Origin of the sequence: Terriglobus sp. 2YAB30_2, from assembly GCF_052114765.1 — a bacterium.
In the GTDB taxonomy this organism is placed as follows: Bacteria; Acidobacteriota; Terriglobia; order Terriglobales; family Acidobacteriaceae; genus Terriglobus.
Window position 1 is genome coordinate 57,672 of the sequence record NZ_JBFRFJ010000009.1, and the last position, 57,671, is coordinate 115,342.

The following is a 57,671-nucleotide window of genomic DNA, read 5'->3' on the forward strand; positions in this document are numbered from 1 at the left end:
AATACACCGAATCCACATCGCGGGGCAGCGTCGCCCCCATATCGGAGGCCTTTGCCGGCGCCAGGGCGATCTCCTCACACAGGCGGTCCACGTAGGCATCCATCCGGGCGGGGCCGAAGGCATCGGACGCGAAGTTGCAGTAACTGCACTTGGCGCGGCAGAACGGAACCGAAAGATAGAGACCGACGGGGGGCATCTTCTCTATTGTTTCACTGGAAAGGGTGAACCGGAGACGGGTGGCTCCGCATCTACAATCTATCCAGATGGCGGCCAAGGCAGAAGACAAGAAGAAAAAGTCGGCACATGACGACGATCCGGCGGGTAAAGCATTCGATTCACGCCTGATGCGGCGTTTGCTGACCTATCTGCGGCCATACACCGGTCACGCCCTGATCTCCGCTTTGGCGATCCTGTTGAAGGCGGGGGCGGACGTGGCAGGACCGTTCCTGGTCAAGGTAGGCGTCGATGCCTATATGACTCCCGAACCGGGGCACAAACCGGCCTGGATCGTCCGCTATCTGAGCCACGACCCGATTACCGGTATCTCCCAGCTTGCGGCGCTGTATCTCATAGCTCTGCTGGTGAGCTATGGCCTGGAGTTCATGCAGACCTACCTGATGCAGTGGACCGGGCAGCGCGTGATGTTCGATATGCGCAGCCAGATCTTCCGGCATCTGCAGCGCATGGACGTCAGCTTTTACGACCACAACCCCGTGGGCCGGCTGGTGACGCGCGTCACCGGCGATGTCGACGCCCTGAACGAGATGTTCACCTCGGGCGTGCTGGCCATCTTCGAGGACGTCTTCGTCCTGCTGTTCATCGTGATTGTGATGGTGCAGATGAATCCCCTGCTGGCGCTGATGACGCTCTCGGTGATTCCGGCCATCATCTACTGTACAAAGTTGTTCCGCGACCATGTGCGGAACAGCTACAGGCGCCAGCGCGGCGCGACAGCGCGCATCAACTCCTTCACGCAGGAGTATGTCTCGGGCATGGCGGTTGTACAGATGTTCAACCGCGAGAAGCGCGCCTTCCGTGACTTCTCCGCCGTCAACGATGAAAACAAACAGGCGTGGACCGATGCAATCTTCGCCTATGCGCTGTATTACCCGGCCGTCGAACTGCTTTCAGCGACAGCCATCGCACTGGTGATCTGGCGCGGCGGAGCCGGCGTCCTCTCCGGGTATGTCACTCTCGGCGTGCTGATCGCTTTCATGCAGTATGCACAGCGGTTCTTCCGCCCCATCCAGGACCTCAGCGAAAAGTACAACATCCTGCAGGCAGCGATGGCAGCCGCGGAGCGCATCTTCAAGCTGCTGGATACCGCTCCCACGATCCAGTCACCTGCACAACCGATTGCCGGCGATAACTCCGGCGCGGTCGAATTCCGCAACGTCTGGTTCACCTATCAGCGCCTGACCGAGGCCCAGCAAGTCTTCGTCTCCTCCGCTACGGATGAAGAGTTGGCTGCCGACACCCAGATTGAATGGATTCTGAAGGGGGTCTCATTCATCATCGCCCCCGATGAGACCGCCGCCATTGTGGGCCACACCGGCGCGGGCAAGACGACCATCACCAGCCTGATGATGCGCTTCTACGACGTGCAGCGGGGCGAGGTCCTCGTGGATAGCGTGGACGTCCGATTACAGGATCTGAATCGCCTGCGCAGACGCTTTGGCGTCGTACTGCAGGACCCATTCCTGTTCACCGGCACCATTGCCCAGAACATCCGCCTGGGAAGCGAGTGGATTACTGAAGAACAACTGCAGCAAGCGGTCGAAGACGTCAATCTGGGAGCTTTCATCCGCAGCCTGTCAAAAGGTCTTCTAGAACCGGTCGTCGAGCGCGGAGCCACCTTCTCCACCGGGCAGAAGCAACTGATCTCTTTTGCACGTGCTCTGGCCCATCGACCGGGCATCCTGATCCTGGATGAAGCGACCAGCTCCGTCGATACCGAGACAGAACTGCTGGTTCGCTCGGCTGTAGACCGCATGATCACGGGACGCACTTCGGTGATGATTGCTCACCGGCTCTCCACCATCCAGAAGGCCGACACCATCCTGGTGATGCACAAGGGACACCTGCACGAACAGGGCACGCACCAGCAACTGCTGGCGCATCGCGGCCTGTACTGGAAGCTCTACCAGTTGCAGTACAAGGATCAGGAGCTGGGGGACAGTGCTCCCTCTTCTATCCCAACCCCAGCCATTGGCTGATGACGTCGGTGTACTTGTTCCCCGAACCAGTATTGAAGAGCACCACCTCATCCTCCGGCTTCAGGAAGCCGGTCTCAATCAGGTAGTCGTAGGCAGCCATCGACGAAGCGCCTTCCGGCGAGAGCAGCAGGCCTTCGTGCTTGCCCCAATCGGAGAGCGCGTCAAAGATCTGATCGTCAGTTCGCGAGACCACAGTGCCGCCGCTGGCGCGGACGATATCGAGAATCAGATAGTCACCATATGGCTTTGGCACCCGCAGGCCCGACGCGAAGGTCTGCGCATTGGGATACATGACCGATGCCTTTTCGCCAGCCTCATAGGCGACCGTGATCGGCGCACAACCTGCGGCTTGCACTGCAATCATCTTCGGACGAGGACCGGAGACCCAACCGAGCTCTTCCATCTCCTCAAAGGCCTTCCACATGCCGATCATCCCCACACCACCGCCGGTGGGATAAAAGACCGCCGCGGGATAGCGCCATCCGAGCTGCTCTACCAGCTCGTAGCCCATCGTCTTTTTGCCTTCGATACGATAGGGCTCCTTGAGCGTGGACATATCGAACCAGCCTTCGGCATCTTTGCGTTCGGCAACGATGCGGCCGCAGTCGGAGATCAGGCCATCCACCAGCGTGAGATGCGCGCCGTGAATGTGGCACTCCACCTGGTTCGACAGGGGGACATCCTTCGGCATGAAGATGTGAGCTTCCATCCCGGCAGCGGCAGCATAGGCAGCCATCGCTCCGCCGGCGTTACCCGCAGAAGGTGCCGCGACCTTGCGGATGCCCAGATGCTTTGCCATTGAGATGGCCATGGCCATGCCGCGCGCCTTGAAGGTTCCGGTAGGATTGGCTCCCTCTTCCTTAACCCATACCTTGCCGTAGCGGCGGCTGGGCAACATAGGCGTCCAGCCTTCACCGAGGGAAACCGGCGTCACCTCCGGCAAGACCTCGCGATAGCGCCACATTCCCGTGGAGCGAGGGTAGTCCGCTGTCACGCGATCACGGGCAGCAAGCCCTTTCGCCGCGGAGAGATCGTAGCGGACATAGTAGGAGCCTGCGCACTGTGGACAGACATTCTGCGGGACGGATGCGCTGGCCGTGTGGCCACAGCGCGAACATTCAAGATGCTTGATCGACGGCATACTTCCTTTATTCCGGACGCGGGTTATGCTCACGCCAGACTTTGTAGGCGCCCCACGCAGCGAGAGTGCAGTTGTCCTGGATCTCGCTGCGAAGGATCATCTGTTCGAATTCGGCGACGGAGACACGAAAGATCTCGAGGTCGTGCTCTTCCGGATCCCGCTCCGTTGCGCCCTGTTTCAAGTCCTCCGCGAGATAGAGATAGTGCCGCTGACGCATCACGCCATAAGCAATCCACATCTCGTTGAGAAGAGTCATGCGGCCCGCAACCAGGCCGGTTTCTTCACCCAATTCCCCATGAGCAAGCTCCTCGGGAACGATATCTTCAGTCTCCCAGCCACCCTGGGGGAATTCTTTGAACCGCTTACCGATGGTGTAACGATACTGTTCCACCAGGTAGACGAACTCTCCCTCGGATGTGCGCTCCAGAGGAATGATGATGCAGGCCGGGTCTTTCTCGATAACGCCATAGACACCCCGCACGCCGCCCGGGCGCTCGATGATGTCTTCCCGCACGCGTGTCCAGGGATTGCGGTAGACCTCGCGTGAGGAGATGGTCTTGATCGACATGAGTCTCCTACTCGGCGGGGACCAGCACTTCGAGGTGCGAAGGATGGGCTGCCGAGAAATAGATGCTCTGCGTCTGCGGCTTATACGCATCCGCGGGAGCGGTCATGATGTTTTCCACGAAGGTCTGCGGATTGCGATCGTAGAGCGGGAACCACGAGGATTGCACCTGCACCATGATGCGGTGCCCTTTTTTGAAGGTGTGGTCCGCTCCGTGAAGACTCCACTTGAACTCAGCGACATGGTTCGGAGCAATGGCTTCAGGCTTCTCGAAGCTCTTGTTATAACGGCCGCGGAAGATCTCATCGACGATCATGAGCTGATAACCAGCCATGGGCGCGGGAGCATCGTCCGGATAGACATCGATCAGCTTCACAACCCAGTCAGCATCGCTGCCTGTCGTGGAAGCGAAAAGGTCCGCGACGATGTCGCCGGTGATGGTGGTGTCTTTATCGAGCGCGAGCGACTGGAAGACAGCCGTATCGTTACGGCTGGTCACGAAGCGCTGATCTTCCACCAGCCACTGCCGCCACTTCGATCCATTGCCATAGGTGGACTGGATCGGCCGGGGGCGATAGGGAACAGGATTCGCGGGATCAGCGACGTAGGTGACCACCGAAGATTTGTCGTCCCCCTTTGGCGCTGCGAAGCTGACACTCTTCTGCGGAGCCAGATAGAGCTTCGCCGTCTTGAAGCCGGTCTTCGGCGGCCAGACATCGTAACGATGCCACTGATCTTCACCGGTGCGGAAGCTGGCAGTGTCCCTGAGATCGAAGCCGGGTTTGTCCTTCAGGTAGAACTCGAAGAACGGAGCTTCAATGGTCTTGCGGTATTGATCGCCCGCGGGAGCTCCGAAATCAACCGCTCCTAAATGGCGTGAAGTGGCTCCCCAGCCGCCGTGGTTCCATGGCCCGAGAACCATGAAGACGGCATGCTGCTTGTCCTTCTTACCGTCGTGCGGACGAAGCGCAGCGTACTCTGCCTGTGTGCCCCACATATCTTCCTGATCCCACCAGCCGCCGACTTCAAGAGTCGGCACTTCGATCTGAGTCAGGCGGGCCTGTACAGCCATTTCCTGCCAGAACTTCGTATAGCTTGGCTGCGTTAAGAACGCTTTGGCTGTCGGCAGGTGATCCATGCCGGCTGCCTTGGCTGCGCCCTCAAAGTTCCGGTTTTTCAGGAACCACTCAAAGAGATCGTCATTCATGGAAACGCGCTGATCGTCTTTGGCGCGCTCCAACTGCTGCACATAATCGAAGCCATAGGTCTCGCGGAAGGCTCCGTTATGGAAGAAGTCGTCACCCATCCAGACATCCGTCATCGGAGCCTGGGGGGAGATCGCCTTCACCGCCGGGTGGTGATCGACGCCGGCCATCATGGCAAGAAAGCCGGGATACGAGACACCCAGAACACCTACGCGACCATTATTGTTCGGCAGGTTCTTTACCAGCCATTCGACCGTGTCGTAAGTATCGGAGCTCTCATCCACCAGCTTGGCATCGGTACGATCGCCGTACTTATGGACGACCGGGCGATTCATGACGAACTGGCCTTCGGAGCCATAACGGCCGCGAATATCGGCGTAGACAAAGATGTAGCCGCTGGTGGCCAGCTCCGGCTTGGAGCCGTTCACCATGTCCGAACTTCCGCCCGCGCCGTAGGGCGTGCGCGACATCAGGACAGGCAACGGCTCCCCGGATTTCTCAGAGCCTTCCGGCCGCAGGATGACCACGTGCAACTTAACGCCGTCGCGCGCAGGAATCATCGCCTCGGTGCGGATGTATGGACGATAGTGGCTGACAGTGACGGGAGCGTCACCGATCTTGTCGTACGCCACATGCATGTTGCCGCGCGCAACGGTAAGACCTGTGACCTTTCCGCTGGCGTCACGCGTAAAGTCTACGGCCTGGTTGCCGCCCTCCGTGGTGAAACCACTTCCCTCAGGCTTAAGGGCAACGCGGCGGGCGCGCTCACTTTCCAGGGTGAGCGCGCTGCCGGAGAGGCGAACCGCCACCAGGACATCGGGCTCAGAATGCTGCGCGTACTCGCCCACCGCAGTCTTCAACAAAGCCTCATCGGCGCTTTGAGCAAATACAGGGGCAGATACGGCAAGCAGGGCAAGGCTACGAAGAGCGTACGAACGCAGCAGCATCATCGGCAGACTCCAAAAGGAACTAGGTCAGATTTCCGGCGGGGCTGGCCGCACACTGGAAGCCCACGCGGTTATGCGAGCCATCACAAAAGGGGCGCTTCTCACTGGCGCCGCAGCGGCAGAGCGAGACGGCGGGCTTCCCGGTCAGATCCCACTCTTTGCCGTCGGCATCCGTGAGAACGATGGGGCCTTCCACACGCAGGGGGCCGTTGGGGCGAACGGTGATTTTGACGGGCGATACTTCGGACATTCTGGATAGCTCTCCTTAGATTGATGGAAAGCTCAGCATACCAGTTGGCGAGCACCAACAAGTTGGAGCGTCCTTCCCCACCCAAGAGCGTTTTGCCTGTTGCTGGGTATCCCTGATGGGTGTTCAGCGGCGTTTTCATTTCGGAAAACGCCCACAGGATGCGGAAGCCCCACACTGCCTCCACAGGGAAAATGCTCAGCGTTGCGAAGGCGGGGCATCCGAAGAAAGGTCGAGCAATTTGCGAATAGCAGCTAGCTGGAGGGCTCCGGACGCAGGCGGTCGCGCAATGAGATGGCTAGCTCTGTCAGGTGGCGCAAACGGCGTTCCAGAACCGGAGAAAGTCCGGGTTCGCGCAGGGCGAGCTCCGATTCCAGCAGAATCCCCGTCACCGACGACTTCAGCTCAGCCTCGAGGGATGCAGTGACGGCGCGCCGCGCGAGCTGCTGCTCTCGTTCGCGGCGTGCCAGCCCGGCACGAACCTCGCGGAGCAGCACAGAGCAGTCTTCCGCCGGCATACGGAACAGGATCGGCAGGGCCAGGCCGGAGTGCTGCCAGAAGAGATCAGCGCCGTCTGGATACTGCATCGCCAGATCAGCATCGACCATCACAACCTGGAACTCATTGCGGCGCAGCGTCGCCAAAGCCGACCGGCGGTTGGCGACAATCTCAATCGACGCGTTGAGGCGTTTTGACAGGAACGACGCGCAGCCTTCCGCCTTTGCCGAAGCACTGACCAGCAGAATCGTTGCTTCCATCGGTCTCTCCCTTAGATGTGCTCGATGCCGTACTCTTTCAACTTGCGATAGAGCGTCGTCTTGCCGATACCGAGCAAGCGCGCCGCCATCAATTTGTCGCCGTTGAGTTGTTGAATCGTGTTGAGAATGGCTTGCTTTTCAAGCTCCGCGATAGAGACGATGCCCGGCGACTGATAGGTCGCAACACTTACATGCTCGGCCGGTGGCGCCGCCGCAATGACCGAACCGCCGCGCGCTGTCTGGGCCCGGTACTCCTGTAACTGCGTTGGCAGCTCCGCCATGGTGAGGACGGGCCCGGAAGAGATAGCGCAGGCACGCTCAATCGCGTGCTCCAGCTCCCGCACATTACCTGGCCAGTCGTATTCGTGCATCACACGAAGCGCCTCGTCGGAGACGACATAGTCGACTCCATCTTCACGGCGCATGCGCTCCAGGAAGTGGGCAGCGAGCAGCGGGATATCGTCGCGGCGCTGACGCAGCGGAGGAACCCGCAGATTGACGACGTTCAGCCGGAAATACAGATCCTTGCGGAAGGTTCCCTGTTCAACCATCGCCGGCAGGTCGCGGTTGGTGGCAGCCAGGATACGGGCGTGCACGGCAACGGGCTCGGATGCACCGATCGGACGGACTTCCTTTTCCTGAAGGGCACGCAGAAGCCGGGTCTGCATGTCGAGAGGAAGGTCACCGATCTCATCCAGAAAGACTGTGCCATCGTCCGCAGCTACCAGCAAGCCATCCTTGGCCTTGTCGGCACCGGTAAAGGCGCCTTTCACGTATCCAAAGAGCTCACTCTCAATCAGGCTCGGCACCAGGGCGCCGCAGTCCACGGCAAGAAAGGGGCGGTCAGCGTGAGCGCCGCCCTCATGGACGGCGCGCGCAACCAGCTCCTTGCCGGTTCCGGTCTCACCCAAGATAAGTACCGGGTGCGACGATTGCGCCACCTTGGTGATCATGCGCGAAAGCTGCTGCATCGCGGCGGTATTGCCGATCAGCAGGCTCGACAGAGAACGAGACTCTCCGGTCCCCTCCCGCAGGCGGCGGGCTTCCAGCTCAAAGGTCCGGCGGCGCCTTGCGCGGTCCAGAACCTGCATCAGTTCTTCCAGCGCAAAAGGCTTAGTGAGGTAGTCCGAGGCGCCGTTGCGCATCGCCTCTACTGCGGAAGCGACCGTGGCAAATGCCGTCATCAGGATGACGACCAGCTCCGGATGCGCCGAGCGGGCACGTTCCAGGAGATCGAGACTGCTGCCGCCGGGCACGCGAAGGTCGAGCAGGACAATATCGATCGCCTGTTCATTAAGAATCGCTTCGCTCTCGGCGATGGTTCCCGAGGCAAAGATCTGGAAGCCGGCACTCTTACCGATTTCACAGCAGGCGTGGCGAACGGCGGAGTCATCATCGACGACTAGCAGATTCATGCCATTTGGCGGTGCAACGACAGAGCGGGCGGGCTGAGCTGTTTTCCAGCGGGGAGCAGGAGTTTGCATAGACGCTTGACCTCTCATCTCAGCCCTCCATGAGAGGAAAAAAGACGGAGGATTTGGATAGGGTTGGCGGAACAGCTCAACAAGATCGCCCGCATTGGCAGACACCTCCAGAGAGCTTGCTTATACCACGACAATATGGATATTTTCACATTCCTTGTACCAATTTGGTAAGTGATTCAAAACAAAATAAAAAAAGTGTGCAAAAGAAAGCACCGGGGCTGATATGGCCCGAATCTTTTGCAGGCTTACCCGGAAACTGTCCGGAGACGCTCCCAAAATGGTCCTGCCTGAGCTTCTCGACGGGAATCGATCAACGCTCTTTACAATCGCTGCATGGCAACTCCGTTTCTTCGTCCTGGCGATCGTAAGGCTGATCAGCTTCGTGTCACCTCCCTTACCCCCGGTTTTGTCGGCATGGCGGAGGGGTCGGTTCTGATTGAGGCCGGCTATACGCGCGTGCTGTGCAACGCCACCATCGAGAATGGTGTTCCCGGCTGGCTGCGCAACTCCGGGCGTGGATGGGTAACGGCCGAGTATGGCATGCTGCCCCGGGCGACCCTCACACGCACCCCGCGCGAGGCAGAAAGAGGCAAGATCGGCGGACGCACCCATGAGATCCAGCGTCTGATCGGACGGTCGCTGCGCTCTGTGGTCGATATGACGGCGCTCGGCGAACGGACTGTGATTCTGGACTGCGACGTCCTGCAAGCTGACGGCGGAACCAGAACGGCGGCAATCACGGGCGCGTGCGCAGCACTTGCCATGGCGCTGAACAAGCTGGTGGAGGCAGGCACACTGCCACGGAACCCCATGCGCGAACTGGTCGCGGCCACCAGCGTCGGCATCGTCGAAGGCAATGTGCTGCTCGATCTCTGCTATGAAGAGGACTCGCAGGCCGAAGTGGATATGAATGTCGTCATGACCGAAAGCGGCGGCCTGGTGGAGACTCAGGCGACAGCAGAGCGCCATCCTTATACCCGGGAACAGTTAGGTACGATGCTGGACTTTGCGGAGATCGGCATTCGGCATCTTTTTGAGCTGCAGCGGGACGCTGTCCGATAATCGCATCTTCCCGCGATTATCGAACGCTTGTTGTACAGTGGTAAGCACGAATTCGACAGGAGTCTTCGGGCTCGTTTAATGTCTACACCGCAGGTACGAAGATTCCCATTCGAACATCAACCGATCACAAAAGGAACAGACAAGCAGGAGACCTTATGACCAAGCCCACACCCGGCAAATTGGCAGGTTTGAAGGCGGTATCGGATAAACGCGGTGTCATTGCAGCCGCGGCTATGGATCAGCGTGGATCGCTGCAGAAGTCCATCGCCAAAGAGCGCGGCGGAGCCGCCACTGCCCACGATCTGGAGGAGTTCAAGGTTCACGTCACCTCGGTGCTGACGAAGCATGCCTCGGCCATCCTTCTGGATCCGGAGTTCGGGCTTCCGGCAGCCAAGCAGCGCAATAATGCGGGCCTCCTGCTGGCCTATGAGAAGACCGGGTATGACGCCAATACTCCAGGCAGACTGCCGGACCTGCTGGATGTGTGGAGCGTCCGCCGCCTGAAGGAGGCCGGAGCAGACTGCATCAAGATCCTGCTCTACTACACTCCCTTCGAAGACAGCACCGTCAATGACCTGAAGCACGCCTGGGTGGAGCGTATTGGTGACGAGTGCCGTTATCACGACATCCCCTTCTTCCTGGAGACGGTCGGCTACGACGAGAACGGCGGCGGCGAGAAGACGCTGGGGTACGCGAAGAAGAAGCCCGAGGTCGTCTCCGGATCGATGGCAGAATTCGGCAAGGAACGCTACGGAGTCGATGTGCTGAAGGTCGAGGTTCCGGTCGAGATGGCCTTCGTGGAAGGCACACGGGCGTTCAAGGGCGAGAAGGCATACTCACGCGCTGAGGCGCTGCAGCATTTCCGTGATGCGGAATCGATGACGCACAAGCCCTTCATCTATCTGTCGGCTGGTGTGACCAATCCGGTGTTCATCGAGACGCTGGAACTTTCGGCCGAGTCAGGCACGAAGTTCAACGGTGTACTCTGTGGCCGCGCCACCTGGTACGACGGCATCTCCATCTTCGCCAAGCAGGGCGCCAAGGCCTTTGAGGATTGGTTGAACACGACCGGTGTGGAGAACATTAACAACGTGAACAAGGCGCTGCAGGCAGCAACACCGTGGTATGTGAAGTTCGGCGTTAATAGCCTGGAAGAGCTCGGCTAGAGCAATTCTCCTAATACTGTAGCGTTGGATAAATCTGTGAATGCCGTTTTCTTCGAAGGAAAACGGCGCAAACTGCCAACACTCCGCTCTACACCTTTAGGAGAAATGCTCTAGCTCAAGCAAGGAAAAGAAAGAGGGCCCGCCAAGTTGGCGGGCCCTGCTCTTTGCTTTGAATGGCGCCAGTCCTCTGGCAGAACCGGCACACAGCAAAGAGCAAACTTTACGCGATGCTGCGGCTGACCGGTGTATGGTAGCGGCGATGCAGCATCTCAACCTCTAAGTGGACGATACTCCCGCGTTCCTGGCGGCGCTCGGCCCAGCTTTCGATCACCTCGATGCACGCGTGATCGACATACCGCAGAGAGTGTGTATGGACAACCACAGGTTTGTCTATAGATACCTGATCGAGCGCGGCGGTAATCTTCGGAATCGCCAGGAAGGTACCGACACCAGAGAAGTGGACCTCCGTCATGTCGTCCTTCTCCTCCACGTGGGTCTCAAGGTGCGTCACCTTCCAGAGTACGCGCAGCAGTGAAAGACCGATGCCAACCAGAACGCCTGTCAGCAGGTTGGTAGCCACAATGGTGCCCATGGAGAGCAGGTAGATGCCAACGGGGGCCCAGCCGAAGCGGCGAAGGTGCAACACATCCTTCGGCTTCACCAGCTTGATGCCCGTAAGCACCAGCACAGCGGCAAGGCTGGCGGTAGGAATCATCCGCAGGACGAAGGGCATTGCCAGCACGAAGAGCAGCAGCCAAAGACCATGCAGGATAGTGGACTTGCGGGTCTCTGCGCCGGCCTGCACATTGGCGGAGCTGCGCACGATGACGCCGGTCATCGGCAGAGCGCCGAGGAAACCGCAGAGCATGTTGCCGACACCCTGGGCAGCAAGCTCTTTGTCATAGTTCGCCCGTACACGCGTCTGCATCTGATCGACGGCAGCGGCTGAAAGCAGCGTCTCCGCGGAAGCGATAAACGCGAGCGCGGCGGCCGTGCCGATGAGGCTGAACCAGTTGACCGACGCCATGGTCGACGGGCCGGTGATGCTGACCATATCGCTCAGGTTTGAGGGAACGTTGACGCGGTTCACACCGAGATGGAAGACCTGGGCTGCGGTGGTTCCAGCGGCGATACCAAGCAGGGCTCCGGGAAGCAGCCGCAGCTTCGCGGGACGGAAGCGCTCCCATAGCAGCATGACACCGAGCGTGATGATGCCGACCAGAGCCGCCGCTTCTTCCTTGCTGCCATTCAGCGGGAAGAGACCGCCGAAGACGGCCTCGCCCATAGCGAGAATATTTGCCGGGCCATTGGACTTTGGGGTGCGGTCCAGAACAACATGGAACTGTTGAATCACGATGAGGACGCCGATGCCGGCGAGCATGCCGTGAATCACTTCAGGGGAGATGGCGCGGAACCAGCGGCCCATCTTGAGCAGACCCGCGGTAAGCTGCATGGCTCCAGCGAGAATAAGAATGGGGCCGAGCGCGGAGATACCGTGCTCATGGATGAGCTCAAAGACGATAACGGCCAGTCCCGCAGCCGGGCCGCTGACCTGCAGCGGTGAACCGGAGAACAGGCCGACGATGATGCCGCCGATAATGCCGGTAACAAGACCGCGGGCTGGCGGAACGCCGGATGCCAGAGCGATGCCCATACACAACGGCAGGGCTACGAGAAATACGACCAACGACGCTGAAAGGTCTTTCACCAGAGCGCCGTTTGCCGGCTGCGAGACTGTGTTCTTCATGATGATTTCCTTTATGCGATACGACGGTTTTCGTCACCGGCGCCGACCGTAAGTGGAAGGAAAGCGCCGGATTCATTGTCGAGAGCGATAATCTCGCCGGTTGCGATGTCATAGACCCATCCATGCAGGCGCACCGTACCGTTCGCCAGACCTTCTGCGACCGCCGGTTGCTGAGCCAGATGGTTGAGCTGCGTCATGACGTTGGCCTGGATGAGGAGCTCGGTCTGCTTCTCAAGCGAGATCGCACCCGCCTCTTCAAAGAGGCTGCGCAGCCACTTCGCGGATGGTCCGGCATGACGAAGCCACGCATGTACGAGAGGCAGTTCCTCAACGTGCTTGCGCTCCAGAAACTCCTTCATTGCGCCGCAGCCGGTATGGCCGCAGACCACGATATCGGCCACCTTCAGCGCCTTGACCGCGTATTCCACTGTCGCAGTGACGCCGCTGTGCGACTCTCCCGGAGGCGGCACCAGGTTACCGGCATTGCGGATGGGGAAGATCTGGCCGGGCTCGCACTGCAGAATCATCTCCGGCATGACGCGCGAGTCGGAGCAGGTGATGAGGCAGACCTCCGGCTTTTGCCCACGGGCAAGCTGCGAAAAGAGCGAGGAATGATTCGGAAAAACTTCGTTTCTAAAACGGGCATACCCGTCGAGAAGGCGTTGCATCGTTTGCAATCTCCTAAATGGTGCACATCGAATAAGCGGGTGCGTCTGCGGGAACGCCAACGTGCAGATACACGACGGCGCTCACAAACACAGGGGCTTTGCGAGCGGAGAACTAAACGATGGGAGGTGCGCGGGAGCCGCCCGGCGCGCGGGGAGCAGAACCGGCGGCAATCTCATTGACCTGAGCCAGGGGCTCGGAGATCATCTCGGGCTGAAGGATCGGGCCCTGATACGGCAGAGCGACGGCCGGCGTTACAACCACCGGATCGATCGGCTTCATCTTCGGGATTACGGTTGCCTCGGCGACTTCCGGCGCGTGATTGTCGGCGGCGGCAAGGCGCAGCGTGCGTCCACTGCGACCGGTAGGCCGGTGCGATCCATGCGGCGGAACGTGCGAATAGCTGATGCGCGAACGGTGAGGCGCGCGACGGCCATGCGCGATATCCCCGTACGAAAGCAGGTTCATGCCGAGGGCGAGAGCCATCAGCAAGGCCGTTCGTACGAGGTAGTGAGTTTTGCGCATAGCTTTGGTGTATTGTCCCACAGAATGTACGCCTGCCAACCCAGAAGGTGAGCAAGTTTTATTGCCTCCTATTCCGGAGCGGGATAGCATCGCCGTATCCATGCGCTCGCTTATCCGCATAACTGCTTTGCTTTTTGCCGTTTCTGCCGCCGCCAACGCACAGTACACCATCAAGAAAATCGTCTTCGATGGTCAAAATCCTTACACCCAGACGGAACTCGAAGCCGCTTCCGGTCTGAAACCGGGACAGACGCTGAACAACCAGACCTTGCAAGCTGCAGCTCAGCGGCTGGTCGACACGGGCGCCTTCGACGATATGCAAGCCACCCTGGATGGCCCTATGAAGGCTATCTCGGTGATTTTCAAGGTCAAGCCGGTGGACACCGCCAAGCTGTTGCATATCTCGTACGCCAACTTTGCATGGTGGTCTCCGGAAGAGTTGAAGGCAGAGATCAGCCGCCGTGTTCCACTCGGCGGAGAAACCATTCCCGAGGCCGGTTCTCTACAGGCTTCAGTGCAAACGGCATTGGAGGCGATGCTGCAGGAAAAAGGTCTGACTGGAGCCAAGGTAAGCGAGGAAGTCCTTGAGCCTCGTCCCGGAGTTCCCTTCCGTGTAGCTGCGTTCCGCATCGTGTCACCGGCGGTGGTGATAAGCAGCGTGCGGGTGGATGGTGTCTCACCTGCGATGCAGACCAATGTGCAAAAGATGACCACGGCTCTGGCAGGACGTCCGTACAACGAGGGAGTCGGTGGGCAGGATATCTCCGCTACCCTGCTGGCGATCTTTCGCGATGCCGGATATCTAACGGCGAAGCTCACTCCGCTGCAGCGAACGATCAGCGGGACAGGACCAGTGCAGGTCTCGCTGTCGACAACGGTACAGGAGGGAGAGGCGTACAAGCTCGGAGTAGTCTCGTGGACCGGAGCACCGTGGATGACGGAGCAACAGTTCGTGGCCGGTGCGAAGTTGCAGCACGGTTCGGTGGCTTCGCAGCGTGCGCTGCAAAGCGCGCTGGCAGTGATTCAAAACAGTTATCGCCAGCACGGCTATCTCGATATCACTGTCGATGCACCTCCGGTGTTGGACGATGCAACCCACACAGCGAACTTTACGGTGCAGGTAACACCGGGCGAGATCTATCGATTGCAGGAGGTCCGCGTCACTGGGCTCACACCCGCACAGAGAAATGTGTGGGATCAGGATTGGAAGCTGAAGCCGGGTGATGTCTATGACGCTGGAGCTTTAGGCGAGTTCCTGAAGTGGCATATCGCCAACGAACTGTTTCAAGGCGCAAGCAGTGCGTTCAAGCAGACGGTCGATCCAACGTCGAAGACCGTGGTACTTGAAGTGAGCTTCAAAAAGATGGGAGCGTAATCCTACGGAAACGGATTTCCTCGCTTGCGCTCGATACTCCCACATAAGCTTCGCGTATCTTCACCCCAACGATCGTTCTATTCGTTGACCACAACTACTCCCACTCAATGGTGCCCGGTGGCTTCGAGGTGATGTCGTAGACTACGCGGTTGATACCGCGCACCTCGTTCACGATACGGCTAGAGATAGTCTTCAGCACTTCGTACGGCAGTGGAGCCCAGTCAGCGGTCATGCCGTCTTCGCTGGTCACCGCGCGGATGGCGCATGTGTAAGCGTAGGTGCGCTGGTCACCCATTACGCCCACGGTCTTTACCGGGAGCAGCACCGCGAAGCTCTGCCAGAGCTGGCGGTAGAGTCCCGCGGCTTTGATTTCCTCGACGACGACAGCGTCTGCCTCCTGCAGGATGGCGACACGGTCCGGCGTGATCTCGCCCAGGATGCGGACAGCCAGGCCAGGGCCCGGGAAGGGCTGGCGCTCCAGGATCTCTTCCGGCATGCCGAGGTCGCGGCCGATGCGGCGGACTTCATCCTTGAAGAGATCGCGCAGCGGCTCAATCAGCTTGAGCTTCATATTCTCCGGCAGGCCGCCGACGTTGTGATGGCTCTTGATGGTCTGCGACGGGCCTTTCACCGATGACGACTCAATGACGTCCGGATACAGCGTTCCTTGCACCAGCCAGGCGACTTCGTTGCCTTCGGCATCGTGCTCAGCGACGCCCTTGGTTTCGAGGTCCTTCAGGATCGTCTCTGCCTCATCGTCGAAGACCGCGATGAACTCGTTGCCGATGATCTTGCGCTTGGCTTCGGGATCGGTAATGCCGGAGAGGCGCGAGAGGAAGCGTTCGCCCGCATCGACCGCGATGACCTTCAGACCGAGCTTCTCGCGCATGGTGGCCTGCACCTTGGCGAACTCATCCTTACGCAGGACGCCGTTGTTGACGAAGATGCAGGTGAGGCGATCGCCGATGGCCTTGTGGACCAGAACGGCCGCGACTGATGAGTCCACGCCACCGGAGAGACCGCAGATGGCGTGTCCTCTGGGACCAACCTGTGCGCGTACGCGCTCGATGGTGGACTGAATGAAGTGTTCCGGAGTCCAGTCAGGCTTGGCGCCACAGATCTCGATGACAAAGTTGCGTAGCAGCTCGCTGCCCTTTTCCGAGTGATTGACCTCGGGATGGAACTGCACTGCCCAGATACGCTTCTCTTCGTTGGCAATGCTGGCCAGCGCGCTGGAAGTCTGCGCGGTCTGGGTAAAGCCTTCGGGAAGCTTCACAGCGGAGTCGCCATGAGACATCCACACGTTGATCTCCTGCGGCAGGCCGGCGAAGAGCCGGTTGTGGCTGGCGATCTGGACGCGCGCATGGCCGTACTCACGTTTATCCGCAGGATGCACCTTGCCGCCGAGATGATGGGTGATGAACTGCAGACCGTAGCAGATGCCGAGGATGGGCATGCCGGTGGTCAACACCTTCGGGTCAGCGGCAGGAGCGTCGGCGTCATAGACCGAGCTGGGGCCACCGGAAAGGATGATGCCCTTCGGATTCAGGGCAAGCACGTCGCTCAGCGGAGCGGTGCAGGGCAACACCACGGAGAAGACATTGAACTCGCGGATGCGGCGAGCAATGAGCTGGGTGTACTGCGATCCGAAGTCGAGAATAACGATGGTGGAAGTCGATGCGGCGTCAGCGGCGATTTGGGAGTCCACGAACCTATTTTACGATGTGCCCAATCGCCGCCCTAGGCCGGGTCTTTGTGCCTCGTATTCTTGACGCCCGTCAGCACCCCGGCTCCGGCCAAAACCAGAATCAGCGCGAAGATCCAATGCTGCGGGACATGCGCCAGATGAGCCGCATAGGCGACACCGGCGATGAAAAGGATATAGCCAACTAGATACAGGCCAAAGGACATGCTGTCCCTCCTTGCTGCGGGAGTAGGATGCAGCAGCAAAGAGCGGCGTTGTGCTCCGGCATCACCCTGTCGCGCGGCGATAGAGCTGAAGGTATGCCACCGTACGCGCCACGTGGAAGAAGTCTGACGCGATCAGATAAGCGACGGTGACACCGGCCCACCATGTGTGCAGGAAGCTCTCTGTCGTTACTCCCTGGAAGGGTAGGGGCGTCGCGGAGAAGACCATCGCGAGCACGATCAGCGCGATCTTGACGATGCCCATTACCAGGTTGATCTCAACCAGCTTCTGCCGCAGTGCGCCCAGGCGGAAGGACTCACGGATGGCCTGCGCTGCGGTCAGTTGACGGACAACCGCGAGCAAGGGAGCAAGGGAGAAGACCCAGCTCAACACACCCCACAGGACGAAGACACCCATGGAAAAGATGATGAGCAGCGCGCAGTAGCCGACGAGGTTCGGTTCCCTGCCCTGTGCGATGGGATTGGCGATGGTGATAGTGGACGACCAGAGCAGCGAACGCCACCACACGGCGAACGCGAGCGCGAGGGCTGTAAGACGCAGCAGCGTAAGCAACAGGAAGGTAGCCGGGCGAGGGACTAGCTCCCCGTCGATACGGTGCAGCACAATGGTGCGGCCGATGGTATGCGCCGCCACCCAGGTGAGCATCAGCAGAGGGAGCAGCCAGGTGAGCGCTTCCGTGACTGGTGCCGCGAGTACCGCGATGATTGCGCCGGCGACCTCAGCAGCGTGCATGGGATCGAGCAGCGAAGCGTGTTGCAGCGCGGCCCAGTCGACAGGGTGCTGATCGAGGATTCGTTTTGTGGTGCGCACCGTGAGCCATAACGCGGGAATACCCCAGAGCCAGCGCCACAGGATCTCCAGACCTACCAGGAGAGGATGTTTCCATACCCAGGACATCGTGCCGACAAAGCTCTGGGTACCGCGAATGGTCTTACTGGACTGGCTCTGGTAGGTGGACAAGGGTTTGCTTCGCCTTCCTTGATTCCAGTTTAAGGCCTGAGTCCAATTCGGTTTTGTTTGTCAGGCATCTCGGGTATTCCTTACCACCCGAACCAACGTAGAAAAGCAGATTTCTCCGCTACGCTCCAAAATGACAAAGCAAAAAGGGTGTCACGGTTCTAAGCGCTGAAGGCGCGCTCTATACCAGCCTGGGGCATCGCCCCAGGTCTGATGTCCCGTAGAGAAAAAGGGCTGAAGGCCCGCCCTATAACTCTGCAGTGAAATCGAGTTTCTCGATACGCCTCAGACGCGACAGCAAAACAGTCGCGCAAAGTGCGATACCCCCCTTTCGCTTCGCGAAAGAATGGGGCAACGGGTGCAGTGGTGCTATTGAATCCTGACTACTTCACGACGATGTTCAGCAGCTTGATGGGCACGTAGATGATCTTCACCACCGTCTTGCCGGCAATACGTGCGGCCACCTTTTCATCGGCGAGCGCCGTCTCCTTGATGACATCTTCGCCGGAACCGGCAGGCACCTTGACGACATTTGCGAGCTTGCCGTTGATCTGTACGGGGATCTCCAGCTCGTCTTCCTTGGCGAGTTCTTCGTCAGCTTCGGGCCACGCATGGCGGAAGACAACTCCGGAGTGCCCCAGAACCTCCCACAGCTCCGCCGACAGAAACGGAGCAAAGGGAGCGAGCAGAAGCACGAGGGCGGTAAAGACCTCTTTCTGCGTAGCGGTCGAGACCTCGCCGGAGTCCATCGCGGGCTCTGCGTCGACGATCGCGTTCACGAGTTCCATAACGGCAGCAATGCAGGTGTTGAAGGTCCAGCGGCCGGAGAAGTTCTGCGAGATCTTGGCGATGGTCTGATGCAGCTTGCGCAACAGTTTCAGGCCGGCGGGTGTGAGCGCCTGGTTCCCTGCCGTGTCTTCGATCGTCGCAATTCCAGGAGCGTACTTGGTGGTAAGGCGATAGACGCGCGAGAGAAAGCGGCTGATACCGGCGACGCCTTCTTCCTGCCACTCCAGGTCGCGATCAGGAGGCGCAGCGAAGAGAGCATACATACGGGTAGCATCGGCGCCGTACTGCGCGATCATGTCGTCGGGAGAGACGACATTGCCCTTCGACTTGGACATCTTCGCGCCGTTTTTGATGACCATCCCCTGCGTAAAGAGGCGGGTCGCCGGCTCGTCGTTGTCGATGAGACCGAGATCGCGCATCACCTTCGTCCAGTAGCGCGAGTAGATCAGGTGCAGAATGGCGTGTTCCACGCCGCCGATGTACTGGTCGATCGGAAACCAATAGTTCGTCGTGGCAGAGTCAAATGGCGCGCCGTCGTTCTTCGCATCGGTGTAGCGATAGAAGTACCAGGACGAGTCGACAAAGGTGTCCATCGTGTCGGTCTCGCGGCGTGCCGGGCCGCCGCACTTCGGACAGGTCGTGTGGACAAACTCCGCGACCTTGCCGAGCGGTGAACCGCCCTGCTGCGTGATCTCGATATTGTCGGGAAGCAGGACCGGAAGCTGATCGTCGGGAACCGCAACTATACCATCGTTCTCGCAGTAGACAACCGGAATCGGCGTGCCCCAGTACCGTTGACGGCTGACGCCCCAATCCTTCAAGCGCCAGGTAACCGTGGCCTTGCCGAAGCCGTGCGACTCGGCATGCTTCGCCATCTTCTGCTGGGCTTCGAGCGCGGCTTCGCCGGTGAACTCACCGGAGTCGATGAGCACGGCATCGTCTTCCGCCGTATATGGAAGCTCGGGCTGCTCGGCCACATCAACATTGGGAGCGAGCACTCTCCGGATCGGCAGGCCATACTTCGTCGCAAACTCGAAGTCGCGCTCATCGTGCGCTGGGACGCTCATGATGGCGCCGGTGCCATAGTCAGCCAGGATGTAGTTCGCGATCCAGATAGGCACGCGCTCGCCGTTATAGGGATTTACGGCGAAGCGGTCGGTGGGATAACCGTGCTTCTCGATGTTGCCGATATCGCCGGTCTCGCGTGCTGCCTGCTGCTGGGCGAGCAATTCATCGATCTTCTTCGCCAGTTCCGCGTCTTCAGCGGCAAATGCCTTAGCAGCGGCGTGCTCTGGTGCTACCTGAACGCTGGTGGCGCCGAAGATGGTGTCCACACGCGTGGTGAAGACGGTGATCGGGCAGTCGTGACCTTCCACAGCGAAGTCGACGAGGGTGCCGTCGCTGCGGCCGATCCAGTTGCGCTGCATGGTGCGCACCTTCTCGGGCCAGCCCGGCATGCTGTCCAGACCTTCGAGCAACTGGTCGGCATAGCGCGTAATACGGAAGAACCACTGGTCCATCTCGCGCAGCTCGACAATTTGATCTTCGTGCCGCCAGCAGCGGCCATCGATCACCTGTTCGTTGGCCAGCACGGTGGCGCACTGCGGGCACCAGTTCAGCTTGCTGCTCTTCTTGTAAGCCAGGTCCTTCTCGAACATGCGGAGGAAGAACCACTGGTTCCACTTGTAGTAGTCAGGCAGGCAAGTGGTGACCTCACGCTCCCAGTCGTAGCTGAGTCCCATGCGCTTCATCTGCTTGCGCATCTCGGCGATGTTCGAGAGTGTCCACTCGCGCGGCGGGGTGTTGTTCTTCAGAGCGGCGTTTTCGGCGGGCAGGCCGAAGGAGTCCCATCCCATGGGGTGCAGGACGTTGTACCCGCGCATCCACATGAAGCGCGCCAGGGCGTCGCCGATGGAGTAGTTGCGAACGTGGCCCATGTGCAGCTTGCCACTGGGATACGGCAGCATCTCCAGCACGTAATACTTGGGCTTGCCGCTGCCTGCGGGCTCGGCGGCGTAGAGGTTGGGATCCGCGTCCCAGCGCTGCTGCCAGCGTGGTTCAATCTCAGCGGGGTTATAACGCTGCTGCTTTTCTTCCATGGACATACATCATCGATTGTAAAGAAAAGGGTGAGTCTAGGGCGTGTCATCAAACTCCTGCCGCCAGCGTTGCGAGCGCAAATTGGTCCAGACAAGGCGGAGGCCGAAGGCTGTGGCGGGTGTCCACAGTCGAGGCCGACAACGAAGTATGGGCGAATTTGCGCCGCAACCCGAAGGGCCGGGGCAGATTTTCTTCACCCAGCCAGCAAGGCTGACTGGGGACCCCGATTCCCGATCTCTTTGTCACTCGTCGTTCCAGTGGACCGGCAGTTCTCTCCTCGCTCCTCGATCTCGAAAAAATCTGCTCCCGGCGCTGACGGGCACGAGTTTGATGACACGCCCTAGCACTTTTGGCACAAAAGAGAAGGCCCGCCAATGGACCGGCGGGCTTCGAGGAGAAACGAATCGGACGGGCTTATTCTCCGGCCGGAGGCAGCTGGCCGCCCTGCTGGGGACCCATCGGTCCCTGCTGGGGACCCATCGGTCCCTGCTGGGGACCCATCGGTCCCTGCTGGGGACCCATCGGTCCCTGCTCACCGCCGGGTCCGCGGCGCGGGCCGAAGTTACGGCCGTCGCCCTTGCCGAAGCGGGGCTGATCCTGCTGCACCGTGTAGCCTTCAGGCGCCTTGAACAGGGTTGCCGCGGGCTCATTGCGGGAGAGATTTGAGGTTACCAAGGTGTGGCTGCCGGCAAACGGGTCGGTATCCGTCTCGGAGATCACCACCTTCAGGTCGTTCGAGAACCAGCTCTCGTGAGAGACGACGATCTCTTTATCGTTGCCCATGACGCCGGGAGCAATAGTACGGGTGACTCTACGGCCGCTGAGCGACAGGCCATCCATCGTCTTGAAGCCCAGGTCTGTGGAGGCAAAGCTCACGCCCTCGCGCTCGCGTCCGGGACGCTCGAAGCCGGCCGGACGGGGACCAGCCTCGGGTCCGCCCTGGTGGGCGGCTCCAGCGGGCCCGAAACCAGGACCGCGGTGACCACCCTGCGGAAGAGACATCACATGGGCGATCTTGTTCTCGTTGTTCCAGCGGGTAACGGTCTGGGCGACCGGATCAAAGACAACAACCTCGGTCTTCTTGGTTGCAGCGGCAACCTTCGCTCCACGGCGCGGCTCGAAAGTGATCTCCTCACGCAGGCGGCCCTGGGTGTCGCGGGCGACGGTGCGGGTGGAGGTGTGGGTCAGGACGGAGCCGTCCTGCAGCTTCTCAGTACGGGTGTCGGTGAAGGTAGCGCTGTATGGAGCGTTGCTGACCACCTCATGGCGCATTCCCATGCCGCGTCCCATAGGGCCCATCGGGCCATGTCCGGCGCGCATTCCCGGTCCCTGCGGACCTGCCTCAGGACCCGGCTGCTGTGCGATCGCAACGCTCGCCAGAGCGAGCGCACCTGTCAAGGTAATGTAATGAAGCTTCATGTGCTCTTCCCCCAGTTGCTTCTACCCCATCTAGACGGGCGAAGTCGCGCGAAGACGACGGGGGCGACAACTTTATTTACCCAGCGGCAAGCGTCCAGAGTGCCGAGACGTTGCGCAGAGTGTCTCCCGGATCGTCCACCGGGGTCTCCGCCAGGAAAGCGCAGTGGGCAAAGCGGGCATCGCGCAGCAGGCGGCGAAAGGCTGGAGCGCCGATCGTGCCCTCGCCGATATGCTCATGGCGGTCCAGTTTCGAACCGCGCCCGGCCTTGGCGTCGTTGCAGTGCCAGACCTTGACGGTCTCGAAGCCGATGGTGGTCTCGATCTGCCGCGTCGTCTCGGCGTAGCCCTCTTCGCTGACGATGTCATAGCCGGCGACGTGAACGTGGCAGGTGTCCAGGCAGACGGCGACCGGAGCGCAGGGACGCAACGTCTCGACGAGTTCTGCGACCTGCTCCAGTGAACCGCCGAGGGAGAACTCGGCTCCGGCGGTATTTTCAATCAGGATCCGGAAGTCAGCTCCCTGCCAGGGCAGACCATCGATCGCCTTCTCAATCGACTGCGCGGCCAGCCGCAGACCCTCGTCCCGGGTCAACCCTTTCCAGCTTCCCGGGTGGAGAACAAGAAACTCTGCTCCCAGGGCGAGGGCACGCTCTACCTCACCACGGAAGGCTGCGATGGAGTTGGATCGAACACTCTCAGTCTGCGAACACATGTTGATCAGATAGCTGGCGTGAATCGCCACGGGGCCGACATCGTGCTGCTTGCGCAGTTCCTTGAGCTTGGCGGCATCGGCCGGCTTCACCGGGCCGGCCTTCCACATGCGCGGGCTGGCAGAGAAGATCTGGAAGGCATTGGCGCCGCATTCGACAGCGCGGGTAACGGCTGTGTACACACCGCCGGTGGTGGAGAGGTGAATGCCGATACGCTTCTTTGGAGTTGCCATCTCTTCAGCATAACGGCGATGGTGTAGTGTGAAAGTCGTCTTCCCTTCCACAATTCCGTAAAGGAGCCTGAACGACGATGGCTGCACCACAGACGTACAAGAACCATGGGCGGCTGGATGCCCCGTTCCACCTCTTTCTCTTTCCTCTGCTGGCGATCCTCTCGATCGTTGCCATCGTGCATGCGTTCCTCTGGCCAAACGATCTGCACATCTTCCTGGCAGTATTGACTCCTCTGCTTGCGTTCCTCACCCTCAAGACGCGGATGTACTCACTCAAAGTGCAGGACCGCGTCATCCGGCTGGAAGAAAAGCTTCGCCTGACGGCCCTGTTGCCCGAGAGTGAGCGAGGAAACATCGCCAAATTGAACGAGCGCCAACTAATCGCGCTGCGGTTCGCCTCCGATGAGGAGCTGCCGGTGCTGGCTGCACGGACATGGAATGAAGACCTGTCGGCTAAGCAGATCAAGCAGGCCATTGAGCAGTGGCGGTCAGACCACTTCCGCGTCTGACCCATGATTTCGACCAAAACAACAAGGCCCGGAGAGCATCCTCTCCGGGCCTTGTTGTCGTTTCGAACAGCATGTTCTAAGAGTGTATCGACGAATTTGATCGATCTGAGACGCTTAGAGCATTTTCCCTGTAGGTGTAGCGCAGGGCTTCCGCATCTATGGGCGTTTTCCGCAATGAAAACGCCGCTGTACTCCTCTTCCGGGATACCCAGCTACAGGGAAAATGCTCTAGAGCACAGCTAAAACGGCTGGGTGCCTCGCGAATATCCCACCCATTGCGATGCAATGGATGGGGCACCCAGAGTATGGGTTTCCGACATTGTCGATATACCCCTAGTAGACGTCGCGCTGGTAGCGCTTCTGCTTCTTCAGCTCGGCCAGGTAGGCGTTGGCATCATCAAGAGTGCCGTGCTTGCCCATGGCAATGGCATCCAGCAGAGCGTTCTCGACGTCCTTGGCCATACGGCTGGCGTCGCCGCAGACGTAGAAGTACGCGCCCTCTTCCAGCCACTTGTACAGTTCGGCGGCATGCTCCCTCATGCGATCCTGCACGTAGACCTTCTGCTTCTGATCGCGGGAGAAGGCCGTGTGGAAATGGTTCAGCAGGCCGTCCTTGTGCCAGGCTTCCAGATCGCTCTGGTACAGGAAGTCCGAGGCCTGACGCTGTTCGCCGAAGAAGAGCCAGTTCTTGCCCTTGTGGCCAAGCGCCTGGCGATGCTGCAGGAACGCGCGGAAGGGCGCGATTCCGGTGCCGGGGCCGATCATGATGATCGGTGCGTTGGAGTCTTCGGGAAGACGGAAGTTCTTATTTTCGTGCAGGAAGACGGGCATCTTGTGTCCGTGGGGAGCGCGCTCGGCGAGGTGGCCGCTGCAGAGCCCCTGACGCTCGCGACCATGGGTGTCATAGCGAATGACGCGCACGATGGTATGCACTGCGTTCGGGTTCATCTCCTGGCTGGAGGCGATGGAGTACATGCGCGGCGTCAGGCGCTGCAGCACGGTAAAGAGATCCTGCGGATTCTTGATAATGCCCGGGAATTCAGTAATCAGGTCGATGAACTCACGGCCCCAGACATACTCTTCGGCGAGGGAGCGGTTCTCCGGAAGGGTGTACTTGCGAAGCTCTTCCGCCTTGGGATGACCGTCGGCCATCTTGGCCAGGGCGGTCACGCTACCGCGGGACAGCTTGCCGATGCCGAGGCGAGTACGCACGGCCTCGTGCAGGGAGATCTCAACCTTGTAGTGGTCCAGAACGCGCTCTTCTCCGGTATATCCGAGGGCTTCCAGCACGTCGTGCACCGCGTGAGGGCGGTTCTCGGGAAGAATGCCGATGGCATCGCCCGGGGTGTAGTGCATGCCGGGCTCAAGCTCCAGCTCGTAGTGCCGTGTCTCCTTCTCGGAGTCGGCAAGCGTCATACGCTGATTGACAAGGACGCGCGACTGGTAAGGGTTATTGCGGGTGTATTTGCTGTCTGTGCTCATGGGTCCGCCCTCTATTTTAGCGGAACGGACCCAGCAGCCTTAAAAACGGAGCGCCAGACCGGTGCTGAGGTTGACCGGATGGTAAGTGGTCGAACCCGTGGAAAGGTTCTGATACCCGAACTCGATCACACGCCAGTCGATATGTGGAAGCAGCGTTGTCTCCAGCCCGGCGTCGAGCTGATATCCAAAACCCGTGTGATCGATCTGGGCAGAGTTGACCGAGTAATTGGTAAACCCTATCTCCGCCTGACCATAGATCTTGAAGGGCACGACGTGTGGAACGAACGAGACCCGTGGGCCGATCATGAAGTTCCTGACACTGGTCGAACCTTTGGAGAGAAACTGGCCGCGCGCATCCAAACCGATGTGAGCCGGAAGAGCGCCGCCACGATCGAAGTAGACGCCAACTGTCGGCCCAAAGACCCAGTTGTCACTCGCAGAATTGCTGATGCGGGACGCGGTTCCTTCGACGTACACCGCCTGCGCGTGCGATGACTTTCCAGAAACGAAAAAAGTTAAAACAAGAGCTGCAAAAACGAGCAGACGGGGTTTCATCAGGTATCCCATCCTCCGGGGAGGTATTTATACAAACTACGTCCGGTTAGATGCGGAAAGAGCGATCCACAGGACCTGTGTACCGCAACGGTAAACGGTGGACTTGGGTGTGTAACCCGGAAGAGGAGTGCAGCGGCGTTTTCATTGCGGAAAACGCCCATAGATGCACAAACCCGGCACTACCCCTTACAGGGAAATGTTCTACTGCACCTCGTCAAGCGCCCGCTGGCCCCGGCGATGCTGCCGCATGCGCTCAATCTGCTGCTCTTCGAGTTGGGCATATTGCTTCTTCTGCTCTTCGCTCAGGATGGTGTTGATCTTTTTGTCTTCGTCATCGCGAATCTGCTTCACCTGATGGAGGCGTTGCCCTCCCCGCACCGAGTTGTCGTTGCGCAGCGCGGTCAGCTTTTGCTGCCGCTCTTCCAGAAGCGGCTTCATCTGCGCCTGCTGATCAGGAGTGAGATTCAGTTTCCTGGTATAGAGAGCCAGCATACGATCCGCAGGCGGCTCAGGGCCGGGAACCTGCTTATTGATGACCTGCTCTTCCTGCTGCTGGGCAGCCACAGCCATTACGACTGGTGTTACGACCATAATGGCGAGGAGGATAGCGAGATAAACGCGGGTGGTCTTCATGGAAGATGACCTCCTTCAAGAAATTCGCGGTCGGGACGCGGCGTTTATCCTACTCAGAGCCAGACGGCATCGGATAGTTGCGGAATCCAGACCATAAATCAGCCAACATCAACCCAGAGCAACCAACTCCGGCTCCTCCAGCGTCCGCTTCAGCTGCCCGCAGGCGGCATAGATATCGCGGCCGCGGGGGCGTCGGGTAAAGGTCGGCATACCGTTATCGACGAGAATGCGGTGGAAACGGGTGACATCGGCGGGCTCAGGCTGGCGGTAGGCGATCCCAGGGCCCGGGTTCCAGACGATGAGGTTGACCTTCGCCTGGACGTCTCGCAGTAGCTCCAGCACCTGCAAGGCGTGCTCGGGCTGATCGTTGATGCCCCCAAGAAGGACGTACTCAACGTTGATCCAGCCGCGTTTGCCGAGCGGGATCGTCTTCACCGCTTCGAGCAGCTCAGCGATCTTCCACTTGCGGTTGATGGGCATCACCTGCTCGCGGATGGCGTCGTTCGGAGCGTTCAGGCTGAGGGCGAGATTCGGCCGGATGGCTTCGGCTGCAAAACGGCGAATTGCCGGCTCAATGCCGCTGGTAGAAACGGTAATGCGCGACGCAGGAATGCCGATTCCCTGCACGATCAGGCCGATCGCCTTCATTACTGCGTCGTAGTTCAGGAAGGGCTCGCCCATGCCCATCAGGACAAGGTTGATGCGGTCGACGCCGACACGAATCTGGCGCCGGTTGAGTACAGCAGCCACCTGCCCGGCGATCTCTCCGGCGGTGAGATTGCGTTTTACCCCCAGCTTCGCCGTAAGACAGAACTGGCAGTTGACGGCGCATCCCACCTGGCTCGAAATACAGATGGTGGCGCGCTGATATCCCTGGTCGGCAAGGCGGCCTCGGTTGCGAAGGTCGCGTCCATCAAAACCGTCGGCCTCTCCTTCGGGCATCCAGACGGTTTCAATGGTTTCGCCGTCCGCCAGGTGCACCAGGTAGCGTTCCGTGCCGTCGACAGAGATGGCCGTCTGCGCAATGACAGGTAAACCCACCTCAGCGTCGCCTGCCAGCAGTACTCGCAGACGGGCGGCAAGCGGATCAAGGGTGGCGATACGGTCTCGGTAGAGAGCCCGCCACAGTTGCCGCGCACGACGGGTGTCGCCACCCACTATGGTGGTCAACTCGTCCAGATTCTTCCCGAAAAGCGGCTCCGCCTGCATACCACCTTTAAGGATAGAGCATTTTTCCTGTTGCTCGGTATCCCGGGAGGAGCGTGCAGTGGCGTTTCATTTGCGGAAAACGCCCATAGATGCACTAGCCCTGCACTACACCTACAGGGAAAATGCTCTAGCCGGTTAAGCGCCACAAGGTTGGTTCAGCCATTCCGTAACCGCCTAACCTTTTTTTCCTTTTCCGGCTCTGGGTCGTCAGGGGCAGTTCCGACGCAGTCCAGGGCAAGGTTACGCAGGGCTTCGGCCACAGCCTCATGGACCTCCTGCCGGACAGCGTCGCGGACGGTCTGGACCACTTCATCCGGCTCGAACGGGGCGTCCTCGCGGATATCCATCACCCGGTCCAGCACCTTTTCGATGACCGGTTTAACAGAAATCTTCTTGGCCAGCTCCTTGGCGACCTTCTTCGCCGGGACGTCAAAGGCGGCCTCCATGGCATTTTCGGGAACAATCGGCTCAGACTTCTTCCAGTCACGGTCGAAGACGGCTTCGATTTGATTCACCACCTTCGTGTCTTTGAAGATCACGCCGACCTCGCGCCGGACCTCCAGTTCGAGCTTGCGCAGACTCTGGCTGCCGATAAAGGCGGATTCCGAATCGCGCAGGATAACCCGCGCATGCAGACGCATGGCAATCTTCCGGACCGGAAGGATATCGCTCTTGGCAGAGGCCCGGGATAGCACGCGGACTTCTACCCCTTCCGCAATCTTCTTCTGCAAGAGGCGAAGGAAGTCAGCATCACTGATCTTCATTTCGTAGATGGAGAGCCGCTTCTTCGCCTTGCGAATGAAGTCGGTCAGCCGTTCGCGCGCGTTAACCGGGCTGATGACCAGGCCTGAGTTCTTTGACTTTGCCTTGAAGGCAACGCGATGGGCATCCGCCTCAAAGAGCTCGACCGCCTCTTTCACCGTGGACACCGTCCTGATGGCAACACCGAACGACCGGCTAAGGTCGATATCCAGGTGGGTGTAGTTGTAGGCGAAAAGATAGAGTTCCTTGTCGTCAACGATCATCATCTTGCCGTGATACCGCACAAGATCATTGGCAGTGCGGCTGACCGTGATGCCTCTTTCCAGAAGTTGCATTTCCAGCTTGCGCAGGTTCTTCTCTTCCCCACGATTTGTGTAGGCAATGAGCGCCTGGACGGTAACGCCACGCTCGACGGCCGCGACCAGAGCCTTCTGGATCTCAAACCGGTCAAAACGAAAGATAAGGATTCGTATGGTTTTCTTTGCCTTGTTGATGGCGGCTAGAAGAGGCTTGATGCCATCGTCGGGCTGGACAAGGAGCTTCACGTGAGTGCTCACATAAGACAGATGCTTTTCCTGACTGCTTGGATGTTTTCTAAGCACCATAACAACGGTGGCGCCAGATTCTGCTTCCAATCTTTAAAGATCGAAAGCAGTCAGTACGGAGATCGTCATGCCTCGCCTTGCCAGCCTTGTACTAAGCCTTAGCCTGTCGCTTCTCTCTTTCACAGCTATTTCACAGCAGCAGCCTGCAACATCGCCGGCAGCAGCGAATCCACCACAGGCAGCGGTCGAGAAATCGTCTAAGAAAGCACCGCTCCCCGTCTCGGCGATCCACAATCCGACGTTGTGGCACGAGCCTGGAAAGATTGAGTCGCTGGACTTGTATGCCGGTCAGGGAGGAAATGACAAGGCTCCGGCCGAGCCATTTACATTTCTGGAGGAAGATACCGACGGGACCAACCCGAAGTTCGACGTGCGCGACGCCATGGCTAAGAAATGGCGCGTGAAACTGGGCGAGGAGGCACGGCCGGAGGTGGTGGCGTCGCGCCTCCTCTGGTCTATGGGCTATTACGTCAACGACGACTATGTCCTGGAGGCTGCTGAGATCCCCGGTATCAAGCTCTCGAGGGGTGATAACGATGCGAAGAAGGGGCACATCCGGCAGGCCCGATTCTCGCGCAGACCGGGCGGGCAGGACAAGATCGGCATCTGGCTGTGGGGCGACAATCCCTTCAAAGGAACACGCGAGTTCAACGGCCTGCGAGTGATGATGGCCGTGATGAACAACTGGGACCTGAAAGACGAGAACAACGCGGTTTATTCCGACAAGAAGTCCGGCGAACAGATCTTCCTGGTCAATGACGTCGGAGCAACCTTCGGCACCAACGGTCTGAGCTGGACCAAGGCGCAGTCAAAGGGCAATATCGGCAGCTTCCGGGAATCGAAGTTCATCACCCGTCTCGGCGATACCGACGTGGATTTCGCGACGCCGAAACCACCGAACTTCCTGATTGGCGTCGCCAATCCCATACGGTACGCGATCCGTATCGATCTCGACTGGATCGGCAACAAGATTCCCCGGAATGATGCGCGTTGGATGGGAGAGATGCTGGGCCGGTTAAGCCACAAGCAACTGGTGGATGCCTTCCGTGCGGGCCACTTCCCCGCCGATCAGATCGACCCATATGTGGAGATTGTCGAAAGCCGCATCCGCGAACTGAAGGAGTTGTAGGGCATGGGTCCCGTCATCAACCTGCTTGCGTCAGGAGTTTGATGACAGGCCTTGAGGTGTGTCCTGAGAAAGGCCGGCGCCCTCTGCTTCTTCGGAGAACTGAATGTCGTGCAGCTTGCGGAAGACTCCGTCTTCGCGCGCCATGAGCTCTTCCTGCGAGCCTGATTCGACAATGCGGCCGTCGTCGACCACATAGATGCAGTGCGCCCTGCGGATAGTCGAGAGCCGGTGAGCAATCACGATAGAGGTCTTGCCTTCCATCAAACGGTCTAGCGCCTCAAAGACCAGCTCCTCCGACTCAGCATCGAGACCCGAGGTCGGCTCGTCGAGAATCAGGATTGGAGCATTGCGAATGATTGCCCGGGCAATCGCGATGCGTTGCCGCTGGCCTCCACTCAGAGTCATGCCACGTTCGCCGACGACGGTATTGAACTTATTCGGCATCTTCTGAATAAACTCCATGGCATTGGCGGCTTCGGCAGCACGGACAATCTCTGCCTCGGTTGCATCCGGCCGCCCGTAGGCAATGTTGTCCCAGATCGTTCCACTGAATAGGACCGTATCCTGCAACACGAAGCTGATCTGGCTACGCAGCGACTTCTGCTTGAACGTACGGATATCGGCGCCGTCAATCTTAACCACACCGTGTTCCGGTTCATAAAAACGCGCGATCAGATTGACGATCGTCGTCTTGCCGGAACCTGTGTGGCCAACCAGCGCCACCATGGTCCCGGGCTCCACGTGCATGTTCACGCCGCACAGGATCTTCTTCTCGTCGTTATAGGAGAAGTCGATGTTCTCTAGATCGATCTCGCCGTGAAACGATGGAGCAACTTTGGCGCCAGGGATATCTAAAATCTCCTCATGGCTGGTAAGGATCTCCTGGACACGCTCGTACCCGACCTCTGCCTTGGAATAGGCGTCCATTGTCTTGGAGATCTCCTGCATGGGCTTGTACATCTTGCCCAGGTAGAAGATGAAAACGACCATCGAGCCGGCGCTAAGATCTCCGGCCAGAACCATCCGGGCGCCAAACCACAGTACCGCGCACGTCCCGACCGCGGTGATGATGTCCACCATCGGCACCAGTCTTGCCTTCAGGGTTCGAGCCGTGAGCGCCGCCTGTACCGTTTCCAGGCTTTCCCCTTCAAAGCGCCTGATCTCGTAGTCTTCCCGAGAGAATGCCTTCACCACGCGCACCGAGTTCACCACCTCGGAAACGATCGAGATGAGACGGCCCTCTTTCTTACGGACCTCGCGGGAGGCCTTCTTCACCTTGCGGGTATAGGTGTAGACGATACTGAAGAGCACTGGCACAACAGCCAGAGCGATGAGCGTGAATTCCCAGTTGATGTAAAACATCACGCCGATCATGCCCACCAGGGTGGCAACATTCACCAGGATGCCGAGCAGGCCGGATACGATGAATGTCTGGATGGCATCGATATCACTGGTGACGCGGCTGATAAGGTCGCCGGTGGGCTGCTGGTCATGATACGAAAGCGAGAGCCGCTGCACCTGGGTATAGATCATGCGACGCAGGTCATGCGTTACCCACTGGCCTACGCTGGTAGTGAGGTATTTTTCCGCATAGCTGCAGCCCGCATCCATGACGGCGATAACCAGAACCGCAACACAGGCAAACATCAGCATACCCTGTGTGGACTGACCCGCGACGAAGTGGACGAAACGGTTGAGCCAGCCGCTCATATCCTTGCCCTTGAAGATATTGTCGAGAACGATCTTCAGAGGCCAGGGCTCGAGCAACCCGGCAATGCTTTCGCCGGCGATTGCGAGCAAACCGAGCCAGAGCTGCCTTTTGTAGGGCGAAAGCAGCCCAAGAATGGTCAGCTCGCGGCGCGTCTCGGATGCGGCGTTCGGCATATGAGTTCCATGCGAGAGTACTCTAGCGCGGTCCCTATTTTCTACCTCTTGCGACGAATCATAGCGATAGCATCGGCCACAAATTCGCGCAGCTCATTCGACGCCGCACCGGTAACAAAAGAATCCCCAAAGCTACGTGCGGTCGGGGTAAACCCGGTATCGCGTTCGGGCTCATAGAGGTTCGTAATAGCGGCAGAACCGGCCATACCGCAGATCTGCGCCCAGTTGATGCTCGGCTGGCCGGAGTCGGTGCGGGTAATGAGGACACGCGACGCGGCATAGACGGCGCGCTTCATGAATGAGTGGCTGCGGCCTTGTCTGTAGTAGCGAGGATCTTCGTGGAACGCGCCGGCGAAGACACCAAGTACCAGAACCGACTGCGTGCTCTGCTTCAGAGCTGCGGCCCCTAAACGCTCACCAAAGGCTCCGCTGTCAGTTCCATAGTGCGGACGCCCATCCCTGAGATGACTCAAGCCCGCTGAAACGAGCCAGCTTACAGGGGACATTGGCCGAGTCTGGCTGCGGATACCAAGGATCAGCTTGTCGCCTGGCGTAAGGGGCTGGGCCTGCTGGCCCGGCTGAATGATACGCGTATATTTCCTGGCCACATTGGTTTTGATGGCTGGGGCAACCTCTGCCGCTTCGATCGTGCTTGTATTCTGTGCCTCAGCGTTCAGGGCAGCAGAACGCACGAAACCAGGGCTGTCGGGCAGCAGTTGCACCGCACTCTCAGCTAGTAAAAACTCAGCGGAAGCCGGCTGGATAGCGGGTTGCGCGGCGGATGCAAGCGGCAACAGGCAGAAAAGTGAGCCCGTCAGCAAAAATCGGCTAATTCCATTCATTGTCATGAGTGTGTGAGAGTCGGATGAAGCTGGTCAGCAACCAGTTGCTTTTCCTGAGCTACGTGACTTGAGGAGCAGCCAGAGGAATGGTGAAGGCAAAGACCGATCCCTCACCTGGCCGGCTGACGACATCGATAGAACCTCCATGTGCCTCTACGATGGAGCGGCTGATCGAAAGCCCCATCCCTGTACCGGAGATTCGCTGGTTGTGAATCGGAGCGCGATAGAAGCGATCAAAGATCAGGCTCTGTTCATGCGGATCGATGCCGATTCCCTTGTCGGCCACACTGATAGCCAGCTTGTTCCCCTGCACCTCGGCCGTAAGAACGATGGGGCTTCCTTCTGCGGAGTATTTCGCAGCGTTCTCGAGGAGATTTCCCAGCACTTTCTTTAGAAATTCGAAGTCAGCGCGTACAGGTTCCTTTTGCCGGATACGTACATCGATGGGATTTCTTTCCTCCACCCAGCTCACGTCCTTGATGGCGCCGGAGATGACATCGTCGATATCCACAGATTCAAAGGTCATATGGACCTGGCGCGCGTCGAGCTGCGCCATCTCTACTGCCTGGGAGACCAGACGATTGATGCGATCACTCTCCTGATCGATGATGGTCAACAGCTCATGCCTGTCCTCGTCTTTTTGGATTTCATCGGAGAGCAGCGCGCTCGCCGCTCCCTTGATCGATGTAAGCGGTGTACGCAATTCATGAGTGATGGAATCGATCATCAGGCTGCGAAGCCGCTCGCTTTCTTTGGTGGCCTCACTATGAGCCACGTTCTCGAGCGCCTTGGCGCGATCGAGCGAAACGGAGATGATGGTGCCGATCGCTTCCAGGGCGCCGTCGGAGAGATCGGCTCCTCGCAGCATGAGGATGCCTCGAGGCTTCACGCCGACCTTCAATACGACCCTGACTTCATCTCCGGTACGAATTATCCCGCTGCCATCCTGCGCCTCCTGTCGAAGATAGAGCCGCTGATGCTCAGAGGTCGCTTCCGTTCCTGCCTGGAACATGATGTCCTCATCCAGCAGATACAGGACGGCGGAACGCGCCTTGGTGGTCGCCACGACTGCCCGCGGAACTCCGTCAATGAGGGCGGCAACGTTATCGGTGGCCAGCATCTCGCGGCTGAGAGCGAAGAGCGTTTCGAGCTCTCGCTGGCGGGAGCGCGCGTCTTCCGCCTCGTCCCGGGCTTTTTGAGAGAGCCGGCTACCGATCAACGCCGTACTTAGAAAGGAAAATAGCGCAAGCCAGTTCTGCGGATCCGCGATCGTAAGCGTATCGACCGGCGGAAGGAAATAGAAGTTGTAACCCAGCGTGGCCAGCACCGAAGTGACGACAGCGAGCCGCAGGCTCCAGGTGGAGGCAAGCACAAGGATGTATAACAACAGCGTGAGCGCGACCGTGGTCGGATTGACGTGGAGCCAGTGCCGGTAGACAAAGATGATTCCCGCCAGTGCGACAATGGAGAACGTCCAACGCGTAATGGCGACGATCCTGCGCGAGTTCATGAGGAGCATTCTAAGCCTTGTCTGACTATCGCAAGTCTCCTGAAGAGTGGTTGAAGACCAGTGACACGGAGAAAACACGCGGGCGCTTCAAGGTCTTTCTTGGATATGCTCCCGGAGTTGGCAAGACCTACGCCATGCTGAGTGAAGGCGTGCGCCGGCGCAGCCGTGGCGAAGACGTTGTCATCGGCGTCGTGGAGACCCACGGCCGTGCCGGCACCCTGGAGATGGCCGAGAAACTCGAGCAGATTCCCCGCAAAGAGATCGAATACAAAGGCACGGTCTTCACCGAGATGGACGTCGATGCCATCTTGGCGCGCATGCCCCAGGTCGTGCTGGTAGACGAGTTAGCGCATACCAATATTGAAGGAAGCCGCACTAAGAAACGCTACGAAGACGTTCTGCTGCTTCTGGAAAACAAGATCGATGTACTTTCGACCATCAACATCCAGCATGTCGAGAGCCTGAGCATGCGGGTGCAGGCACTGACCGGGATCAAAGTTCATGAGCAGGTCCCTGACTGGGTTCTGGACAAGGCGGATGAGATCGTAATCAGCGATCTGACGCCGGAGGCCCTGATCACGCGCATGCGCCGCGGCGATATCTATCCTTCAGAACGAGTCGAGCGGGCGCTCTCGAATTTTTTTCGCCAGGGGAATCTGATCGCCCTGCGCGAGATGGCGCTGCAGCGGGTAACCCGCGCTGTGGACCGAACGCTGGACGACTATGTCAAACGCAAGCGTCTCGGCCCCCAATGGACCGTAGCGGAACGAATTGCAGTGTGCATCAGCGCAAACCCGGAGGCTCGGGACCTGATCGGGCGCGGCGCACGGCTTGCCGAAGCTCTGGACGGAGAGCTCTACGTCCTGCACGTCGACAGCGAACGGGACAAAGAGCCTGAGCGCAAAAAGACGCTGGAATCTCACATCCAGTTCGCCACGAATCTGGGCGCCACGGTGGTTCATCTAACTGGTAGTAGTGTTGCCTCTGCCACGGCGGCCTTCGTCAAGGAACAGCGCATTACCCAGGCGCTGTTCGGACGCTCGGCCCTGCACGGCCTGAAAAAGTATCTATATTATCTGGCTATTCAGAAGTTCATGTCGGAAGCGCCGCATGTGGACCTGCACATCATCACCCAGGAGTCTCGATGAGCGCCAACATTCTGATCGTGGACGACGATCCCCAGATCCTGCGCATGCTGCGTACTTCGCTGCAGGCCAGCGGGTACGCCGTCAATACGGCTTTGAGCGGAGGCTCCGCGTTATCAACGATCGCGCAGGCGGTACCCGACCTGCTGATCACCGATATCGCCATGCCGGGCATGGATGGTATTGAACTGACAAAGCGGGTTCGCGAGACCCATACGTTACCGATCATTGTGTTGAGCGTGCGGGACAATGACGAGGCCAAGGTGCAGGCACTGGACGAGGGGGCAGACGATTACGTCACAAAGCCCTTCCGAACACCGGAGCTGTTAGCCCGGGTACGGGCTCATCTGCGCCGCAGCCAACGGACGGAAGACACACCACACCCCGTGCTGCATGTCGGTCACTTCGAGATCGACCAGGACAGCCATACCGTTACGATGCGCGGTGAGCACATCCATCTCTCGCCGAAGGAGTTCGATCTGCTGCTCCTGTTTGCGAAGGCTCCGCAAAAGGTGCTTACCCACAAGACCCTGTTGCGGGCGATCTGGGGCGTCGCGGGAGCCAATCAGCCGGAATACCTGCGCGTGCTGGTGGCCCAGCTTCGTAAGAAGATCGAGACGGACGACTCCAAGTACATCCAGAGCGAACCCTGGGTCGGTTACCGGTTCAATCCTGAGGGCCGGGATGAACTCTTATGACTTTTTAACGCTTTTCCTATGAATTTCATACGGACCCTGGCCGTTGAATCTATATCAGGGTTCGTATGAAGATTCTGGCCAGCACTGTAGCGTTTCTCCTTCTCGCAGCCTTCCCGCTGACGGCACAATCAGCGCCGGATCCGTCAGCCGCCCGACGGGCAGAGATCGCAGAGCTGCGGGCAGAGCTTGCTCGCCTGGCAGCCAGGCTCGATGCCCTGGAGAAGGCAGAAGCTACCTCGGCGACCGTACCTGCCGCACCAACAACCGGCGTTCCGGCCCCTGTTTCCTCCGCGCCTTCTGTTTCGAGCTCGGCTCCAGCACCGGCTGTACCGACGGCAACTACGGTCGCATCCACACCCGCTGCGGCCCCGGCTACGGTGGACGACCTCCTGCACGGAACAACGCTCGGCTTTGGTCTTGACGGCTACTACGGCTACAACTTCAACCAGCCCATCGGACGCGCCAACTTGTTGCGTGTCTACGATGTCACCAGCAATAGCTTCAGCATCAACCAGGCTTCCCTGGTCGTGGAGCGTATTCCCACCATCGACAGCCGTTTTGGCGGACGCCTCGACCTGCAGTTTGGCCAGGCGACAGAGACACTGCAGGGCTCTTATGCGAACGAGCAGCGGACACAGGTCTGGCGCAATCTGTTCCAGGCTTACGGCAGCTATCTTGCCCCGGTCGGGAGTGGACTGCAGATCGACTTCGGTAAGTTCGCCAGCGCCCTGGGAGTAGAGGGGAACTACACCAAGGATCAGATCGCCTATTCTCGCTCGTTCACCTTCAACTATCTGCCCTATTACCACATGGGTGTCCGCGCAAACTACAACGTCACTCCGAAACTCAACGTCACGTACTGGCTGGTGAACGGCGCGCAGCAGACTGAGGACTTCAACGGCTTCAAATCCCAGGCCTTCATCCTTAACTTCAAGCCCGCTTCCACCGTGTCATGGAACGTGAACTACTACTTTGGCCAGGAGCAGCGCGACGTCCTGCCGACAGATAACCCGGGGGCTCCGACCTACCCCACGCAGCCCGGCCTTCCAACGACGAACATCACGCCGGCTCCGAACGGACGGAACCACATCTTCGACACCTATGCGACCTGGAACGTAACCCCCAGGCTCACGCTGGTAGGCGAAGCAGATTACGTGATTAGCCGTGTGCAGCAGGAGTCGAACCCCGCGCATGTGGCGATTGTGGCGGCCTATATACGCTATGCGCTTCCGAAGGACTGGGGTATCGGCAGCCGCTTTGAGTACTTCGACGACCGCGGAGCTCTATTCAGTGGAAAGACACAGGCTCTGAAGGAGTTCACTTTCGTCGCCGATCGTAAGCTTGCGCCGGGCATGCTGGCCCGTGCTGAGTACCGCAGAGATTTTTCCAACCAAAACTTCTTCACCACAGACAGGGTGGGCGTGCTGGTTAAACAACAGCCGACTGCAACGCTCGGGCTTGTCTTCTGGTGGGGTAACAAACAGGGCCAGTGGTAATTGGCCCGAGGGGGACACCGTGCCCGATGTCATCGCAGGCATTACGCTCATCCTTCTTTTTCCGCTCAGCCTTCTGTATGTCCATGGCTGTGCGCGGCTGAAAGGAAAGAACCAATGATTCTCAACTGCGTTCTTCTCGCCATTGTGCTTTCACTGATGGCGTATCTCGTCTACGCATTGCTTCGCCCGGAGAAGTTCTAAATGTCTCTCAATGGCTGGCTTCAGATTGTGGTCTTCTTTGCCGCTGTCCTGCTATTCACAAAACCACTCGGCGCTTACATGGCGCGCGTCTTCCAAAGACAACGTACACCACTCGATTTTATCTTCGGCCCATGTGAGCGTTTACTTTACCGCCTGACCGGAGTTAATCCTGAACAAGAGATGAGCTGGGGCGTTTACGCCACGGCCATGCTGGTCTTCAGCGCCGCAACGCTGGTACTGACCTACCTCGTAGAACGGTTACAGCAGGTGCTACCGCTAAATCCGCAGCACCTGCCAGGCGTAGCCTCGGATCTTGCCCTGAACACCGCAATCTCGTTTACTACGAATACGAACTGGCAATCGTATGTGCCTGAGTCCACGATGAGCTATCTGACCCAGATGCTTGGCCTGGCCACGCATAACTTCTGGTCGGCAGCGGTTGGACTTGCACTCGCAATCGCTTTCATTCGTGGCATCGCGCGGCGCGAGATGAAGACACTTGGCAACTTCTGGGTTGACCTCACGCGCGGAACCCTCTGGGTCCTGCTGCCGCTGTCAGCGATCTTCGCTCTGGTCCTGGTCTCGCAGGGAGTGGTCCAGAACCTGAAACCGTACGACACGGTCAAGCTCGTCGAGCCGCAGACCGTCACCGGAACAGATGGAAAACAGACCACGGTCACAACACAGACCATCGCTCAGGGCCCGGTTGCATCGCAGGAAGCGATCAAGATGCTGGGCACCAACGGCGGAGGGTTCTTCAATGCGAACAGCGCTCATCCGTTTGAGAATCCGACTCCGCTGAGCAACTTCCTGCAGATTCTGGCGATCTTCCTGATTCCAGCGGCACTGACGGCAACGCTTGGCCAAATGGTTGGCTCTCCGAAACATGGATGGGCTGTCTTTGCCGCCATGGCGTTGTTGTGTTTTGTTGCTGTGCTGACGTGTTACTGGGCCGAGGCACATGGCAATCCCTTGATGCACGGCGTTGATCAGCATGTCTCCGCGTTGCACTCCGGCGGCAACATGGAAGGCAAAGAGGTACGCTTCGGCATCGCCAACAGCGCGCTGTTTGCCACCGTCACTACCGACGCGAGCTGCGGCGCGGTGAACTCCATGCATGATAGCTTTACGCCTCTTGGCGGCATGGTGCCCATGGTGAACATCCTGCTTGGCGAGGTCGTCTTCGGCGGAGTCGGAGCAGGCATGTACGGCATGCTCGTCTTCGTGATTGTCGCGGTCTTCATCGCAGGCTTGATGGTAGGCCGGACTCCGGAGTATCTCGGCAAAAAGATCGAAGCCTACGATGTGCAGCTGTCGATGCTGTACGTCCTGATCTTCCCGTTATTGATTCTTGGCTTTGCCGCGGTCACGGTGCTGATGCCGCATCTTGGCCTAAGCAGTCTTGCGAATCACGGGCCTCACGGTCTGTCAGAGATCCTCTATGCCTATACCTCGGCAACCGGCAACAACGGATCCGCCTTCGCGGGCTTGAATGCTAACACCCACTGGTACAACTACACGCTGGGCATTGCGATGTTCTTCGGGCGCTTCATGATGATCATCCCGATGCTGGCGATTGCGGGCAACCTTGCCGGCAAGAAGATTGTCCCGGCGTCCTCCGGCACATTTCCGGTCACCACGCCGCTGTTCACGATTCTGCTAACCGCAGTCATTGTGATTGTCGGTGCTTTGACCTTCTTCCCTGCACTTTCACTGGGTCCGATTCTTGAGCACCTGCTGCTCGGCGCCGGACAGACTTTCTAAGGAGACCGGAGATGTCGCACGCAAAACGCCGCTCCATGTTTGATCGCAAGATCGTCCGCCGCGCCACGGTGGATGCACTGCTGAAGCTTTCACCAAAGGTCATGATGAAGAACCCTGTCATGTTCGTGGTGGAGATCGGCAGCGTTCTCACCACAGTGCTGCTCATTCTCAATCTCATTACCAAGCGTGGGCACTTCCAGTTCGATCTGCAGATCACGCTCTGGCTGTGGTTCACGGTTCTGTTCGCAAACTTCGCGGAAGCCATGGCCGAAGGCCGCGGCAAAGCCCAGGCCGACGCTCTGCGCCAGGCTAAATCAGAAACAACAGCATTCCGTGTTGGCAAGAACGGCATCGAGCAGATTGCCAGCTCGCAACTGCGGGCGGGTGACGTCGTACAGGTCAGCGCCGGGCACATGATTCCGGGCGATGGCGAAGTCATTGAAGGTATCGCTTCCGTCGATGAATCAGCAATTACCGGCGAGTCTGCTCCCGTGATCCGCGAGGCGGGTGGTGATCGTTCTGCTGTTACCGGTGGAACGCGGGTTCTCAGCGACGTGATCACGATCCGCATCACCTCCAACCCCGGTGAAACCTTCCTCGATCGCATGATCGCCCTGGTGGAAGGTGCAGAACGGCAGAAGACGCCGAACGAGATCGCGCTGAATATTCTGCTGGCCGGATTGACGATCATCTTTCTGCTGGCAGTGGTCACACTGCAGCCCTTCGCGATCTATTCCGCCGCGCCGCAGACGGTCTTTGTTCTGGTCTCGCTTCTGGTATGCCTGATTCCAACGACCATCGGAGGCTTGCTCTCAGCCATCGGCATCGCCGGTATGGATCGCCTGGTACAACACAATGTACTGGCCACCTCCGGGCGCGCTGTAGAAGCAGCCGGTGACGTCAACACGCTGCTGCTGGACAAGACCGGGACCATCACCATCGGCAATCGTCAGGCGTCGGAGTTCGTACCAGCTCCTGGCGTAAAGGCCGAAGTGCTTGCGGACGCCGCTCAACTCTCATCGCTGGCGGATGAGACTCCGGAAGGACGTTCCATCGTTGTTCTGGCGAAGGAGAAGTACAACCTTCGCGGACGCGAGCTGGGACAGATGCATGCGGAGTTCGTTCCTTTCTCCGCAACGACACGTATGAGTGGCATCGAGGTGGAAGGCAGAACTATCCGTAAGGGAGCCGTCGACGCCATCGCCCGCTACCTGCAGGAGCATGGTTCGCCGATGCCCGCCGAGGTACGCGAGGCCGTGGAGACGATCGCGCGCAGCGGCGGCACCCCGCTGGTCGTCGCTGAGAACGGTGCGGCTCTCGGCGTCATTCATCTGAAGGACGTTGTAAAAGGCGGCATGCGCGAACGCTTCGATCAGCTTCGCGCTATGGGCATTCGCACGGTCATGATCACGGGCGACAATCCGTTGACCGCGGCAGCCATTGCGCGGGAGGCGGGTGTTGACGACTTCCTGGCGGAAGCGAAACCGAAGGACAAGATGGACCTGATCAAGCGCGAGCAGGCGGAGGGCAAGCTGGTGGCCATGACTGGCGACGGCACCAACGACGCTCCCGCACTTGCACAGGCCGATGTGGGCGTGGCCATGAACAGCGGCACGCAGGCGGCAAAAGAGGCGGGCAACATGGTCGATCTCGACAGCAACCCTACGAAGCTGATCGAGATTGTGGCCATCGGCAAACAGTTGCTGATGACCCGGGGCGCCCTGACCACCTTCTCCATCGCCAACGATGTGGCCAAGTACTTCGCCATCATCCCGGCGATGTTCGCGGGCTTCTTTCCTGTGCTGAATGCATTGAACATCATGCACCTGCACAACGCGGAGTCCGCCATACTTTCGGCCATCATCTTCAACGCACTGATCATCATTGCCCTGATTCCGCTGGCACTGCGCGGTGTCAGCTACCGACCGATGTCCGCAGCCGCGCTGCTGCAGCGCAACCTGCTGGTGTATGGACTGGGCGGGATCATAGTACCGTTTGTCGGCATCAAGGTGATCGATATCGTCATCGTCGCCATGCATCTTGCATAGAGGAACTCACCATGAAGAAACATCTCATTACCGCAACCCTCTATACCCTGGTTACCGCAGTGCTGTTGGGGATTATTTATCCGCTGGCAATCACTGCGATCTCACAGCTTCTCTTTAGGGATAAGGCCAATGGACAACTTGTGACCCAGAAGGGTGAGCTGATCGGCTCGAAGCTGATCGGCCAGCCCTTCACCGGGCCAACCTACTTTCATAGCCGGCCTTCGGCTGCCGGCGCCGGCTATGACGCATCGGCATCCAGCGGATCAAACCTTGCCTCAACCAACAAGGCATTGATCGATCGCGTCACAGCAAGTGTTGCCGCGGAGAAGGTGAGCAACGTCCCGGTGGATCTGGTCACTGCATCTGGATCGGGTCTCGATCCAGACATCTCTCCTGCTGCTGCACTGGCACAGGTATCGCGGGTCGCGGCGGAACGCCATCTGGACGAAGCCAAACTGCGGACGTTCGTGGAAGGTCACATCACCGATCGTCAGTTTGGTCTGCTGGGAGAGCCACGCGTGAATGTGCTGGCCTTGAATCTGGCGCTTGATGCTGGGATCTAGTGTGGTGTCTGAATCTAGGGCAGGTTCACATTGCCCTCAGCGGCTGAAGCCGCTTTCCCTGTGAAGCTTCATACGGGACGGCTAAAAGCCGTCCCCTTAGGCAAGGCATTCGCGCTGCAGCGCGAACTGAAATGGCCAGACGTCTGTAAGACGTCTGGCCATTTTCAAAGGGATCTGACTACTTAGTGGCAACGCCGAAGGTGAAGACCGTCGACGAGGTGCGTATTTCGCCGGGCTTCAGCAGCGTGGTCGGGAAGCCTGGCTTGTTGGGTGAATCGGGATAGTGCTGTGTCTCCAGGCAGAGGCCCATGCGCTTGGTGTACTTCACACCGCCGCGCCCTGTTAGTGAACCGTCCAGGAAGTTACCGGAGTAAAACTGTACGCCCGGCTCCGTCGTGGTAACCGTAAGTGTACGTCCGCTCTTCGGCTCGACCACTTCTGCCGCGAGCTTCATTACGCCGTTCGGCCCGTTCAGGATCCAGTTATGGTCATAGCCACCGGCAACGGTGAGCTGCTCGAAGTTGGCGCCGATACGCTCGCCGATCGCATGCGCCGACCGGAAGTCCATCGGTGTGCCCTCGACAACATCCATATTGCCCGTCGGGATCAAGGTCTTTGAGGTGGGCGTGTAGTGGTCCGCATTGATGTGGATCTGATGTCCGAGGACATCTTCCGTTCCACCCGTGAGATTGAAGTAAGTGTGATTGGTGAGATTGACGACGGTAGCTTTATCGGTCGTCATCCGGTAGTCGATGCGGAGGGCGTTGCCCTTCAACGTATAGGTCACCTGCGCCGTCAACTTGCCAGGGAAGCCCATGTCGCCGTCAGGAGAGATGAGCGTCAGCTCCACGCCGTTAGGCACCTGTTTCGCCGTCCAGAGCTTCTTATCGAAGCCGACCGGGCCGCCATGCAGGGCGTTCGGGCCATCGTTCGTGGGCACCTGATAGGTCTGGCCATCGATTTTGAATTGGCCGAGAGCGATGCGGTTGCCGTAACGGCCGACCACAGCACCGTTGTAGGTTTTGTCCTTCAGCCACTCGGGCAGCGTATCGAAGCCCAGCATCACGTCGGCAACCTTGCCGGTGCGATCAGCCGTCTTGATGCTGATGAGCTTCGCTCCGTAGGTCATGACCTTCGCTTCGACCTGCGGGCTCTTGAGGGTGTAGACGTCTACTCCCTGTCCATCCGGCATCTTGCCGAAAGCCGCCTTCGTTACCTGGCCCATGGCATGCAACGCCATTCCAGTCATCATCACAGTCGCCAACCACCGCTTGAACATCTGTTTCTCCTCGTGTGCTTCAGGCGTTGCCTGTTGTGTCCATCGCCAGAGCATTCTCCTAAAGGTGTAGAGCGAAGCTTTGACTGTTTGCGCCGTTTTCCTACGAAGAAAACGGCTTTCGCAGATTTATCCAACACTACAGTATTAGGAGAATTGCTCCAGACTCTCCCGGGCGATCTCGCGAAGTTGGGGAAGAACGTCTCCCAAAACCACCGCAGATGCATCCGGTCGTCCAAAAGCAAAGTACACCTTACGGTAAAGCGCGTACAGGCGCTCATAGACAGCCGCCGCCTTCGCCTCTGGCATATAGGTCTTGAACGGCAAGCAGAGCGCAGCCTGTGCGGCCTCGATCGACGGGTAAACCCCGGCAGCAACCAGCGCGATGATGCCGGAACCGAGGCTGGTAGGCACACCATCGGGCACAAGCACCGGCTTGTTGAGAACATTCGCATAGATCTGGTTCAGAGTTGCGTTGTTCTGCGGGATACCGCCTCCGTTGATGACGCGTTCCACCGGTACGCCATACTCTTCCATGCGCTCCAGGATGATGCGCGTGTGGAAGGCCGTTCCTTCAATGGCAGCATGCAGCTCGTCCTGTGCCGTATGAATGAGGTTCCATCCGAGGGTGATACCTCCCAGCTCCGGATTCACCAGCACAGTGCGGTCACCGTTGTCCCAGCTCAGGCGCAGCAGACCGGTCTGACCGGCACGGTAGCTCTCCAGCCCCTGGGCCAGTTCCTTCACATTCTTCCCGGCACGGCGGGCAATCGCTTCAAAGATGTCGCCGACGGCAGAGAGGCCCGCTTCAATACCGGTGAGCTGCGGGTCAACGCTGCCTGGAACCACGCCACAGACTCCGGGGACGAGCTGTGTCTTCTCCGCCATGGCGATGATGCAGGTCGAGGTGCCGACGACGTTGACGACATCGCCCTCTTTACAGCCCGCTCCTAGTGCATCCCAATGCGCGTCGAAGGCGCCTACCGGAATAGGAATGCCCGCCTTCAGGCCCATACGGTCGGCCCAATGTGCGTGCAGCCCTCCATAAATATGATCGGAGGTCAGATATTCTCCCCCGATCTTTTCCCGAATGCCTGCCAGAAGCGGATCGACCCTGATCAGGAACTCTTCCGAAGGCATGCCTCCCCACTTCGGATTCCACATCCATTTGTGGCCCATGGCGCAGACGGATCGCTTGATGCCGGCGGGATCGGTAACACCGGTAAGCGTTGCCGCCACCATGTCACAGTTCTCGATCGCGGTTCCGAACCGGCCGCGCTCCTCCGCGGTTGCATTACGGAGCCAGTGCAGCAGCTTCGCCCATCCCCATTCGTGGGAATAGACGCCGCCGCACCACTCGATTGCTTCCAGTCCCGTCGTATGGGCCAGCTCGGTGATCTCACGGGCCTCTCGGTGTGCGCGGTGATCGCACCAAAGATAGTACGGCCCAATGGGCTGCATCGCGTCGTCCACCATCAGTACGCTGGAACCGGTGGTATCCAGGGCCATCGCGGCGACATCTTCACCTCTTGTGCCGGTCTGCTCCAGTACTTGCCGCGTGGCTCGCACCAGGGCTTCCATCTGGTCGTCGTGCGACTGCGTGGCATAGTCCGGATCTTCACGGCGGCGATGCAGCGGATACTCGGCGACCGCCGTGCCAAGTCTTCCCTTTTCCGAATCCAATAAGGTCACACGAACGCTGAGCGTTCCAAAGTCTGCGCCTGCAACGATAGCCATCTTTTCCTTACCTCTGTCCGTAGGTGGCGTTGGCGCCATGTTTGCGGAAGTAATGCCGGTCCAGCAATGCCTGCGACACGCCTGCAGCGGAATTTAACAGCACGGTCATAAAAGCCATCTTCGCCACAGCCTCCAGGACGACCGCATTGTGTGCGGCATCCATCGGATCACGACCCCAGGCAAAGGGTGCATGCCCGGCCACCAGGACTGCAGGAACAGCCAGCGGATCGATACCCTTGAACCGCTCGGCAATCGCATACCCGGTGTTCAGAACGTAATCACCGTTGATCTCTTCGTCCGTCAGCTCGCGTGTGCATGGGACGGGGCCGTGGAAGTAGTCCGCATGGGTGGTTCCCAGCGCGGGAATCTCGCGGCCGGACTGAGCCCATGCCGTAGCGTTCTCCGAATGGGTGTGCACGACTCCACCGATAGTGGGAAAAGCGCGGTACAGCTCCAAGTGGGTCTTCAGGTCGCTGGAGGGCCGCAAATCACCTTCCCTGATATTGCCGTCGAGATCGCAGACCACCATGTGTTCCGGGCGAAGCGCGTCATAGTCCACGCCGCTCGGCTTGATGACTACCAGACCGCTCTCGCGGTCGATACCGCTGGCGTTGCCAAAGGTGTAGAGCACGAGGCCGCGGCGTACGAGGTCAAGGTTGGCTTCGAGCGTTTTCTCTTTCAGTTCCTGCAGCATGTCGCACCTTATGTGGAATTGCGGTGAGTATACGTTTTCTGAAGAACCGGGAACAAGTAGAGACAAGTAGGTTATCTGGGCTCTCTTGCAACTCTTTGGGTAAACGATTACCGTGAAGGGGGCAATACGAAAGGAAAACGTATCGATGGCATCGACAGCTTCTCTGGAAATCTGGTTTGTGACCGGCAGCCAGCACCTCTATGGTCCTGAAACCCTGGCAACGGTCGCGGAGAATTCTTCGAAGATTGCCGCATCGCTCGACAGCAACACAGCTATTCCCGCAAAGGTAGTCTGGAAGCCGACGCTCACCTCTCCTGAAGCGATTCGAGACCTCTGCCAGGAGGCCAATTCCAGCAAGAACTGCATTGGCCTGGTGCTGTGGATGCATACGTTTTCTCCGGCCAAGATGTGGATCGCCGGCCTGTCACTGCTGCGTAAGCCGATCCTGCAGCTCCACACCCAGTTCAACCGCGAGCTGCCATGGGCGACCATCGACATGGACTTCATGAACCTGAACCAGGCCGCTCATGGCGACCGTGAGTTCGGACACATTACCGCCAGGCTCCGTCTACCCAGAAAGGTCGTTGTCGGCTACTTCGCCGATCCCGAGACCGTTACCGAAATCGGCGTCTGGAGCCGCGCGGCGCTCGGCTGGCACGAATCTCAGAACCTGAAGGTTGCCCGCTTTGGCGATAACATGCGCCATGTCGCCGTCACCGAAGGCGATAAGGTGGAGGCCCAGCGCGTGTTTGGGTATACCGTCTCCGGCTATGGCATCGGCGATCTTACAGATCGCATGGCGCAGTTCAGCGACCAGGAGGTTGCCAGGCTGGTCAGCGAATATCGCGAAAGCTATTCGATTGCGAGCCAGCATGACCGCGCCGACTCACTGACTGTAGCCGCCCGCATTGAACTGGGTTTGCGCGCATTTCTGACAGAGGGAGGTTTCGGTGCGTTTACCGACACCTTTGAAGACCTGCACGGCATGGGTCAGCTTCCCGGCATCGCGACACAGCGCCTGATGGCTGACGGCTATGGATTCGGCGGAGAGGGCGACTGGAAGACGGCAGCCCTGGTCCGCGTGATGAAGGTGATGGCTCAGGGTCTGGAGGGTGGAACTTCGTTCATGGAGGACTACACCTATGACTTCTCCGGGACGCCCAAGGTCCTGGGGTCGCACATGCTGGAGATCTGCCCTTCCATCGCCGACGCCAAACCCTCGCTTGAGGTTCATCCTCTTGGCATTGGCGGCAAGGAAGATCCCGTTCGTTTGGTCTTTAATACACCCGCGGGTCCGGCCATTGTTGCCAGCGTTGTCGATATGGGCGACCGTTTCCGTATGATTGTCAACGATGTGGATGTTATTCCTGCGGAGCACGATCTGCCCCGTCTGCCGGTAGCACGGGCCGTTTGGATTCCGCGGCCAAGTCTGAAGACGGCGGCAGCCGCGTGGATCTATGCCGGAGGAGCACACCACACAGGTTTCAGCCAGGCGCTTACGATGGAGCACATGGAAGACTTTGCAGCGATTGCCGGCATCGAGCTGATCCGCATCGATGCCGAGACCAGGCTGCGCGATATCCGTCAGGCATTAACGCGCGGCTAGAGCATTTTTCCTGAAGGTGTAGTGTAGAGCTTACGAATTATAATGGCGTTTTCCTTAATGAAAACGCCATTGCACACGCCTTCCGGGACACCCAGCAACAGGAAAAATGCGCTAAAAGGCGCCGGGGCAGAGATGAGGATCGATCGGTTTGAAAAAACGCAAGCGGTCAGACGCCAGGAACGCTAAAAGCCGTCTGGATATTCGCACTGTGGCACACGCGGCCGGAGTTTCGGTGGCAACCGTATCGCGGGTCATCAATAAGGTCCCGTCCGTCGATCCTGCCCTGGCAAAGAAGGTCTGGGAATCAATTCAGAAGCTTGGGTATGTTCCCAATACCCAGGCTCGCGCCCTGGTATCAGGCCGCAGCAAGCTGCTCGGAGTCATCATCTCCGACATCACCAACCCCTTCTTCCCGGAGCTGATCCAGGGCTTCGAGGACAAGGCCGTCGAGGTCGGCTACGAGACCCTCATCGGCTCAACCAACTATGACCTGCAGCGCATGGAGCAGTGCGTGCAGCGCATGCTGGAGCGCAAAGTCGAAGGCGTTGCGGTGATGACCTTCGGCATTGAAGAGCCGCTGCTGGACCGGCTGGCATCGCAGGGTATCCCCATGGTCTTTATCGACCTGGCGCCGAAGAAGAAAGGGATCTCGACGATCCGGGTGGATTATCAGAAAGGTATCCACGAGGCCGTACAGCATCTGGCCGTACTCGGGCATCGGAGACTTGCATTCATCTCCGGACCGGAACGGCTTCACTCTGCTGTTGCCCGGCTGCAGGCCTTTCGCAGCGCCGTCGACGAGATCGGATTGCGTGTGCCGGAGAGCTATATCTTCCACGGAGACCATACCGTGGATGGCGGCGAACGCGGCGTTGAGCACCTGCTTGCGCTCAGCAAGCCACCTACCGCCATCATGTGCTCGAACGACATGACCGCCATTGGCGCTATGCACGCGCTCTCACGGGCAGGATTGTCGATCCCCAAAGACATCTCCCTGATCGGATTCGATGACATTCGTATCAGCGAGTACATGTTGCCGCCGCTGACCACGATCCGGATGTCCGGACGAGACATTGCCGCCAGTGCCGTGACGTCGCTGCTCGATTCTTCCTCTCCTCCGCGGGAGGTGGAAACGAAGCTGGTGGTGCGTCAGACAACTTCGGTACCGGCCGGCACACTCGCCGACTTGCGCAAGAAATCTGGGAAGGCGCAACGCGGCCGTTAGGAACGGCCTGTTCCTCGCTCAAGTTGGCCGTTCGACACAGGAAGCTTTACCGTGACGATGGCGCCCCCGGCTCGATGGTTGTCGATCTCGATGCTTCCGCCGGCACGATCGCAGATCGCCTTACAGATCGAGAGACCGAGACCGGTGCCACCGCTCTTCCGGCTGCGTGACGGATCACCTCGATAGAACGGTTCAAACAGGTGAGGACGATCTTCCTCTGTGATGCCTTCGCCATGGTCGCGAACGGTTAATGTTGCCGTAGTTCCATCAGACCGCAGGGCAATCTCGACCGTCCCATGATCAGGGCTATGTTGCAGAGCGTTCACGATCAGGTTGGAACAAAGAAGCGCCGCATCTCGCGCGTCCACAGGCACGGAGACTGTTGCCACCGGAGAGGCCTTCAAGGTGACTCTATTCAGCGAAGCAAACGAGGCGCTCTGGGTCACGTTGTCCTGCAGAACCTGGTGAAGCGCACTCGTTGGCGAGACAGCATCGGCCGGCTGCTCCAGGCGTGCAAGCGTCAACATCTGCTGCACCGTCTCTTCCAGCCGCGTGAAATCTTCAAGTGCGATACCGAGACCCTTTCCATATTCCTCGACGCTCCGCTCCTTCATGGTGAGTAACTGCAGCGACGATTTAACGATGGCGAGGTCTGTCTTCAGTTCGTGCGCCGCATCGCGGGTGAAGCGCTTTTGCTGCTCGAACGAACTCTGAAGCCGGTTGACGGTTCGCTCAATAGCAGACGCGAGCGGCCGCAATTCCGTAAGGTGCATCGCTACCTCCGGAGCCGTAAAGCTCCAATGCACGGAGTTCACCTTGTCTGCCTCGGATGCCAGTACATGAATCGGAGCCAGCAGCTTGCGAATCATCCAGACGAGCAGAATTGCTGTGACTCCCAATAAGATCGCTGTCGCGACCATGAAAAAGCGTGTCGCCTCCCAGATCTCGTGCCACACACGGCCATCCGGCTGTCCATAGAGGATGTGCACCTGATGGACCACAGCACTGGCGGTTCCGGGATCGACGACCCGTTCTCCATCAAGAGCAAAGAAGCGGTAGGAGTGACCCTGGATCTTGACTCGCCGAAAAGAATCGGGCTCGATGGAGAGCTCAGGTACCGGCCCCTCGGTACCGAGAACGTGTCCCTCACCGTCAGTTACGCGATACACCGCGTGCGGCGTTCGCGGAATTCTGCGCACGTCGAGGCCAATGTTGGGGGAGGAGTCTTCCGCTTCCTGCACCGCCCCTAGAAACGCGTTTGCGGAAGCCCTGAGGTTGGCATCGAAGGCACGGTACTCATCCTGATGCTCATTGACGATGACAGCGACGATCAGCAGAACTGCGGCGAGCCCTTCCAGAAGCAACACAGCGGTAATAAGCCGCCGCGTAATAGAACTCCCTTGGTTCACGACGAAGCTTCCTCGCTCAACCGGTATCCGCGATGCCGCAGGGTTTCGATCAAAGGCTCTGTTCCTTGAAGGTTCAGCTTGCGGCGGAGATTGGAGATGTGGGCCTCAATGACATTGGAATGATGTTCCCACTCGAAGTCGTAGAGATGCTCCAGCAACTCCTGCTTTGAAACGATCGCGCGTGGACGATATGACAGGTACTGCAGGATGCGGTATTCCATCGGAGAAAGGTCGATCTCCTGACCGCGCCTCTTTACCGTTTGGCGAACAGTATCAATCTCCATGTCGGCGACCTGGATGATGGTAGAGGAGACACCCTTCGCGCGGCGGATAAGCGCCTTGACGCGGGCCAGCAGCTCGCCCAGGTCAAATGGCTTGGCAAGGTAGTCATCTGCCCCACTATTGAGGAGGTCGACGATCGTCTCTTTGCCATCGAGCGCTGTCAGCACCAGGACAGGAGTACGGGACTTCGTCTGCCGAAGCTCGGTCAGGACTCGCTTGCCGCTCTTCCCAGGCAGCATCAGGTCCAGGATGATGGCGTCGAAGATATCCTGCACCGCCATGTGAGACCCGGTAATGCCATCGGCCGCATGGTCGACCGCAAAACCCGCCTCGCGAAGTGCCTGGGCAATATTCTCCGCGAGCCGTTTTTCATCCTCAATGATGAGAAGACGCACCCTTATACCTCATCCATATTTTCTCTGCCATGGCTTAATACCGGCTGAATAGCACACCGTATCAGATTTCTCGTCTCGCACGGGCGCGCTTTATCCCCCTCCTTACAACCGCACACCCAAGGGGAAAGCGAAGATAGCGGTAACAAGGGATATATCGGTATATCCCAATGAAAACAGATACCTCCACCGAGGCTCACACTAGGACATTTGACTGATGTTCATCTGTGGCCAAGGGAAATAAGCTTGCCCCCAAGCAAAAAACTGAGCTTTTACGCCATAAACGCGCAAAAAGCCTGTAAAAATCTGTCCGCTTTGTTTGGCTTCTCCGTTTTCCTAGTTCCCCTATGGAGTGTGGCAAGTGAAACTAAGCCAGCGCATCGCTATTTTTCTGTTCTGTTGTCTTGCCGCTTCGGCGACTCATTCCATCTTTGCCCAGATGGCTGCCGGAGGTCTGCGCGAAACGGTTGCTGACGCTGCAGGAGGGCGAGCAGCTGAAGCCGCTCCCGCGCTAATCCTCGCCAGAACCGGCATTGCCCAGGGATTTGCCTCACACCCCCTCGGGCCTTCCACGCTGACAGCAGAAACCGACGCCGGCTTCGCTCCACAACAAAGTTTCGATTCATCGACCTCGGGATTTCACACGTGGTCGATTCGCCACGGTCTCGCCCAAAACTTACATTCACTTCGATCTTCCGTCGGGCAAGAGGCAGTACCGGAAGATCCGCTACAGGTACTTGCTCCCACAACAAAGAAGTAGAGAAAGCAGCACCTTCACGCAGCACCAACACTTTTAGGAGACACCGATGCGGCAACGAATTCGATTCTTTCGCTTCATGACGATGTTGCTCCTGGCTGTCTGTAGCAGCTTTGCTATGGCCCAGACGATCACCGGCAGCATCAACGGTACCGTGACCGACGCCTCCGGCGCCGTTATTCCAAACGCCAGTGTCGTCGCAACGAACGTGGACACCGGAGTTGAAACTCCGACCACAACCAACAGCGACGGTATCTACAGCCTTCGCTTCCTGCAGATCGGTAAGTATAAAGTAACGATCACCTCTTCCGGGTTCGCCACAACAACCTATGGCCCATTCGCCCTGGAGACAGGTCAAACTGCAAAGATTGACGGCAAGCTGGGGGTTGCGAATCAATCGCAGAAGGTCACCGTCGAAGCTGAGATTGCTCCGCTAATCAATACTGAGAGTCCAACCCTTGCCACTACGTTGGATACTCGCGCCATTGAGAATCTTCCTCTGGTCAGCCGCAATCTCAATGCCCTGACGATGTTCCTTCCCGGCGCGATCAGCACCTCGCCGAACAGCTTCGTCAGCAATGCCTCGATCTCCGGACCGCTCAGCGGCAACAATCCGGCCGGCGCCAGCAGCAATAGCTCCGTCTCCGTCAACGGTAACCGTCAACAGACCAACCAGTACCTGCTGGATGGCATGAACATCAATCAGACGTTGGATGACACTCCGGGCTATAACCCAAGCGTCGACGCAATCGGTCAGGTGCAGGTCATCTCTGCCAACGCTCCCGCGGAATACGGGAATGTGCTTGGCGGCGACATCATCTATCAGACCAAGAGCGGCACAAACCAGTTCCACGGCAGCGCCTTCTACTTCCTTGGCAATCACCTTCTGAATGCCAACTCATGGCTCAACAAACACGGATCGACCATTGTTCCCAGAACCAGCTTCACGCGTAGCATCTTCGGTGCGACATTTGGTGGTCCGATCTTCAAGGACAGGCTCTTCTTCTTCGGCGACTACCAGGGTGGCCGTTATCACTCCGGTGGTAGCGGACTCGCGACCGTGCTCACCGACAAGATGCGTAGTGGCGATTTTTCTGAACTGCTCAACCCCGCTCTGATGTGCTCTGGTGATCCGGGTGGAGTCTGCGCGAATAACGCTCGTCTAATTGAGTTGTACGACGCGACGACCGCGGGTAATCCCAGATACGCCAATAACCAGATCACTATCTCCAACCCCGCGGCGCAGTATCTATTGGCTCATCCTGAGCTCTATCCGCGTGCAAACCGTGCGCCGGATGCCAGCAATACTCCGGCTCGCAACAACTATGTTGGTCCCACCAAACAGCGTAACTATGGCAACCAGTTCGATATCAAGGTTGACTGGAAGGCGACGCAAAAGGACAACCTGTCTGTCCGCTTCTCCTATGCAAATCAGGGACAGACGACCCAGAATGTTCTTCCTACCAGCTTTGCCAGTGCTCCCACCTTCCCGGTACGCGGCGTGGCTATCAATGAGATCCATAGCCTCAACTCAGCAATGGTCAATGAGTTTCGCGCCGGCTACACCCGCATTCAGAACAACGGCGCAGTTTTGCTTGATCCTACCGGCGCCTTTGGCTTGAGGGGAGACAGCGTGCTCGGTATCGGAAGCAGCAATCCGGTCAATCAGCAGTTTGCCGGATTTTCCGCACTCGGCTTCACAAACTCCGCCAGCCCTCAGGGTTTTACCGTAACAAACGGGAACGAGTACACCACTCTCGGCAACCAGAACACCGGAACGAACTACACCATCAATACCTTCCTGTATGGTGACAACTTCACCTGGCTCAAGAACCGCCACACCTTCAAATTTGGTGTGCAGTTCCTGCGTCAGCAACAGAACAACTTTTACCCAGGTAATGATGGCTCACTCGGCGGTTTCTTCTATCTAGGCCCTGGAACCTCGAGCGCCACCGCTCCTGCCAACGGACATAGCACCGGCTACACGGCTGCTGACTTCCTTCTGAACCGCGCCGGTTTCAAGAGCATCGGCGGCGTCGCCGGTCCAGTCGGTATGCGTCAGTGGCGCGATGCCTACTTCATCCAGGACGACTGGAAGGTTCTTCCCACCCTCACCCTCAACCTCGGTGTCCGCTACGAGTACTCGCAGCCGATCTATGAGGTCAACCATAAAATGTCGACCATCGACCCCGCGAACCCGAGCAGGATCATCATCGACGGCAATAACACCTCCGTTTGCCAGCCCTTCGGTCTGCCCTGCATCACGGCTAGTGCTGCCGGATATGGTCGCGGCTTGGTTGATCCGTACTATGGCAGCATCATGCCCCGCGTCGGTTTTGCCTTATCAGTTAATCCCAAGTTTGTCGTTCGCGGCGGATACGGGCTGCAGAACTACATGGAAGGCACCGGTGCGAATCTCCGTATGACCACCAATCTTCCTTTCCAGTCGGCTTCCCAACTCAGCGGCAATCTCCCTGGCTCGGGCAATACCGCCGGTTCTTTCTATAACGTGCAGGGTGGCTTTGGAGCAGCCTCTGCGTTGTCGAATGTCTATAACGTCTGGAATAAGAAGATCAAACCGGCATACATCAGCATCTACAACATGACCGTGGAGTATCAGTTCAGCAGCACCGCTTCCCTTCAAGTCGGTTATGCCGGCGAGTCGGGCCAGCACCTGGTCACCGCAAACCAGCGCAACCAACTGCATAATCCTTGCGTCATCAACGGAGCTCCGGTACCGGTCAACACGGCCACTCCTAACGCAGCTTGTCTCACCTTGGCTCCGGCACCTTTCTATACGACTCCAGGAGTGGGTTATAACGGCGTCATTCGTTACACGGACTCGAACGCCTCCATGAACTATAACTCTTTGCAGGTCAGCTTCCGCCAGCGCGTATGGCATGGTCTGCAGTACACCGCTAACTACACCTACAGCAAGGGCCTCACCAACAGCACCGGCTTCTATGGCGTACCAAGCGTTTCCGTCGCCAGCGCCTATGCAGAAAATGTCTACGATCTCCATTCAGAGTGGGGCCCTGTTGGACAGGATATTCGTCACGCTCTTAACTACAACCTGGTGTATGACCTGCCGGTCGGCCGCGGCCGGATGTTGGGCAGAAACATGCCGCGGATTCTCGACGAGGTAATCGGCGGATGGAAAACGGGCATGACAGGCATTGTCTATACCGGATTCCCTGTCAACATCGGCGCAACTAACAACTCTATGGTCAATGGCAACTCTCAGCGCGCAAATCACTATCGCCCATTGAAGGTTGTCAATCGTTCCATCAACAACTGGTTTGGAACTGACCCGTCGGCTATCCCATGTGCTGCCGGCGTAGACAATGGTGTCTGCGCTTACGGTCAGCCCGCACCTGGAACCTTCGGCACCGCTCGTCCAACCTCGGAACGGGCTCCAGGATTCCAGACCTACGGAGCTTCCGTTACCAAGGACTTCACCATCTGGAATGAGCATCAGATCAATTTCCGCGCTGATGCCGATAACCTCTTCAACACTGCCTATTGGTCTAACCCAGCCAGCAGCGTAGGCGCTCCCGCAACCTTCGGTTCGATCTCGGCTCAGAGCTCGCCCATTCGCAACAATCCCCGTGCCATGCAGTTGTCAGTCAAATACCACTTCTAGGCGGCTGCAACTTCCGCTTAGCATTCCAGCAACAAAGAGAAGGCCCGGCTTATGCCGGGCCTTTCTTATTAGCCTACTGATCGTTGGATGTGGATCGGAATCCTATCTTCCGTCCGCTCTGCGCGGGACCGTTCAATGCATTTCCTGTACTCCGCTAGCCCACATAATCCCGCGCCGGATGAGATTAAGGATCATCGGATCCTCATAGTCTTCCTTGTTATGCCCAAGTGCCAAGTAGAACTCACGTCCTCCATCGAAGGTGTGATACCAGGCGACCGGCAACATCTCCGGATAGCTATTCAGATCCAGCTTCATCTTCTCCGTGTTGATGAGCGTCGAGCGTCGCACGCCAAGCAGAGGATGGATATCGGGATTCATCAGCGTAAAGAAGTAGCACTCGTCCTTGTGCTGTAGCTTGGCAGGCAGCTCTTTGGTGAAGGGACTGGTGTGATCCAACACCTCCACCGTCAACACCTGCTGCGGGGGATGCTCAACAAATCTTCCTCCGAGGACGGAAGCAAAGTATGGCCACGAACGTTCCGAGCCGGAAGCTGAGTGAAGGCCGACAAATCCGCCGCCGTGTTCAATGTAGTCTTTGAAGGCGTCACGCTGCTTGTCCGTGAGGAAGGCTTCGTTGTTGGTATTGGCGAAGACTAAAACAGCGTAACGGCTGAGACGTGATGGCTCAAAATACTCCGGATCGTCGGTGACATCGACCTCAAACCCTGCCTCGGCGCCAAGCTTCTTAACGGCGGCGACACTTGAGGCGATATTTTCATGAACATACCCCTTGCCGTTACGGGTATAGATCAACATCCCGGGCCGGGTATTCTGGGCGTTCGCTGCACTGGATATCAACGACGCGGCAACGAGGGCAACCGCCGACAGATAGAAGCGGATTTTCTTTTGTTTCTCCATCGCAACACTCCAACATTCATCGCAAAGTCTACAGCTCAAATACCGTACGCGCTAACGGAGGCACTCTACGCATTCGCACGCATGAGTTCTCTGCCTCGTTGTTCTTTACGGACAGCAAGCGCGGCCGCAAGCAGTGCAAAGGTAATAAGCTCAAAGACCGCCAGCGCTCTTGCATATCCCAATGAGTCGCGGAGCCCATACTCCACCATCACGCATGGAGCTCCGAGCAGAACACCAAACTGGTAGACAAGTCCGGGAAAGAGGCCGCGTGCGCCTTCCGGAGCAAGCTCATTGAGATGAGCCGGAATCACGCCGAAGGCTCCCTGCACACCAAACTGCATAAGAAACGCGCCTGCGGCGAGCCATGCGACCGACCCTCCAAATGCCCATGCGGGTACGGCCAACAGGCAGATCAGCAATGCCATATAGATGCTGTTGCGCCGGCCTAGCCAATCCGAGATACGGCCAAAGACAACGGCCCCCAGAACAGCACCCACGTTATAGAAGATCGCCATATTGGCTGCGGATCGCAGGCTGAATCCGTGCACCACGCGGAGGAAGTCGGGATAGAGGTCCTGCGTTCCGTGAGAGAGACAGGTGATCAGCATCATCAGAACCGTCAGCAGGACGAAGTTGCCCCAATGAGCGCCGATCGTACGCAGGAGATTCGGACGAGCTTCCGTGGCTGCCTGCCGATAAGTATCGGGAGAGAACAGAATCAGCACGACGATCCACACCGCCAGGCAGAGTCCGCTCCAGAAGAGCCACTGCCATCCAACAGCAGGAGCGAGTGTACGCGCCATCGCTGCCGCCAGAAGGTATCCCAGTGAGTAGCCCGCCTGCAGAATTCCAGAGAAGAGACCGCGCAATGATACGGGACAGCTCTCCATCACCAGCGCCGCACCGACGCCCCAGTAACCTCCCATGCCGATGCCATAGAGCGCGCGCAACACGAGGAAGACTGAAGAGCTTGGAGCCAACGGGGTCAGCGCCGTAATGAGGGAGAAATAAAGCACGCAGCAGAGGAGCGGAATGCGACGTCCCCAACGATCGGCACAGTAGCCGAAGAGAAACGCGCCCACAGGCCGCATGACCAGCGTTGCAGTAATGGTGGCTACGATCGATCCTTTGCTGACACCGAAGTGTGCTGCAAGCGAATCCATGACGAAGACGAGGATGAAGAAGTCATACGCATCGAGCACCCAGCCAAGGATGCCGCTGGCCACTGCAAAACCCCACCGCCTGTTTCCTGTTGCGATCATCCACACGCTCCTATAACCGCGGTACAGTCAATCCACCATCAAGATGCAGCACAGACCCAGTTGCATAGGGGATCTCGCCGCGGGCCAGCACACTCACAGCTCGTCCGATGTCTTCCGGAGTTCCCCACCGCGCCTCAAGCAGCAGGCCTTCCTGGATGAGACGGTCGTATTTCTCTTTTACGGCACTGGTCAT

At 58.6% G+C, this 57,671-nt stretch carries 49 protein-coding genes (2 of these 49 cut by a window edge); 17 read left to right on the plus strand and 32 right to left on the minus strand.

The window, feature by feature from the left end:
- A protein-coding gene (gene hemW / locus AB4Y89_RS14760; protein ID WP_442301699.1) for a radical SAM family heme chaperone HemW crosses the window boundary here: on the minus strand, window positions 1-196 show its beginning. Its footprint begins 950 nt before the window's first position; 196 of the gene's 1,146 nt are visible here — the first part of the coding sequence; its start codon is at window positions 194-196; its stop codon lies beyond the left edge, outside the window.
- A 67-nt stretch (window positions 197-263) separates the two neighbouring features.
- Here hemW and AB4Y89_RS14765 point away from each other — a divergent pair, with 67 nt between their 5' ends.
- A complete protein-coding gene (locus AB4Y89_RS14765) occupies window positions 264-2,216 on the plus strand; it encodes an ABC transporter ATP-binding protein (protein WP_442301838.1) in 1,953 nt (650 codons plus the stop codon).
- Here AB4Y89_RS14765 and AB4Y89_RS14770 read toward each other — a convergent pair.
- The 6 genes from AB4Y89_RS14770 to AB4Y89_RS14795 form a co-directional block, all read right to left on the minus strand.
- Entirely contained in the window at window positions 2,191-3,357 is a 1,167-nt protein-coding gene (locus AB4Y89_RS14770) for a threonine synthase (protein WP_442301700.1), read from the minus strand. The genes AB4Y89_RS14765 and AB4Y89_RS14770 overlap by 26 nt on opposite strands.
- Window positions 3,358-3,364: 7 nt before the next feature.
- Window positions 3,365-3,925 (minus strand): NUDIX domain-containing protein, encoded by a 561-nt coding sequence (locus AB4Y89_RS14775; RefSeq protein ID WP_442301701.1) that lies wholly within the window; start codon window positions 3,923-3,925, stop codon window positions 3,365-3,367.
- A gap of 7 nt (window positions 3,926-3,932) precedes the next feature.
- Complete coding sequence (locus AB4Y89_RS14780; RefSeq protein WP_442301703.1) at window positions 3,933-6,077, minus strand: CocE/NonD family hydrolase; 2,145 nt, start codon at window positions 6,075-6,077, stop codon at window positions 3,933-3,935.
- Window positions 6,078-6,096: 19 nt separating this feature from the next.
- Window positions 6,097-6,324, minus strand: a complete 228-nt coding sequence (locus AB4Y89_RS14785) for a CDGSH iron-sulfur domain-containing protein (protein WP_263418966.1) — start codon at window positions 6,322-6,324, stop codon at window positions 6,097-6,099.
- Between the two features lie 251 nt (window positions 6,325-6,575).
- On the minus strand, window positions 6,576-7,079 hold the full coding sequence (locus tag AB4Y89_RS14790) for a hypothetical protein (protein WP_147647698.1): 504 nt from the start codon (window positions 7,077-7,079) through the stop codon (window positions 6,576-6,578).
- Window positions 7,080-7,090: 11 nt separating this feature from the next.
- Window positions 7,091-8,494 (minus strand): sigma-54-dependent transcriptional regulator, encoded by a 1,404-nt coding sequence (locus AB4Y89_RS14795; protein WP_442301704.1) that lies wholly within the window; start codon window positions 8,492-8,494, stop codon window positions 7,091-7,093.
- 402 nt (window positions 8,495-8,896) lie between these two features.
- Here AB4Y89_RS14795 and rph point away from each other — a divergent pair, with 402 nt between their 5' ends.
- Together rph and AB4Y89_RS14805 are read left to right on the plus strand one after the other, a co-directional pair.
- Complete coding sequence (gene rph, locus AB4Y89_RS14800; RefSeq protein ID WP_442301705.1) at window positions 8,897-9,625, plus strand: ribonuclease PH; 729 nt, start codon at window positions 8,897-8,899, stop codon at window positions 9,623-9,625.
- Window positions 9,626-9,780: 155 nt separating this feature from the next.
- Window positions 9,781-10,791, plus strand: coding sequence for a tagatose 1,6-diphosphate aldolase (locus AB4Y89_RS14805; protein ID WP_442301706.1), 1,011 nt, complete (start codon window positions 9,781-9,783; stop codon window positions 10,789-10,791).
- 220 nt (window positions 10,792-11,011) lie between these two features.
- On the opposite strand, the gene AB4Y89_RS14810 is transcribed toward AB4Y89_RS14805, so the two are convergent.
- From AB4Y89_RS14810 to AB4Y89_RS14820, 3 genes are all read right to left on the minus strand, one after another.
- Window positions 11,012-12,538, minus strand: coding sequence for a SulP family inorganic anion transporter (locus AB4Y89_RS14810; protein WP_442301707.1), 1,527 nt, complete (start codon window positions 12,536-12,538; stop codon window positions 11,012-11,014).
- Between the two features lie 11 nt (window positions 12,539-12,549).
- Complete coding sequence (locus AB4Y89_RS14815) at window positions 12,550-13,206, minus strand: carbonic anhydrase (protein WP_442301708.1); 657 nt, start codon at window positions 13,204-13,206, stop codon at window positions 12,550-12,552.
- A 112-nt stretch (window positions 13,207-13,318) separates the two neighbouring features.
- Window positions 13,319-13,729, minus strand: coding sequence for a hypothetical protein (locus AB4Y89_RS14820; RefSeq protein WP_442301709.1), 411 nt, complete (start codon window positions 13,727-13,729; stop codon window positions 13,319-13,321).
- Between the two features lie 100 nt (window positions 13,730-13,829).
- Here AB4Y89_RS14820 and AB4Y89_RS14825 point away from each other — a divergent pair, with 100 nt between their 5' ends.
- Complete coding sequence (locus tag AB4Y89_RS14825) at window positions 13,830-15,104, plus strand: POTRA domain-containing protein (RefSeq protein ID WP_442301710.1); 1,275 nt, start codon at window positions 13,830-13,832, stop codon at window positions 15,102-15,104.
- A gap of 94 nt (window positions 15,105-15,198) precedes the next feature.
- Here AB4Y89_RS14825 and guaA read toward each other — a convergent pair whose 3' ends face one another.
- From guaA to AB4Y89_RS14855, 6 genes are all read right to left on the minus strand, one after another.
- Window positions 15,199-16,812 carry a glutamine-hydrolyzing GMP synthase gene (gene guaA / locus AB4Y89_RS14830; RefSeq protein WP_442301711.1) on the minus strand — a complete coding sequence of 538 codons (1,614 nt, stop codon included), beginning with the start codon at window positions 16,810-16,812 and terminating at the stop codon, window positions 15,199-15,201.
- A 32-nt stretch (window positions 16,813-16,844) separates the two neighbouring features.
- Window positions 16,845-17,015: a hypothetical protein gene (locus tag AB4Y89_RS14835; protein WP_442301712.1), complete on the minus strand. Its 171-nt coding sequence runs from the start codon at window positions 17,013-17,015 to the stop codon at window positions 16,845-16,847.
- 61 nt (window positions 17,016-17,076) lie between these two features.
- Complete coding sequence (locus tag AB4Y89_RS14840) at window positions 17,077-17,994, minus strand: hypothetical protein (protein ID WP_442301713.1); 918 nt, start codon at window positions 17,992-17,994, stop codon at window positions 17,077-17,079.
- A 380-nt stretch (window positions 17,995-18,374) separates the two neighbouring features.
- On the minus strand, window positions 18,375-20,879 hold the full coding sequence (gene leuS, locus AB4Y89_RS14845) for a leucine--tRNA ligase (RefSeq protein WP_442301714.1): 2,505 nt from the start codon (window positions 20,877-20,879) through the stop codon (window positions 18,375-18,377).
- Between the two features lie 415 nt (window positions 20,880-21,294).
- On the minus strand, window positions 21,295-22,299 hold the full coding sequence (locus tag AB4Y89_RS14850; protein WP_442301715.1) for a hypothetical protein: 1,005 nt from the start codon (window positions 22,297-22,299) through the stop codon (window positions 21,295-21,297).
- A 76-nt stretch (window positions 22,300-22,375) separates the two neighbouring features.
- Window positions 22,376-23,242 carry a deoxyribonuclease IV gene (locus AB4Y89_RS14855; protein WP_442301716.1) on the minus strand — a complete coding sequence of 289 codons (867 nt, stop codon included), beginning with the start codon at window positions 23,240-23,242 and terminating at the stop codon, window positions 22,376-22,378.
- 77 nt (window positions 23,243-23,319) lie between these two features.
- Between AB4Y89_RS14855 and AB4Y89_RS14860 the strand changes: the two genes are divergently transcribed.
- The gene (locus AB4Y89_RS14860) at window positions 23,320-23,751 is read left to right on the plus strand and encodes a DUF6526 family protein (protein WP_442301717.1); all 432 of its coding nucleotides are present in this window, start codon (window positions 23,320-23,322) and stop codon (window positions 23,749-23,751) included.
- Window positions 23,752-24,084: 333 nt separating this feature from the next.
- Here the strand turns inward: AB4Y89_RS14860 and AB4Y89_RS14865 are convergent, their stop codons facing one another.
- From AB4Y89_RS14865 to AB4Y89_RS14885, 5 genes are all read right to left on the minus strand, one after another.
- A complete protein-coding gene (locus tag AB4Y89_RS14865; protein ID WP_442301718.1) occupies window positions 24,085-25,233 on the minus strand; it encodes a diflavin oxidoreductase in 1,149 nt (382 codons plus the stop codon).
- A 39-nt stretch (window positions 25,234-25,272) separates the two neighbouring features.
- Entirely contained in the window at window positions 25,273-25,788 is a 516-nt protein-coding gene (locus AB4Y89_RS14870) for an outer membrane beta-barrel protein (RefSeq protein WP_442301719.1), read from the minus strand.
- Window positions 25,789-25,989: 201 nt separating this feature from the next.
- Complete coding sequence (locus AB4Y89_RS14875; RefSeq protein WP_442301720.1) at window positions 25,990-26,421, minus strand: hypothetical protein; 432 nt, start codon at window positions 26,419-26,421, stop codon at window positions 25,990-25,992.
- Between the two features lie 108 nt (window positions 26,422-26,529).
- The gene (rlmN, locus tag AB4Y89_RS14880; protein WP_442301721.1) at window positions 26,530-27,630 is read right to left on the minus strand and encodes a 23S rRNA (adenine(2503)-C(2))-methyltransferase RlmN; all 1,101 of its coding nucleotides are present in this window, start codon (window positions 27,628-27,630) and stop codon (window positions 26,530-26,532) included.
- A 155-nt stretch (window positions 27,631-27,785) separates the two neighbouring features.
- On the minus strand, window positions 27,786-28,937 hold the full coding sequence (locus AB4Y89_RS14885; protein WP_442301722.1) for a phospholipase D-like domain-containing protein: 1,152 nt from the start codon (window positions 28,935-28,937) through the stop codon (window positions 27,786-27,788).
- A 127-nt stretch (window positions 28,938-29,064) separates the two neighbouring features.
- Between AB4Y89_RS14885 and AB4Y89_RS14890 the strand changes: the two genes are divergently transcribed.
- Window positions 29,065-30,126: a hypothetical protein gene (locus AB4Y89_RS14890; RefSeq protein WP_442301723.1), complete on the plus strand. Its 1,062-nt coding sequence runs from the start codon at window positions 29,065-29,067 to the stop codon at window positions 30,124-30,126.
- Window positions 30,127-30,156: 30 nt separating this feature from the next.
- Here AB4Y89_RS14890 and AB4Y89_RS14895 read toward each other — a convergent pair whose 3' ends face one another.
- The 3 genes from AB4Y89_RS14895 to AB4Y89_RS14905 form a co-directional block, all read right to left on the minus strand.
- Complete coding sequence (locus tag AB4Y89_RS14895) at window positions 30,157-32,010, minus strand: ABC transporter ATP-binding protein (RefSeq protein WP_442301724.1); 1,854 nt, start codon at window positions 32,008-32,010, stop codon at window positions 30,157-30,159.
- Between the two features lie 41 nt (window positions 32,011-32,051).
- Window positions 32,052-32,732, minus strand: coding sequence for a hypothetical protein (locus AB4Y89_RS14900; RefSeq protein WP_442301725.1), 681 nt, complete (start codon window positions 32,730-32,732; stop codon window positions 32,052-32,054).
- Window positions 32,733-32,910: 178 nt separating this feature from the next.
- Entirely contained in the window at window positions 32,911-34,362 is a 1,452-nt protein-coding gene (locus tag AB4Y89_RS14905; protein WP_442301726.1) for a sensor histidine kinase, read from the minus strand.
- Window positions 34,363-34,379: 17 nt separating this feature from the next.
- Here AB4Y89_RS14905 and AB4Y89_RS14910 point away from each other — a divergent pair, with 17 nt between their 5' ends.
- The 7 genes from AB4Y89_RS14910 (at window position 34,380) to kdpC (ending at window position 42,277) form a co-directional block, all read left to right on the plus strand.
- On the plus strand, window positions 34,380-35,510 hold the full coding sequence (locus AB4Y89_RS14910; RefSeq protein ID WP_442301727.1) for a universal stress protein: 1,131 nt from the start codon (window positions 34,380-34,382) through the stop codon (window positions 35,508-35,510).
- A complete protein-coding gene (locus AB4Y89_RS14915) occupies window positions 35,507-36,205 on the plus strand; it encodes a response regulator transcription factor (RefSeq protein ID WP_442301728.1) in 699 nt (232 codons plus the stop codon). Before AB4Y89_RS14910 ends, AB4Y89_RS14915 begins: the two co-directional genes overlap by 4 nt.
- Before the next feature lie 65 nt (window positions 36,206-36,270).
- Entirely contained in the window at window positions 36,271-37,701 is a 1,431-nt protein-coding gene (locus AB4Y89_RS14920) for an outer membrane beta-barrel protein (protein ID WP_442301729.1), read from the plus strand.
- A gap of 114 nt (window positions 37,702-37,815) precedes the next feature.
- On the plus strand, window positions 37,816-37,902 hold the full coding sequence (gene kdpF, locus AB4Y89_RS14925; RefSeq protein ID WP_442301839.1) for a K(+)-transporting ATPase subunit F: 87 nt from the start codon (window positions 37,816-37,818) through the stop codon (window positions 37,900-37,902).
- Window positions 37,903-39,666 carry a potassium-transporting ATPase subunit KdpA gene (gene kdpA, locus AB4Y89_RS14930; RefSeq protein ID WP_442301730.1) on the plus strand — a complete coding sequence of 588 codons (1,764 nt, stop codon included), beginning with the start codon at window positions 37,903-37,905 and terminating at the stop codon, window positions 39,664-39,666.
- Between the two features lie 11 nt (window positions 39,667-39,677).
- Window positions 39,678-41,714 carry a potassium-transporting ATPase subunit KdpB gene (kdpB, locus tag AB4Y89_RS14935; protein WP_442301731.1) on the plus strand — a complete coding sequence of 679 codons (2,037 nt, stop codon included), beginning with the start codon at window positions 39,678-39,680 and terminating at the stop codon, window positions 41,712-41,714.
- 11 nt (window positions 41,715-41,725) lie between these two features.
- On the plus strand, window positions 41,726-42,277 hold the full coding sequence (gene kdpC, locus AB4Y89_RS14940) for a potassium-transporting ATPase subunit KdpC (RefSeq protein ID WP_442301732.1): 552 nt from the start codon (window positions 41,726-41,728) through the stop codon (window positions 42,275-42,277).
- A 178-nt stretch (window positions 42,278-42,455) separates the two neighbouring features.
- Here the strand turns inward: kdpC and AB4Y89_RS14945 are convergent, their stop codons facing one another.
- From AB4Y89_RS14945 to AB4Y89_RS14955, 3 genes are all read right to left on the minus strand, one after another.
- The gene (locus tag AB4Y89_RS14945) at window positions 42,456-43,556 is read right to left on the minus strand and encodes an aldose epimerase family protein (RefSeq protein WP_442301733.1); all 1,101 of its coding nucleotides are present in this window, start codon (window positions 43,554-43,556) and stop codon (window positions 42,456-42,458) included.
- Between the two features lie 144 nt (window positions 43,557-43,700).
- Entirely contained in the window at window positions 43,701-45,290 is a 1,590-nt protein-coding gene (locus tag AB4Y89_RS14950; protein WP_442301734.1) for a ribulokinase, read from the minus strand.
- A 7-nt stretch (window positions 45,291-45,297) separates the two neighbouring features.
- Window positions 45,298-45,984 (minus strand): L-ribulose-5-phosphate 4-epimerase, encoded by a 687-nt coding sequence (locus tag AB4Y89_RS14955; RefSeq protein WP_442301735.1) that lies wholly within the window; start codon window positions 45,982-45,984, stop codon window positions 45,298-45,300.
- A gap of 145 nt (window positions 45,985-46,129) precedes the next feature.
- Here AB4Y89_RS14955 and araA point away from each other — a divergent pair, with 145 nt between their 5' ends.
- Entirely contained in the window at window positions 46,130-47,590 is a 1,461-nt protein-coding gene (gene araA / locus AB4Y89_RS14960) for an L-arabinose isomerase (RefSeq protein WP_442301736.1), read from the plus strand.
- A gap of 208 nt (window positions 47,591-47,798) precedes the next feature.
- Window positions 47,799-48,815, plus strand: coding sequence for a LacI family DNA-binding transcriptional regulator (locus tag AB4Y89_RS14965; RefSeq protein ID WP_442301737.1), 1,017 nt, complete (start codon window positions 47,799-47,801; stop codon window positions 48,813-48,815).
- Here AB4Y89_RS14965 and AB4Y89_RS14970 read toward each other — a convergent pair.
- Both AB4Y89_RS14970 and AB4Y89_RS14975 read right to left on the minus strand, forming a co-directional pair.
- Complete coding sequence (locus tag AB4Y89_RS14970; protein WP_442301738.1) at window positions 48,812-50,224, minus strand: sensor histidine kinase; 1,413 nt, start codon at window positions 50,222-50,224, stop codon at window positions 48,812-48,814. The genes AB4Y89_RS14965 and AB4Y89_RS14970 overlap by 4 nt on opposite strands.
- Window positions 50,221-50,901: a response regulator transcription factor gene (locus tag AB4Y89_RS14975; RefSeq protein ID WP_442301739.1), complete on the minus strand. Its 681-nt coding sequence runs from the start codon at window positions 50,899-50,901 to the stop codon at window positions 50,221-50,223. Before AB4Y89_RS14975 ends, AB4Y89_RS14970 begins: the two co-directional genes overlap by 4 nt.
- A gap of 358 nt (window positions 50,902-51,259) precedes the next feature.
- On the opposite strand from AB4Y89_RS14975, the gene AB4Y89_RS14980 reads away from it, so the two are divergent.
- Together AB4Y89_RS14980 and AB4Y89_RS14985 are read left to right on the plus strand one after the other, a co-directional pair.
- A complete protein-coding gene (locus AB4Y89_RS14980; RefSeq protein ID WP_442301740.1) occupies window positions 51,260-51,658 on the plus strand; it encodes a hypothetical protein in 399 nt (132 codons plus the stop codon).
- A 46-nt stretch (window positions 51,659-51,704) separates the two neighbouring features.
- Entirely contained in the window at window positions 51,705-55,298 is a 3,594-nt protein-coding gene (locus AB4Y89_RS14985) for a TonB-dependent receptor domain-containing protein (RefSeq protein WP_442301741.1), read from the plus strand.
- A 132-nt stretch (window positions 55,299-55,430) separates the two neighbouring features.
- On the opposite strand, the gene AB4Y89_RS14990 is transcribed toward AB4Y89_RS14985, so the two are convergent.
- The 3 genes from AB4Y89_RS14990 to AB4Y89_RS15000 all read right to left on the minus strand — a co-directional run.
- Window positions 55,431-56,216, minus strand: a complete 786-nt coding sequence (locus AB4Y89_RS14990; RefSeq protein WP_442301742.1) for a ThuA domain-containing protein — start codon at window positions 56,214-56,216, stop codon at window positions 55,431-55,433.
- Window positions 56,217-56,281: 65 nt separating this feature from the next.
- Window positions 56,282-57,478 (minus strand): MFS transporter, encoded by a 1,197-nt coding sequence (locus tag AB4Y89_RS14995; RefSeq protein WP_442301743.1) that lies wholly within the window; start codon window positions 57,476-57,478, stop codon window positions 56,282-56,284.
- A gap of 10 nt (window positions 57,479-57,488) precedes the next feature.
- Window positions 57,489-57,671, minus strand: partial view of a 3-ketoacyl-ACP reductase gene (locus tag AB4Y89_RS15000; protein ID WP_442301744.1) — the 3' end only. 591 nt of this gene lie beyond the right edge of the window; 183 of the gene's 774 nt are visible here — the last part of the coding sequence; its start codon lies beyond the right edge, outside the window; the stop codon is at window positions 57,489-57,491.

What these genes read in the sequence shown, in the direction of transcription:
- AB4Y89_RS14765 (WP_442301838.1), top strand. Translation starts at nt 264, where the DNA reads ATGGCGGCCAAGGCAGAAGACAAGAAGAAAAAGTCGGCACATGACGAC.
- AB4Y89_RS14770 (WP_442301700.1), bottom strand. Translation starts at nt 3,357, where the DNA reads ATGCCGTCGATCAAGCATCTTGAATGTTCGCGCTGTGGCCACACGGCC.
- AB4Y89_RS14775 (WP_442301701.1), bottom strand. Translation starts at nt 3,925, where the DNA reads ATGTCGATCAAGACCATCTCCTCACGCGAGGTCTACCGCAATCCCTGG.
- AB4Y89_RS14780 (WP_442301703.1), bottom strand. Translation starts at nt 6,077, where the DNA reads ATGATGCTGCTGCGTTCGTACGCTCTTCGTAGCCTTGCCCTGCTTGCC.
- AB4Y89_RS14785 (WP_263418966.1), bottom strand. Translation starts at nt 6,324, where the DNA reads ATGTCCGAAGTATCGCCCGTCAAAATCACCGTTCGCCCCAACGGCCCC.
- AB4Y89_RS14790 (WP_147647698.1), bottom strand. Translation starts at nt 7,079, where the DNA reads ATGGAAGCAACGATTCTGCTGGTCAGTGCTTCGGCAAAGGCGGAAGGC.
- AB4Y89_RS14795 (WP_442301704.1), bottom strand. Translation starts at nt 8,494, where the DNA reads ATGAATCTGCTAGTCGTCGATGATGACTCCGCCGTTCGCCACGCCTGC.
- rph (WP_442301705.1), top strand. Translation starts at nt 8,897, where the DNA reads ATGGCAACTCCGTTTCTTCGTCCTGGCGATCGTAAGGCTGATCAGCTT.
- AB4Y89_RS14805 (WP_442301706.1), top strand. Translation starts at nt 9,781, where the DNA reads ATGACCAAGCCCACACCCGGCAAATTGGCAGGTTTGAAGGCGGTATCG.
- AB4Y89_RS14810 (WP_442301707.1), bottom strand. Translation starts at nt 12,538, where the DNA reads ATGAAGAACACAGTCTCGCAGCCGGCAAACGGCGCTCTGGTGAAAGAC.
- AB4Y89_RS14815 (WP_442301708.1), bottom strand. Translation starts at nt 13,206, where the DNA reads ATGCAACGCCTTCTCGACGGGTATGCCCGTTTTAGAAACGAAGTTTTT.
- AB4Y89_RS14820 (WP_442301709.1), bottom strand. Translation starts at nt 13,729, where the DNA reads ATGCGCAAAACTCACTACCTCGTACGAACGGCCTTGCTGATGGCTCTC.
- AB4Y89_RS14825 (WP_442301710.1), top strand. Translation starts at nt 13,830, where the DNA reads ATGCGCTCGCTTATCCGCATAACTGCTTTGCTTTTTGCCGTTTCTGCC.
- AB4Y89_RS14835 (WP_442301712.1), bottom strand. Translation starts at nt 17,015, where the DNA reads ATGTCCTTTGGCCTGTATCTAGTTGGCTATATCCTTTTCATCGCCGGT.
- leuS (WP_442301714.1), bottom strand. Translation starts at nt 20,879, where the DNA reads ATGGAAGAAAAGCAGCAGCGTTATAACCCCGCTGAGATTGAACCACGC.
- AB4Y89_RS14850 (WP_442301715.1), bottom strand. Translation starts at nt 22,299, where the DNA reads ATGAAGCTTCATTACATTACCTTGACAGGTGCGCTCGCTCTGGCGAGC.
- AB4Y89_RS14855 (WP_442301716.1), bottom strand. Translation starts at nt 23,242, where the DNA reads ATGGCAACTCCAAAGAAGCGTATCGGCATTCACCTCTCCACCACCGGC.
- AB4Y89_RS14860 (WP_442301717.1), top strand. Translation starts at nt 23,320, where the DNA reads ATGGCTGCACCACAGACGTACAAGAACCATGGGCGGCTGGATGCCCCG.
- AB4Y89_RS14865 (WP_442301718.1), bottom strand. Translation starts at nt 25,233, where the DNA reads ATGAGCACAGACAGCAAATACACCCGCAATAACCCTTACCAGTCGCGC.
- AB4Y89_RS14870 (WP_442301719.1), bottom strand. Translation starts at nt 25,788, where the DNA reads ATGAAACCCCGTCTGCTCGTTTTTGCAGCTCTTGTTTTAACTTTTTTC.
- AB4Y89_RS14875 (WP_442301720.1), bottom strand. Translation starts at nt 26,421, where the DNA reads ATGAAGACCACCCGCGTTTATCTCGCTATCCTCCTCGCCATTATGGTC.
- rlmN (WP_442301721.1), bottom strand. Translation starts at nt 27,630, where the DNA reads ATGCAGGCGGAGCCGCTTTTCGGGAAGAATCTGGACGAGTTGACCACC.
- AB4Y89_RS14890 (WP_442301723.1), top strand. Translation starts at nt 29,065, where the DNA reads ATGCCTCGCCTTGCCAGCCTTGTACTAAGCCTTAGCCTGTCGCTTCTC.
- AB4Y89_RS14895 (WP_442301724.1), bottom strand. Translation starts at nt 32,010, where the DNA reads ATGCCGAACGCCGCATCCGAGACGCGCCGCGAGCTGACCATTCTTGGG.
- AB4Y89_RS14905 (WP_442301726.1), bottom strand. Translation starts at nt 34,362, where the DNA reads ATGAACTCGCGCAGGATCGTCGCCATTACGCGTTGGACGTTCTCCATT.
- AB4Y89_RS14915 (WP_442301728.1), top strand. Translation starts at nt 35,507, where the DNA reads ATGAGCGCCAACATTCTGATCGTGGACGACGATCCCCAGATCCTGCGC.
- AB4Y89_RS14920 (WP_442301729.1), top strand. Translation starts at nt 36,271, where the DNA reads ATGAAGATTCTGGCCAGCACTGTAGCGTTTCTCCTTCTCGCAGCCTTC.
- kdpF (WP_442301839.1), top strand. Translation starts at nt 37,816, where the DNA reads ATGATTCTCAACTGCGTTCTTCTCGCCATTGTGCTTTCACTGATGGCG.
- kdpA (WP_442301730.1), top strand. Translation starts at nt 37,903, where the DNA reads ATGTCTCTCAATGGCTGGCTTCAGATTGTGGTCTTCTTTGCCGCTGTC.
- kdpB (WP_442301731.1), top strand. Translation starts at nt 39,678, where the DNA reads ATGTCGCACGCAAAACGCCGCTCCATGTTTGATCGCAAGATCGTCCGC.
- kdpC (WP_442301732.1), top strand. Translation starts at nt 41,726, where the DNA reads ATGAAGAAACATCTCATTACCGCAACCCTCTATACCCTGGTTACCGCA.
- AB4Y89_RS14945 (WP_442301733.1), bottom strand. Translation starts at nt 43,556, where the DNA reads ATGTTCAAGCGGTGGTTGGCGACTGTGATGATGACTGGAATGGCGTTG.
- AB4Y89_RS14950 (WP_442301734.1), bottom strand. Translation starts at nt 45,290, where the DNA reads ATGGCTATCGTTGCAGGCGCAGACTTTGGAACGCTCAGCGTTCGTGTG.
- AB4Y89_RS14955 (WP_442301735.1), bottom strand. Translation starts at nt 45,984, where the DNA reads ATGCTGCAGGAACTGAAAGAGAAAACGCTCGAAGCCAACCTTGACCTC.
- araA (WP_442301736.1), top strand. Translation starts at nt 46,130, where the DNA reads ATGGCATCGACAGCTTCTCTGGAAATCTGGTTTGTGACCGGCAGCCAG.
- AB4Y89_RS14985 (WP_442301741.1), top strand. Translation starts at nt 51,705, where the DNA reads ATGCGGCAACGAATTCGATTCTTTCGCTTCATGACGATGTTGCTCCTG.
- AB4Y89_RS14990 (WP_442301742.1), bottom strand. Translation starts at nt 56,216, where the DNA reads ATGGAGAAACAAAAGAAAATCCGCTTCTATCTGTCGGCGGTTGCCCTC.
- AB4Y89_RS14995 (WP_442301743.1), bottom strand. Translation starts at nt 57,478, where the DNA reads ATGATCGCAACAGGAAACAGGCGGTGGGGTTTTGCAGTGGCCAGCGGC.